Origin of the sequence: Saccharopolyspora taberi, from assembly GCF_039534165.1 — a bacterium.
GTDB lineage: Bacteria > Actinomycetota > Actinomycetes > Mycobacteriales > Pseudonocardiaceae > Saccharopolyspora_D > Saccharopolyspora_D taberi.
The window spans coordinates 1-55143 of sequence record NZ_BAAAUX010000011.1 but is presented as its reverse complement, the minus strand read 5'-3'; the positions used below and the strand labels follow the sequence as shown (position 1 = coordinate 55143).

Sequence of the window (55143 nt, the reverse complement as noted above, 5' to 3'; positions counted from 1 at the left end):
AAGAGGCGGTCGCTGTCGACCGCGCCGACCAGGGTCCGCGCCCGGACCCGGCACAGCGCCGCCTCGGCCCCGCCGCGCCCGCGCCCGACGTCGTGCCCGGACATCGCCTGCGCGAGCGCGACGTAGCTCGCCGCGTCGAACCGCCGCGCCAGCTTGTCCGCGTGGTGGTCCAAATAGGACTCGACGGCGTATCTGCCGCCGTGCCAGGGGTGTTCGCCGTCCTGGTGGCCGGTCCCGAACCGGGTTTCCAGTTCCTGCGGGCTGCGGTAGGTGATGTGCGCGATCCGCCGCGCGACGCCCAGTCCCGCCTGCGGACCGCGGCCGTCGGGCAGGTCGTGGTAGTCGCCGCCGAGCCAGTCCGGGTCGGCGCGGATCGCCTGGATCTGCGTGGCGGACCAGGAGATCTGCTCGGCCGAGGACACCGCGCAGCAGCTCAGCAGCAGCGCCGCCGACACCCGGCCGGGCTGGTCGACGGCCCACTCCAGCGCCCGCATCCCGCCGAACGAACCGCCGATCACCGCCGCCCACGACGACACGCCCAGCGCGTCGGCGAGCAGAGCCTCGGCCCGGACCGAGTCCCGCACGGTGACGGCGGGGAACCGCCCGCCCCACGCGCGCCCGTCCGGAGCGGTGGTCGCGGGCCCGGTGCTGCCCTGGCAGCCGCCGATCGCGTTCGGGGCGACGACGAACCACCGGTCGGTGTCCAGCGGCCTGCCCGGCCCGATCAGCCCGTCCCACCAGCCAGGGGTGGGATGGCCCGGCTCGGCGGGACCGGCGACGTGGCTGTCCCCGGTCAGCGCGTGCAGGACCAGGACCGCGTTCGAGGCGTCGCGGTCCAGCCGTCCCCAGGTCTCGTAGGCGAGCCGGGCGGCGGGCAGGCTGCCGCCCGCTTCCAGCGGGAAGGGGTCGGGCAGCCGCAGCCACTGCCTGCGCCCGGCGGGGTCTCCTTCCCGCCACGCGCCGGTGGCGGGGAGGAGACCGGTGCCGGTGCTCATCGCTCCAGTTCGGCCTTCGCGGCGCGGAAACCGGCTTCGAGGTCGGCCTTGAGGTCCTCGACGTGCTCGATGCCCACCGAGAGCCGGACCAGTCCCGGGGTCACCCCGGCGACCCGCTGCTCCTCCTCGCTGAGCTGGCTGTGCGTGGTGCTCGCCGGGTGCGCGATGAGGCTGCGGACGTCGCCGATGTTGACCAGGTGGCTGAACAGCCGCACGCCGTCGACGAACGCGCGCCCGGCCTCGACCCCGCCGCGCAGCTCGAAGGAGACCACCGAGCCGGCACCGGCGGGCAGGTACTTGCGGCCGAGCTCGTACCAGCGGCTCGACGGCAGCCCGGCGTAGTGCACGGACTCGACCTCGTCGCGCTCGCTGAGCCATTCGGCCAGCTTCTGCGCGTTGGCGGCGTGCCGCTCGATGCGCAGCGACAGCGTTTCCAGGCCCTGGAGCAGGAGGAAGGCGTTGAACGGCGAGATCGCGGGACCGAGGTCGCGCAGCCCCTGCACCCGCAGCTTCGCGGCGAAGGCGCCCGGACCGAGCGCGGGCCAGTACCGCAGACCGTGGTAGCTGGGGTCCGGCTCGACGAAGCCGGGGAACCGCTCGCCGTGCGCGCCGAAGTCGAAGGTGCCGCCGTCCACGACGACGCCGCCGATCGCGGTGCCGTGACCGCCGAGGTACTTGGTCGCCGAGTGCACGACGATGTCGGCACCGTGCTCGATCGGGCGCAGCAGGTACGGAGTGGTGACGGTGTTGTCGATGATCAGCGGGACGCCTGCCTCGTGCGCGGCGTCGGCGACCGCGCGCACGTCGAGGACGTTGGCGCGCGGGTTGCCCAGCCCTTCGGCGAAGAACGCCTTGGTGTTCGGGCGGACCGCGGCCTTCCACTCCTCGATGTCGTCGGGGTCCTCGACGAAGCTGACCTCGATGCCCAGCTTGGGCAGCGTGTGGTGGAACAGGTTGTAGGTGCCGCCGTAGAGCGCGGCGCTGGAGACCAGGTGGTCGCCGGAGCCGGCGATGGTGAGGATGGCCAGCGTCTCGGCGGCCTGGCCGGAGGCCAGCGCGACCGCGGCGACCCCGCCCTCCAGCACGGCGACCCGGTTTTCCAGCGCCTCCTGCGTGGGGTTGTTGATCCGGGTGTAGATGTTGCCGGGTTCGCTGAGGTTGAACAGGTTCGCCGCGTGCTCGGTGTCGCGGAAGACGTACGAGGTGGTCTGGTAGATCGGGACCGCGCGAGCACCGGTCGCCGGGTCGGGGCTGGCTCCGGCGTGCACCTGGAGGGTGTCGAACGACCACGAGGACTGGTCGGGGACAGGCGTGTCAGTGCTCAATGTTGGCTCCATGGAAGCAAAAGGCGATGCGGTGCCACGACGGCAGCGCATGGAGGAAGGGCCGACGGAACACCGTCGGGAGGAAAGCGGGGTCGAGAGGAAAGCGGGACTACCGCTGGAAGTGCGAGATCAGATCAACAGGCGGAAGCGGTCACGCGCACGTAGTCGACGTGGCGGCGGGCAACCAGGCGGATCATGGCCCCGAGAGTAGCGATCCGAGCGCGCACCACAAGGGGTGTTCACCTGTCGGGACGAGAACGGCGACAGCTGTCGGAAGATGCCGGTTTTCCGCTCAGGGAAACGAGATTCTCGACGTGGCGCTCAGCCGGTTTTGTCGAGACCGATGATCGAGGCTCCTCCCAGGATGACGACTCAGTTGTCAAAGCGCCGATGAAATGACACCCTGGTTGTCATGATGGAGAGCAAGCTGGCGCTGGACGACGTGCGACACGCCGACATCGCGGGGGGACGCCTCGCCTACAGCGACACCGGAAGCGGCGAGCCGCTTGTGTTCCTGCACGGCGGCGGACTCGACCACCGCATGTGGAACCGGCAGATCGAGGAGTTCTCCCAGCGGTACCGGGTCATCGCGCCCGATGCGCGCGGCCACGGCCGGTCCTCGACGCCGGTCGAGCCGTTCCGGCACTGCGACGACATCGCGGCGCTGCTGGAACACCTCGGCCTCGGGCCCGTCGGCCTGGTCGGGCTGTCCATGGGCGCGACAACCGCGCTCGACACCGCGCTGGAGCATCCGCATCTGGTGTCCTCCCTGGTCATCAGCGGGGCCGGTACCAGCGAGCCGCGGTTCACCGACCCGTGGACGCTGGAGATCCTGAGCACCTGGCAGCGCACCCAGGAGGCCGGGGACGCGGAGGGCTGGATCGACGCGTTCATGCTGTTCACCGCCGGCCCGCACCGCGACCTCGGCCAGGTCGATCCGCAGGTCGTCGCGCAGTGCAGGCAGATGGTCACCGAGACCGTCGCCGCGCACGTCCGGACGGACCCGGCGAACGGGAAGCCCGCCGCCGTGCCGCTGATCCCGGTGGAGAACACCTGGCAGCGGCTGCCGGAGATCACGGCTGACCTGCACGCCATCGTCGGTGGGCTCGACACCGCCGACCACATCGGCATGGCCGAGCAGGTCGCCCGGACCGTGCCGAACGGATCGTCGACGACCGTCGACGGCACCGCGCACTACCCGAACATGGAGCGCCCGGCCGAGTTCAACGCCGTTCTCTCGGAGTTCCTGCACCGGGTCCGGTGATCAGCCGCGCAGCGGCACGATCTTCCACCACGTGAAGCAGCGCCAGACCCATTCCAGCGGGCCGTAGCGGAAGCGCCGGAGCCACCACCGGCTCCACAGCACCTGCACGAGGAGGATTCCGGCGGCGAGCGCGAGGACCGCGCCCCAGGCCGTGGACCGGTGCAGGCCGAGTAAGTGTCCTAAGGGGACGAACAGCAGCGTCGCCGTCACGTAGTTGGTCAGGGCCATCCGGCCGAGCGGTTCGAGCACCGCGGACAGCGGACGCTCGGCCGGAGTCCTCAGCAGCAGGAGGAAACCCGTCAGGTAGGTGGTCGCCATGCACAGGCCCGCCACGGCCGACGAAGTCGTGAACCCCGCCGAAAGCGGATCCTGCTCCTGCCAGAGCAGACCGACGACCGAGAGGCCGAGGGACAGCACGAAGACCGCTGCCACCGAGGCGGTGTGCCGGTGCAGCACCGCGGGCAGTCCGGCGAGGCCGAAACCGATCAGCATCAGGCCGGGGATGACCGCGATCCCGCCGCTGGTGTAGGTCACCGCCGCGACGAGCGCCGCCGCGCCCAGCGCGAGATCGGCCCACCACGGCAGGAAACTCAGCGGCAGCAGCAGGACGAGGCCGATGATCGCGTACGGGAGCAGGGCTTCGCCCGGTTGCAGGATCTGGTGCAGCGCCCCGAGCGCGCCGAGCATGAGGAGCCGGCGCAGCAGCAACACGCGTGGGCGCGCGGCGCGTTCGGCCGCCCGGCGCAGGAAGATCCCGAACCCGACGCCGAAGAGCAGGGAGAAGATCGGGAAGAACCGCTGCTGGACGAACATGTCGAACGCGTGCGGGACGGGCAGCATGCGCCCGTCCACGACCCTGGTCATCTCCATGACCGGTGGGATGTTGACGAGCAGGATGCCGCACAGCGCCAAGCCCCGCAGGGCGTCGAGAGCTCCGACCCGCGCGCCGGTCGTGCTGGGAGGCGCGGCGGTGCCGCGTGGCGGGGCGGCGCCGTGTGGCGGGGTGGTGCCGCGTGGCGGGGCGGGAACGGGGACGGCAGGGACGGGGGCAGCAGCAACGGGGACAGCAGGATCGGGGACAGGGGGAGCGGCGGCAGGGGGAACGGGAGCTGTGCCGGGCTCTCCCGGATGGTGCGAGGTCGGCGGTCTCATGCCACAAGATTCCCAGTTCGCAAGGCCGATCGGCTCAGTCGATCGGCCCGTCCCGGCTCAGCCGATCGGCCATTCGCCGCAAAGATCCAGTCCTGCGGCAGCGCCGCGAATACCGCGACACCGCCGCGAATCCCGCGACGCCCGCCGCGAAACCTCAGTCCTGCGACAGCGCCACGACGAAGTCGCGCAGCTCGTAGCCGCCGATCGCGTCGTTGAACGTCACCCGGGGCGGCTGGCGCATCGTCAGTCCTGGCAGGGAGAACAGCTTGCTGAGGAAGATGTCGGTCTCCAGGATCGCGATGTTCGACCCCGGGCACTTGTGCGCGCCGTCCCCGAACGACAGTCCCTGCGGGGAGGCGCCCGCCGAGAGCGACCGCCCGGGGCAGACCGCCTCCGGCTGATCGCCCATCGCGGCGGTGTCGGTGTTGGTGGCGCTGACGACGATGTCGACGACATCGCCCTCGGGGATGGTGACCACGCCGTCGCCGTCGGGGACTTCGACGGCCGCGGTGGTGCGCCGGCGCAGGTGCCCGACGACCGGTTCCAGCCGCAGGATCTCGTGCAGGACCGCCAGCCGTCCGGGCTCGTCGGCCTCCCGGTACCGGGCCAGCAGCTCCTCGTCGGTGAACAGGTGCCACGCCGCGACGTTGACGAACTCCCGGGTCGTGATCATCCCCGCCGCCGCGAAGGTGATGCACTCGCCGAGGATCTCGGCCGCCGAGCAGCCGTCGTCGAGCAGGTGCGAGATCAGGTCGTCGCGCCGGTCGCGGCGGCGGGCGCGGATGGCAGGCCGGACGTCGCCGAGGTAGACCGAGGTCCAGTTCGCGGCCTGCCGCCACACCCAGTACAGGCCGTGCAGGCTGGTGAAGCCGGGTTCGCCGAACTCCTCCGGGAAGAACCGCTCCAGCCTGCGCCGGATCCCGGGCCTGCTGTCGGTCAGCCCGATCACCGCCGAGGCGACCTCGATGGACAGGTGGAAGCTCAGCTCGGACAGCTGCGCCTGGCCGTCCGCGCGCAGCTTGCCGATCTGCGCGTCGGAAACCCGCTGCATGATCGGGCGGTAGTGCTCGTCGACCCGGCGCGGGGTGAAGTACTTCGCGGTCTGCCTGCGGTGCTCGCGGTGCTCGGCGCCGTCGCGGTAGAGCACCGGCCGCCGGATCTTGGCGGGCATCTTCTCGACGGTCTCCACCCCGAGCCCGGCCTGCACGGTGTCGGTGCTGCGCAGCACCGCCCGCGCGGCGGAGTAGCCGCGCACCTGCCAGACCCCGTCGGTGCCCCGGTGGAGGGGGCAACCCTCGCTGTCACCGCGGTCGATCTTGCGTGCGCTGGTGTCGGTGGGCATCCGGGGCGGTCCTTTCCGAGACTGGCCGGTATTGATGATCGACTTCTCTTCTAGCAGTCCCGCGGCCCCGGACGCAGCGATCGACACCGGTTCGTAGTGGAACCGGCGCGGGGAGTGACCGGTGACGACTCCCCGCGCCGGTTGTCGGCGCTCAAGGCGCGGTCCGAGACCAGGCGCCTCACTCGTCCGAAAGCGCCGCCGCGGGAGCGGCCTTCGCCGCCCGCCGAGCGGGCAGCACCGAAGCGACGACACCGGCCAGCAGCGCGCACAGCAGCACCAGCCCCACTCGCCCGAACGGGACCTGGAAGGTCGACTCGAACCCGATCTGGCCGAACAGCGCCGCCGAACCCGCCCACGCGAACAGGATTCCCAGCGCCGAGCCCAGCACTGCACCCACCAGCGCCAGCAGGATCGCCTCCAGCGCGAGCGTTCCGCGCAGCTGCCCGCGGGTCAGCCCGAGCGCCCGCAGCAGCGCCGACTCCCGCCCGCGCTCCAGCACCGACAGGCCGAGCGTGTTCGCGATGCCCACGACCGCGATGATCACCGCGACGCCGAGCAGGCCGGTGACGATCGACAGCATGATGTCGAGCACCGTGTCCACCTGGGCGCGCATCGGCGCTGCGCCTGCCAGCTTCACCGCTCCGCCACCGGAACTGAGGTAGAAGCTGGTGAGCCCGTCGACGAAGACCTTGGTGTCGACGGAGTCGTCCGCGCGCATCCACACCGCGCCGACCGGCGCGTCCGGCGCGATCGTGGCGAGGTCGGACTCGGCGAGCACGATCTGGTTGTTCTCGGCGAGCTCGCTGCTGACCAGCTCGACCGAGACGGTGCGCCCATTCGGCCCCGGGATCTGCAATTGCTGACCGGCCTTGACGTCGCTGTACTCCAGGTCGGTCGGGTTCATCAGCGCGGTGCCCGGACGCAGGACGTCCCCGCCGTGCCGCGCGATCCGGCCGAACGCGGCCGGGTCGATGCCCAGGACCCGGTAGTCGGAGTAGTCCACCTGGACGTCGGCGGCGCGCAACGTCGCCGACTCGGCGACGCCCTGCACCGACTCCGCCTTCGCCAGCAGCTCCGGCGCGATCTGGCCGGACTCGCTGGTCAGGATCGCGTCGACCGGGTACTGCTCGTCGATGCGGGACCGGGCGGTCTCCTGCGCGGTGGCCGTGCCGGTGACCAGCAGCACGATCAGGCCCACGCCGATCATGAGCGCGGTGCTGGTGGACGCGGCGCGGTAGGGGTTGCGCACCGCGTTTCCGGTGGCCAGCACCCCGGTCGGCCCGGTGAACCGGAACAGCGCGCCGAACAGCTTCGCCACCCCGGGGATCAGCGACGGCGTCCACAGCAGGACGCCGATCGCGGTGATCATCGCGCCCGGCACCGCCAGCGCCAGGCTGCCGCCGAACGCGCCGCCCAGCAGCAGCGCCGCCCCGAGGCCGAACAGCACCAGCGCGAACACCAGCCGCACGATGCTGATCCTGCGGGCCGTCGACTCCTGCACGACCGGCCGCAGCGCGGCGAGCGGGCTGACCCGGGTGGCCCGCCCGGCGGGCGCCAACGCCGACAGCAGCGTCACCACCACGCCGATGACCGGCGGCAGGACCAGCGACAGCGCCGAGATGCCCAGCGACCCGAAGTCCACCGGGGACTTCGTCAGCCCCAGCGGCCAACCGACGACCGCGGCGGCCAGCACGCCGACCAGGGTGCCCAGCACCGACGCCACCGCGCCGATGATCACCGCCTCCAGCAGCGCCGACCCGCGGATCTGCCCCCGGCTGGCGCCCACGCAGCGCAGCAGCGCGTACTGGCGGCTGCGCTGGGCCAGCAGGATCGAGAAGGTGTTGATGATGACGAACCCGGCCACGAACAGCGCGATCCCGGCGAACGGCAGCAGGATCGCGTTGATCACCGCCGAGATCGGTCCGAGCTGCTCGGCGGTCTCGGCGGCGCGCTCCTCACCGGTCCGCACGTCGAAGCCGGGGCCCATCGCGGCGGTGATCGCCGAGCGCACGGTTTCGGCGTCGGCGCCGTCGTCGACCAGCACGTCCACGGCCGTGGCCGAGTTGAGCTCCAGCCTCTCCATCAGCGCCGGGGCCGCGAACAGGGTCGGCGTGCCGCCGCCGGTGACCAGCGTCCGGCCGGTGTCGACCAGGCCGCTGACCTTCAGGTCGGTCCGCACCTCGCCGCCCGCGGCGTAGCTCAACGTCTTGGCGGTGATGGTGTCGCCGACCTTCAGCCCGGCGTTGCGCGCGGCCACGACGTCGAGCGCGACCTCGTCGTCCGGACCGGGCAGCCCGCCCTCGGCGAGGCTGAACCAGTGCAGCCTCGGGTCGGCGGGCACGACGAACACCGACGAGTAGCCGTTGCCGCCCGCCCACGCGGTCTCGGCGCTGGTGCTGTAGCGGAACTCGGCCGCGGCCACGCCGGGAACCCCGGCCACCCGCTGGGCGCTGTCGTCCTCGAAGCCCTCGCCGCCGTCGGAGTCGACGACCAGGTCCGCGGCCAGCTCCGGCGCCGCGGCGGCGCGGACGGTGGCGCGCTCGAAGGTACCGGTGAACACCAGGGTGGCCGCGACGAAGGCGACGCCGAGCACGATCGCCAGCGCGGCGGCCGACACCCGGCCGACGTTGGCCCGCAGCTGGGCCAGTGTGTTGCGCAGCATCGCCGGATCAGCCGCCCAGTCCACGCAGCGCGTTGAGCACCGCGTCCGGGGTCGGCCGCTCGATGCGCCCGGCGATGTGGCCGTCGGCCAGCAGCGTGACGCTGTCGGCGTAGGAGGCCGCGACCGGGTCGTGGGTCACCATCACCACCGTCTGGCCGAACTGGTTTACCGACTGGCGCAGGAAGTTCAGCAGGTTGGTGCCGGACTTGGAGTCCAGCGCGCCGGTCGGCTCGTCGGCGAAGACGACCTCCGGCCGGGTCACCAGCGCCCGCGCGACCGCGACCCGCTGCTGCTGGCCGCCGGAGAGCTCGCTGGGCCGGTGCCGCAGCCGCTCGGCGATGCCCAGCGCCTGGGTGATCGTCTGGAACCACCGCGGGTCGGGCTTGCGGCCCGCCAGCTCCAGCGGCAGCAGGATGTTCTGCTCGGCGGTGAGCGTGGGCAGCAGGTTGAACGACTGGAAGATGAAGCCGATCCGGTCCCGGCGCACCTGGGTCAGCTGCTTGTCGGGCATCCCGGTCAGGTTGAGCTCGCCCAGCGTGACCTGGCCGTGGGTGGCGACGTCGAGCCCGGCCAGGCAGTGCATCAGCGTCGACTTGCCCGACCCGGACGGGCCCATGATCGCGCTGAACTGCCCGCGCGGGAACCCGGCGTTGACGCCGCCGAGCGCCTGCACCGCCGACGGGCCGCTCCCGTAGACCTTCACCAGCCCCATCGCGGCGGCCGCGAACTGCTGCGGCGCCGCTGGTCCGGGCGGGCGCGGCGGCGCCTGCTGCGGGTACTGGCCGGTCGGTGGCACGGTCATGTGCGAGTCCCCCAGGATCGAAGCCGAAAAGCGCCGACCACGCTAAAACATGTGAACGGTATTCGTGGTGGGGACGGGACAATGCGAGCCAGGTCACGAGCCGAGCGCGGCCTCCACCTGCCCCGCGACGCGCAGGCCGCTTTCGATGGCGCCGTCGATGAAACCGGCCCAGCCGTTGGCGATGTCGGACCCGGCGAAGTGGACGCCGCCGTGCGGGCGCTGCAACGCGGCGAGGTACTTGGTGAGGTGGCCGGGGCGCTGCATCGGCCAGGTCTCGCGGGAGAACTCGTCGCTCATCCAGTCGTGCCCGGCGACGTCGACGACCTCCAGATCGTCGCGCCAGCGGTGCAGGGCGTGGGTGACGCCTTCCTTGTCGGTGGGGTGGAGGTCGGCGGCGCGGGTTCCGAAGGCGACCAGGAGGGTGTCTCCGTCCACTGTGTACTCCGGCCGCGCGAAGGTCAGCGGGTGGTCGTCCGGGGCGTACGCGGTGAAGGGCTCGATCTCGCCCCGCACCCGGATCCAGGTCTTCAACCCCTGCGAGGCGGTGCGTTCCGCGCTCGCCGCGCGCTTGGGTTCCGGCAGGGCGGGATCGAAGTCGATCGAGGTCAGCGCGTTGAGCGGAAGCGTGCACACGACCTGCCGCGCGGTGCGGCGGGAACCGTCGGCGGTGGTCACGGTGATCGGCCCGTGCTGGGAGACGGCGGTGACCTTGGTGCCCAGGTGCAGATCGGCGGTGCCGTGCTCGGCGATCGCGGCGGCCAGCGACGCCGTGCCGGTGGTCAGGCGGTGTCCGGACGTGGCCTCGTGCAGCAGGCGCCAGTCGCCGGAGGCCGCCGCGCACCAGCGCATCGCCTGGGTCAGGCCGGAGACCGCGGCCGGTCCGTTGAAGTGCTCGGCCCACACGCCGATGCCGACCTCGCGTTCGGCGGGGGAGAGGCCGGAGTCGGTGAAGTGGTCGATCACGGTCCGGTCGTCGATGTGGTGCAGGTCGGGGTGGCGGAGCGGTTCGTAGGGGCGCGGGAACCACTCCCGGCTGTCCGCGGCGAGCCGGTCCATGCCGCGCGCGATCAGCGCGTCGAACTCCGCCGCGCTGCCCGGTGGACCTGGCCGCCCGCCAGCCAGTAGACCGGGCCGCCGGTCGGGCTGGGTTCGACCGCCAGGCCGTAGCGGGTGATCTCGCTCCAGGTGTGCGGTTGCAGCCAGTGCACCCAGGTGCCGCCCATCTCCAGCCTGCGGCCCAGCCGCCGGTCGGTCCAGGTGCGGCCGCCGATCCGGTCGCGCGCCTCCAGCAGCGCGACCGAGCGGCCCCGCAGCGACAGCTCGCGGGCGGCGGTCAGCCCGGCGAAGCCGGCCCCGATCACGACGACGTCGTAGGACTTGTCCACGGCGAACCTCATCTCTGCGCGGGTCTCGCGGGCATTCTGCGGTGGTGCCAGCTGCGCGCGGATCCCCCGAAGGGGCGGTTGGTGGCAAGCTGGGAAGTGGCACGGCACGCGGTGGGAGGCGCCATGACAGAGCGGAAACCGGCGTTCGTCAGCTTCGAGACCTGGGTGGACCGGCAGATCCGCGAGGCGGAGGAGCGCGGGGCGTTCGACGACCTGGCAGGCGCCGGGAAACCCCTGCCGGGGATGAACAAGCCGCACGACGAGAACTGGTGGATCAAGCAGCGGTTGCGGGACGAGGGGCTTTCCGCCGACGCGCTGCTGCCCGCCCCGCTCCAGCTGCGCAAGGAGGCGGAGCGGCTGCCCGACGAGGTGCGCGAACTGGCCACCGAGGCCGAGGTGCGCGATGTCGTCGCGGACCTCAACCTGCGGATCGCGGCGTGGATGCGCGCGCCGACCGGTCCGCGGGTGCGGATCGGTCCGGTCGACGCCGACGAGATCGTGCGGCGGTGGCGGGACGACCGGGCCGCCGCGCGGCCCCCGGCGGAGCCGGCCGCGGGTCCCGCCCGTCGTCGCCGGTGGTGGCGGCGCGGAACGTGACGGCTGCCGCAGAGCCTGCCTCCTCAGCGCAGTGCTCGCTCCAGCGCAGCGCGGTGCTCGTCGAGCCACAGCAGGGAACGCGCGATGCTGACCGCGAACCGCCCGTCGTTGCAGGGCCGGACGGTGTCCGGGCTCGGCCCGATGGCGCCTGCTGCCACGCGAGCCGCCTGGGTCCTGGACGCGAGCCACCTCGTCGAGCACGCGGGCTCGTTGCTCGCGCGTCAGGCCGCACGCGTCGGCGAACACGGGCAGCCGGTGCGGGCGCTCCTCGTGAGGAGGTGGGGCGGCTCCGTCGCCCATCGGTTGTCGTGCAGCGGTGTTATGTGCCAGGCGGCGTAGGCAGCATCCTCGATCGCCCGACCCGACCCGACCGGGCCGAAGTCGACCAGGAAACGGCGTGCCCGACTTCGACGAGCCGGGCGTCACCGCGCAGTGTCGGCACCGGCACGCCGGGTCAGGACGTCCCGGTCCTGCTCGTCGACGCCGAGGTACTGCGGGAACTACGGGCGCCGTTCGAGGTGGAGCAGCAACGCCGCGACTGCGGTTCTCAGGGCTTGCGGGCGATGCCGCAGCGGGAAATCGTTTCAGCGTAGGGCGTGGAGTCCGGTCCGGGACGCCAGTGCGCGGCGGGGACCAGGCCGGGCTCGACCAGCTCCAGGCCGTCGAACAGCGACTCCAGCTGCTCCGGGCTGCGCAGCCGGTAGGGCGGCGAGCCGCCCTCGTTGTAGCGCTCCTGCGCCCGCACCTGCGCGGGGTCCAGGTCGCTGCCGTCGCCGATCACCAGGTAGCTGCCCGGCACCAGCGCGGCCAGCAGCTCGGCCAGGATCGCGCGCAGCTCCGCGTCGTCGCCGACGTGGCCGATGATGCCCATCAGCATCAGCGCGACCGGGCGGTCGAAGTCCAGCAGGGCGGCGGCCCCGGCCAGGATCGCGGCGGGGTCGCGCAGGTCGGCGTCGAGGTAGTCGGCGGCGCCCTCGGGGGTGCTGGTCAGCAGCACGCGGGCGTGCGCCAGGACCATCGGGTCGTTGTCGACGTAGACGATGCGCGACTCGGGCGCCGCGCGCTGCGCCAGCTCGTGGGTGTTGTCGGCGGTGGGCAGTCCGGTGCCGATGTCGAGGTACTGGCGGATGCCCTGCCCGGCGAGGAACCCGACCGCGCGGGCCAGGAACTCGCGGCCGGAGCGGGCCATCTCCACGATGGACGGGAAGGTCTCCATGTACCGCTCGCCCGCTTCGCGGTCGACGGCGTAGTGGTCCTTGCCGCCGAGCCAGAAGTTGGTGATCCGCGCTGAGTGCGGCACGGTGCTGTCGGTTCCGGTCATCGGCTGGTCGCTGGGCAGCGACCCGGACTGCTCGGTCGGCACGGGCCTCCCCCTCCTCACGGTGTGCGCATGATCGTATCTGGTCCGAACCACTCGGCGCGGGTCACTCGGTCCGCAGGGTTTGCGAGATCAGCTCGCGCAGCCACTCGATGCCGGGCGCGGGCAGGGCGCGGCGGTAGGTGTAGAGCGAGACCTCGACCCTGGGCAGCGCCAGCGGGAGCGCGAAGGTGCGCACGTCCGAGGAGCGGGTGAACAGCCCGGCGACTCGGCTGGGCACCGCGGACAGGAAGCCGGTCCGGGCCAGCAGTTCGGGCAGCACGGAGAAGTGCGGCACCCGCACCGCCACGTCCCGGCGGTGCCCGAGCCGGGTCAGCTCCCGGTCGGTGTCGACGTGCCCGGCCGCCTCGTGCACGACGATGTGCCGCTCGCCGAGGTAGTCCGCCAGCGTCGGGTGGTCGCCGATCCTGGGGTGCGAGCTCGCGCAGAGGCCGACGTAGTTCTCCGTGAACAGCCCGTCGCGCTGCAGGTCGGGGGCATCGATGCGCGGGGTGCAGATGACCGCGTCGGCCCGGCCCTGGCGGAGGTTCTGCGCCGCGTCGGCGAAGTCCAGCGGCGTGACCTCGACGGTGCACCGCGGGGCCTCGTCCTCCAGCCTGGCGAGCACGGCCGGGAGCAGGCTGATCTCGCCGAGGTCGGTCGCGCAGAGCCGGAAGGTGCGCTCGGAGGTCCGCGGGCTGAAGGCGGCGGCGTCGGAGACCGTCTCGACGATCACCTCCAGCGCCTGCTGGAGCCTCGGGTACATCCGCTCGGCGGTCTCGGTGGGGGTCAGGCCGTCCGGCGAGCGCAGGAACAGCTCGTCGTTGAACTGCCTGCGCAGCCGTCGCAGTGCGTGGCTGACCGACGGCTGGGTGATGAACATCGCCTCCGCGGTCCTGGTCACGCTGCGCGTCTCGTAGAGCAGCACGAACGTCTTCATGAGGTTCAGGTCGACTTCCCGCACCCGGCGAGAATAGATGTGCCCTATGTGCCGATCAACAGCATTCATTATGCCTATCGTGCCTGGTTGCCTAGGGTGACCCGGGAATGCGGCGCACTTCGGCCGCGATCGGGACCACGGAAGGCGGGCCAGATGGCCGACGTGCGGGAGACGACCTACGACCTGCTGCGGGCGCACGGGCTGAAGACGATCTTCGGCAACCCGGGGTCCAACGAACTGCCGTTCCTGGCGGGCATGCCCGACGACTTCCGCTACGTGCTGGGCCTGCACGAGGGCGCGGTGCTGGCGATGGCCGATGGCTACGCGTTGGCCCGCGGCGGCTCGGCGTTCGTCAACCTGCACGCCGCCGCGGGCACCGGCAACGCGCTGGGACCGCTGACCAACGCGGTCTACTCGCACAGCCCGCTGGTGATCACCGCCGGGCAGCAGGTGCGCGAGACGATCGGCCAGGAGGTCATGCTCGCCAACGTCGACGCGCCGCAGCTGCCCAAGCCGCTGGTCAAGTGGAGCGCGGAGCCGACCTGCGCCGAAGACGTACCGCGCACGATCAGCGAGGCCATCCACATCGCGAACCTGCCTGCCAAGGGCCCGGTCTACGTGTCGGTGCCCTACGACGACTGGGCGCGCGAAGCTCCGCAGAGCACCGAACACCTGCTGCGCCGCAGCACCGCCGCGGCGGGCTCGCTGAGCGAAGCGCAGCTCGGCGACCTGGTCGTCGCGCTCGACGCGGCCGAGAACCCGGTGCTGGTCCTCGGTCCCGACGTGGACGCCCGGTGCGCCAACGACGACGCCGTGCGGCTGGCCGACAAGCTGCGCCTGCCGGTCTGGATCGCGCCGTCGGCGTCCCGCTGCCCGTTCCCGACCCGCCACCGCGGCTTCCGCGGCGTGCTGCCCGCCGCCGTCCAGGGCGTGACCGACGCGCTCGACGGCCACGACCTCGTCCTCGTCGCCGGTGCCCCGGTGTTCCGCTACCACCAGTACGTCCCCGGCGACTACCTGCCGGAGGGCACGCGGCTGGTGCACCTGACCGGCGACCCGGCCGAGGCCGCGCGGGCGCCGATGGGGGAGGCGCTGGTCTGCGACATCAAGGACGCGCTGGCGCGCATCGCAGCCGGCGTCCGCGCGACCGCGCGTCCGGAACTGCCGCCGCTGCCCGGCTTTCCCGAGATCACCAGCACCGGCAGCGGCCTGCACCCGGCGGAGCTGTTCGCGACGCTGCGCGAGATCGCGCCGGAAGACGCCGTCTACGTCAAGGAATCCACCGCGACCACCGGTGCTTTCTGGTCGCAGATGGACCTTTCCCACCAGGGCAGCTACTTCTTCCCGGCCTCCGGCGGGCTCGGCTTCGGGCTCCCCGCGGCCGTGGGCGCGCAGCTCGCCCACGCCGAGCGGCAGGTCGTCGGGCTCATCGGAGACGGCTCGGCGAACTACGGCATCACCGCGCTGTGGACCGCCGCGCAGTACCGCATCCCGGTGATCATCGTGATCCTGAAGAACGGCACCTACGGGGCCCTGCGCTGGTTCGCCAAGGTCCTCGACGCCGGGGAGACGCCCGGCATGGACGTGCCGGACATCGACTTCGTGCGCATCGCGGGCGGTTACGGCGTCGACGCCACCTCGGTCCGCACCGCCGAGGACTTCGCCGTCGCCTTCAAGGCCGCCCTCGGATCCGGCAGGCCCGCCGTGATCGAGGTCGAAACCCAGCTCACCGAGCCCTGACCGGGGAACTCGGGTCTTTCCAGCAAACGCCAGGAAAAACAAACGCCAGGAAAAAGGGGATTCCGGAGTTGTCTCAGCACACCGTCACGTCCGTGGTCGGTAACGCTCGCCTGAACGGTTTCCACGTCGGGGTCCTGGTCATGTGCTCGCTGCTCATGATCGTCGACGGCTACGACATGGTCTCGTACGGAACCGTCATCGCGCACCTGATGGACGAGTGGCAGATGGACCCGGTCACCGCCGGGACGCTCGGGTCGATGGCGCTGGTCGGGATGCTGGTCGGCGGCATGGGCATCGCGCCGCTGGCCGACCGCTACGGACGCAGGCCGCTGATGATCACCTGCGTGACGATCGCCAGCGCGGGATCGCTCGCCTGCGCCTTCACCACCGGGCCGTTCCAGCTCGGCGCGCTGCGGTTCGCCGTCGGTGCCGCGCTGGGCGCCCTGGTGCCGAACTTCATCGCCATGACGGGCGAGTTCGCGCCCAGGCGGGTCAAGGCGCTGTGGGTGACGCTGGTGTCGTCGTTCTACTCCGTCGGCGGCATCGGCGCGGCGGTGTTCGCCATCTACATCGAGCCGGTCTGGACCTGGCGCGGCGTCTTCTACATCTCAGGGCTCCCGCTGCTGCTGGTGCCGGTCCTGCTGCGCTTCCTGCCCGAGTCGCCGGAGTTCCTCGCCGCCAACGGCGACCGCGCGAAGCTGCTTTCGGTGCTGCGCAAGGTGGATCCGCACAACGACCACAGCGACGTGGTGGCCGGGGAGCGGACGGAAGCGGGCAAGGCCCGGCTGGCCCAGCTGTTCGCCAACGGCAACGCGCTCAACAACGTGCTGATCTGGGTGTTCTTCGCGATGTGCATGCTGCTCAGCTACGGCCTCAACACCTGGCTGCCGAAGCTGATGCAGACCGCGGGATACCCGCTGGGCTCGGCGCTGTGGAACCTGGTCGTGCTCAACCTCGGCGGCATGGTCGGCGCGGTGGCCGGCGGCTGGATGGCCGACCGCTGGAACTACCGCGGCACGCTGGTGCTGTACTTCGTGCTCGCCTCGGTGTCGCTGATCGGGCTGTCGTTCAACCCGAACTCGCTGGTGCTCAACGTGCTGCTGTTCGTGGCCGGTGCCGCCACGATCGGCGTGCTGGCGATCATCCACGCCTTCGCCGTCGAGTACTACCCGGCCGAGGTGCGCTCCACCGGTGTCGGCTGGGCGGCCGGGGTCGGCCGCATCGGCGCGATCGGCGGGCCGACCCTCGGCGGTGCGCTGCTGGCGCTGGAACTGCCGTTCCAGCAGAACTTCATCGCCGTGGCCGTGCCCGGCGTGATCGGCGCGGTCGCGGTGGCGGTCGTGGCCAAGAAGAAGTTCCGGACCGCGCGGCGCGAACCGGTCGCGGTCACCGCTTCCTGAACCGAGAGGAGCCCACCATGTCTTTGTTCGGCAACGAGGTCTGGGACAAGAAGGTCTTCACCGGTGCCTGGACCGCCGCGAGCGGCACGCCGGCCGAGGTCGTCGAGCCGGCGACCGGCGACGTGCTCGGCCACGTCGGTTCCGCGACGGCGGACGACGTCGACGCCGCCTGCGCGAAGGCCGCCGCGGCCCAAAGTGATTGGGAGCGGACGCCGTTCGAGGAGCGGGCGGCGATCCTGCGCCGGGCCGGGCGGATCTTCGAGGAGCATGCGGAGGAAATCCGCACCTGGATCGTCCGGGAGGCCGGATCGATCGGCCCGAAGGCCGAACTGGAGGCGCGCACCGCCGCGACCGAGTGCTTCGAGGCGGCGGCGCTGCCCTCGCACGCCAGCGGCGAACTGCTGCCGTCGGCCGACGGCAGGCTCAGCTTCAGCAGGCGGGTCGCGGCCGGGGTCGTCGGCGTGATCGCGCCGTTCAACTTCCCGATGATCCTGTCGATCCGGGCGGTGGCACCGGCGCTCGCGCTGGGCAACTCGGTGGTGCTCAAGCCGGACACGCGGACCGCGGTGTGCGGCGGCGTGGCGCTGGCGGCGGTGTTCGAGGCGGCCGGGGTGCCGGAGGGCGTTTTCCAGATGCTGCCCGGCGGCGCGGACGCGGGTGCGGCCCTGGTGGCCAACCGGCACACCCGGGTCATCGCGTTCACCGGCTCGACCGCGGCCGGGCGCAAGGTCGCGGAAGCCGCGGCCACCCACCTCAAGCGCGCGCACCTGGAGCTGGGCGGCAACAACGCGCTGATCGTGCTCCCGGGAGCCAACGTCGCCGCGGCGGTGTCGGCCGCGGCGTGGGGCGCTTTCCTGCACCAGGGCCAGATCTGCATGGCGGCGGGCCGCCACCTCGTGCACGAGTCCATCGCGGACGACTACGTCGCCGCGCTCGCCGAGAAGGCGCGCAACCTGCCGGTCGGCGACCCGCACACCGCCGACGTCGCGCTGGGCCCGATCATCGACGCCAAGCAGCGCGACAACATCCACCGGCTGGTCACCGAAAGCGTCGAGTCCGGAGCCGTGGTCGCGGCGGGCGGCGACTACGACGGGCTGTTCTACCGGCCGACCGTGCTCGACGGCGTCCGGCGCGCGACCCCCGCGTTCCGCGAGGAGATCTTCGGCCCGGTGGCGCCGGTGCTGCGGTACCGCACGGTCGACGAAGCCGTGGAGATCGCCGCCGACACCGAGTACGGCCTGTCGCTGAGCGTCCTCGGCGCGGACGCGATGCAGGCGTGGGAGGTGGCCAAGCGGATCCCGAGCGGCCTGGTGCACATCAACGACCAGACCGTCGCCGACCACCCGCACATCCCGTTCGGCGGGGTCAAGCACTCCGGCAACGGCGGCCGGATCGGGACCGCGGCGGCCAACATCGAGTCGTTCACCGAGACCCAGTGGGTGACCATCCAGGGGCCGGTCCAGCAGTACCCGTTCTGAGGGATTGTCGTACCTGGCCGCTAGTCTGCCGCCGCTTCCGGGGGAACGGCCCCGAGATCGCGGAGGGAGAGCGGCGTGGCGGTCATCGTCGCAGGCAAGTTGTACGTCGATCCGGAGGAGCGGGACCGGTTCATCGAGGGCCACCGCGCCATCGTCGAGGCGGCCCGCGGCCACCCGGGCTGCCTCGACCTGTCCATCTCACCCGACCCGCTCGAACCGGGCCGGGTGAACAACTTCGAGTACTGGGAGTCGCACGAGGCCCTGGAAGCCTTCCGCGCGGCGGCGCCGCGCCCGTCCGTCTCGATCGAGTTCAGGGACGCCCAGGTGTTCAAGCACGAGATCTCGCACACCGGGCCGCCTTTCGACTGATGGGCAGGAGGACACCCTTCACCTCAGGAGAGTGGTGAGGGGTGTCTTACTCGTCCGACACGAGTTCGGGGAATTGAGCGCGGGTCGTGCGGTCAAGTTTCGCTCCGTTGGCAGCGGAATATCGCATGCCCAAGTACACGTAACCCCAAAGCCGCTTGTTCGCTTGCAGGTGGCTCAGAGGTATGACCACGCTGCCAGTTCTGTCCGTGAGTACGAGGTCGACGCCGCCCATACCTCGTGCGGCATAACGGATGCTGATGAGCTCGTATGTGCGTACTGCCGCACCGTTGCACCGCACCCAATCCGAGCCGGCGGTGACGACGGTGGCTCGTCCAACGTAGACGGTGAAGGCGAACACTGCCGCCACGATGACCCAGACGAACCAGTAGGTCAGAGCGACGAACCCGCTGTGCCAGACCGCTCCGATCAGGAGGATCAGAACCGGGGCGGGCGCCGACAGCCACACGCTTCGGCTCGACTCGCGATAGTGCTCGAGGACCGGGCCTGCTCCTTCGGGAGGTTTCGGCACACGCGACGGCGCACGTTCGGTTTCCGCGCCCTCGAACTGGACCGGTGCTGCCGGCGGTCGAGGCTCCCCGCTGCTCGAGTCCGGGCGGGGTGGAAGATCAGGCATATCGGCTACCGTCCGAACCTTCCCTTGCGGTACTCGTCCGAGTTGTCGTCCGGGCTGTCGATCCCGTCTCCTCCCAAGTCCCGGTAGAGATCTCGCAAGTCGTTCTCCTGGAAGTAGGTCCACGCCGTGGCGGCGGCGAAGCCCACGCCCAGTCCGGTGAGCGTCACGGGAGCGCCGGCCGCACCGGCACCGGCCATCAGAGCACTGGCGCCCGCACCCGCTGCCGTGCTGGCGCCCAACGCTCCGAAGTTCACGGCGATCGCCTTGCCCACCGGCTTTCCCGCGGCGATGTCCAGTCCGGTGAAGATCCCGGCGGCGGCTACGCCGACTACGGAAAACGCCCTGGCAGTGTTTCGAAAGACTCCTTCTTTCGTGCTCGTGCCGGCCAGCGACGTCGTGAGCCGCTTGAGCAACAGGTCGCCGGCAGCGGTCCTGCCCGTGTTTCCCAGCAGTCTTGCGTTGCTGTCCGCTGCGCGCTGGTCCATACCGGCGTTGAGCAGAAGTTGCCGGAGATTCGATTCCCGAAGCGATGCGGGCATAGTGCTGTCCGCAGCCCAACGCTGGAAGTTTTCCGCGAAGCTGCGCATGGACTCGGCGTTCTGAGCAAGTGTCGTCGCCGCGCCGTGCGCTGTGCCTGCGTATGCGAGCCCGCGACTGATCCAGGTGAGAGGTGTTGCGGTGATCGCGGCGATGACGGTGTTCGAGGCGTCCAGCGCCTTGAGCAGCGATCGATGAGCCGTACGTTCGTAGCGTCGCGCGTCATCAGCGGTGGACTCGATTTCCCGCCACGCTTCCAGCTTGCGTTCCGCTGCGGCGTGTTCAGCCCGTTTGGGGTCCAGCCCTGGCATGTCTCCACTGGCGCCCTCCGATGCTGTGTCGGCGGGGCCACCCGGAGGTTTCTGGATTGAGGAGCCGATTACCGCGAGGCCGGCGTCGTGGGCGATCTGCAGGCACTGGGTCATCCGCTGGCGCACTGTCTCGATGTCGTCCGCGAACAACTCCACGCCCGAGGCCGCCCGATCAATCGCTTGTACGAGGTCGTCGATTTCCCGAGCGCTTCGGGACATCTGATCCCGGAAGGTGTCACTGGCTTGCCCGTGCCAGAACGATTCGGAGGACGAAACCGCCTTGAGCACGGCAGTCGCGCCGTCATGGTTGGCTTGCGACAGTGTTTTGAGCCATGAGGCCAGTTCCCGGCATGAGACCGGGTCGGCCTTGACGTTGACGTCAATGGTGGCGACGCTCATGGTTTCCTCAAGGTCAGCGGGGCATGTTGTCGGCGCCTGTGTCATCGGCACGCAGGTACTCGCTCTTGGCGGCGCGGACATCCTCGGCAGCATGGTGCAACCCGCCGCTTACCCCCGCGCTGGCCCGAGCCAGGCGTGCGACTGCGTCGGCGAGAACTCCGATGGACTCACCAGCGTTCGCCACCGGTGCGGGGCCGATCCCGTCCAAACCCGCTGCGCCGGTCTCCAGCGTTTGCGTGAGGATGTCCATTTCGCCGGGCACGTTCTCGAACCCGCCCATCACTCATTCCCCGTTCGCCGTTCGGTATCGGGTAATGCGACGTCTTCCAGCACGACCTCCGCGCCCACTTGCTCTGCGATCTTCTGCACGTCGGCTCGTGCTACAGCGATCCACGGCTGCCGGTCTCCGCAGCCCTCCACGAAACGCCGGAGACTTGTGAAGGTCGGCAGTGCCAGTTCTCCGGTCGTAGTCCGGCGCAGCTCTACCGTGGCCTCGGCGGAACCGGCCTTGACCGGCTTGCACGGTACAAACGCTTGCGGTGGGTCTTCGAACGCGTCATCGAGATCTTCGGGCACAGGCCCGCTAGGATCGGGTGATCCGGTGCCGAACGTCTCTCTTCCAGCCATTGCGGCGGCGTGCTCCTTCCCCAAGGAATCGATGCGACGCTCCCGGACCGTATCGAAGCGGCTCGTACGGTAGAGGCCGGTTTCCGATCACCTCAGGTATGATCACTCGAACAGCGCAGTGTTCGATCAGCAGGCGAAATTCCGGCGACGACATAGCGGTCGGCGCGACGCCGCTCCGAACACGGCGAGTACCGCGGCCCCGGCCGTCGACCTGGTGTCAGCTCCGCTCCAGCACCGACGAGACGTGCAAGGTCATCGGTCTGCCCATCATGGCCCGGTGCTCGGTGTAGGTGAGGCGGCCGTCGGGCCGCAGCGAGTAGCGGCGGCGGGCGGCGTTGACGTCCTTGGCGCTCGCCGAGCGCAGCACGGTCTCGGTGCTCAGCTCCCACTCCGCTTCGCCCGCCGTGCCGTAGAACAGCTCCAGCAGCCCGGTGGCGTGGGTCAGCAGCAGCTCGATCCGGCCGTCGGGCTGCGGGCGCCACCAGCCCGTCTCGCGCGCCGCCGGGCGGATCACCTCGCCCGCCTCGTCGAGCAGCCAGGCGCGGGCGTCGTGGTGCAGGAACGGGCGGCCGTCGTGGGAGATCACGAGCTGCTGGCCGAACCGGTGCGGGCCGTCGATGGTGGGGTAGTCGACCTCGCCCTCCGCCCGCCACACCCCGACCAGCGGGAGCAGCGGCCCGCAGATGTCGTGCAGTCCGTTCGGCGAGGCCGTGTCGTCCGGGATCGGCAGCATGGCCGGGAGCCTAGTGCCCGGGCGGGCGCCGCGCGGCGAACCCCAGCAACAGCTCGGCCACCTCGGCATCGGTGATCAGCGTGCTGACCACTCCGGACCGCAGCACCGCGTCGACCGCCTCGGCCTTCGGCTCGCTGTAGCCGAGCGCGATCACCTCCGGCACCGCGCGCAGCTGCTCCTGGGAGATCGCCAGCACGTGGTGGGAAAGCCCGGTCGACAGCGCGTTTCCGTCGGCGTCGAACAGCCGGGCCGCGATCTCCGCGGTGGCACCCCGCCGCCGGATCGACTCGCGCTCCTCCGGGCCGACCGCGTCGTAGACCGTGGACTGGCCCTCGGTCCACGCCCCGATGCTGACGACCGCCTTGGTCAGGTGCCGGAACTGCGCGAACGTCTCGGCGATGCCCGGCTGGGCGCGCAGGATCTCGGCGGTGCGGCGGTCCGGCAGCACCAGCGGCCCGTAGATCGGGTAGGCGTCGCCGCCGGAGATCGCGGCCACCCTGGAGACGGTCTCCACCGAACGGTCGCGCATGTCCATGCCCGCCTGCACCCCGCACAGCTGCACGATCGGGCAGCGCGGCAGCGAGCGGACCGACTCGGCCATGACGTTGACCGACCGCGCCCAGGACAGGCCGACGACGTCGTCGGCGGTGACGATCTCGGTGAGCAGATCCGCGGCCAGCTGCCCGATCCGCTTGCGCTGCCCGTGCTTGTCGCTCCTGGAATGCGCTCGGTTGAGCACCAGCACGCGGCGCAGCCCGTAGGCGGCGCGGACGTCGTCGGACAGCGGCAGGTCGATCGGCGCGGGCAGGTCGAACTCGATCCGCACCAGGCCGCTTTCCCTTGCGGCGGTGAGGATCCTGGCGACCTTGAAGCGGCTGATGCCGAACTCCTCGGCGATCTCCAGCTTGGACCTGCCCTGCACGTAGAACCGGCGCGCGACGGTCGCCGTGGTCAGCGTCTCGGCGAGCCGGACCGGTGTCGGATCGGTGCTCATATGAGCACCATAACCCGAAATTCGCCGGAAAGGTTGACGTAACACCTGCGAAGTTCTTCAATGCTCGACAAGTTCCGAGATGGCGACATCGCAAAGTGCTCATATGAGCAGAGTGAAACGAGGTCTCATGCGCGCCGCGATCGTTGACCGGCCCGGGTCCGTGCGGGTCGGGGACGTGCCTGATCCCGTACCCGGCGACCGGCAGCTCGTGATCAAGGTCGGTGCCTGCGGCATCTGCGGCACCGACCTGCACATCGCCGACGGCCACTTCCCGCCCACGCCCTACCCGATCGTCCCGGGGCACGAGTTCGCGGGCGAGGTCGTCGAGCTCGGCCCGGACGTGCCCGGCGGCTGGCGGATCGGCGACCGGGTGGCCGTCGACCCGTCGCTGTTCTGCGGCTACTGCACCCCCTGCCGCTCCGGGCACGGCAACCTCTGCGCCAACTGGGGCGCGACCGGCGACACCGTGGACGGCGCCTTCGCCGAGTACGTCGCGGTGCCGTCGGCCAACTGCTACCGCATCCCCGACTCGATGACCTGGCAGCAAGGCGCCCTGGTCGAGCCGGTCTCGTGCGCGGTGCACGGAGTGCGCCGCATCGGCGTCGAGGCGGGGGAGCGGTTCCTCGTCGTCGGCGCGGGGACGATGGGGCTGGTGATGCAGCAGTTGCTGCAACGCGCCGGAGCCTCGGTCACGGTCGTCGACCGCAACGCCGCCCGGCTTCCCCGCGCCACCAGGCTCGGCGCCGCCGCGGTCGCCGCGGACGTGTCCGAACTCGACGACGAGCGCTTCGACGCGGCCGTCGACTGCACCGGGGCCGCCCCCGCCATCGAGGCCGCCTTCGACTCGCTTCGCCGCGGCGGCAGGCTGCTGGTCTTCGGCGTCGCCCCGGCCGAGGCCCGGGTCGCGCTCTCGCCGTTCCGGATCTACAACGACGAGATCACCGTCGTCGGGTCGATGGCGGTGCTGCACAGCTTCGGCGCGGCGCTGGACCTGGTCGCCGCGGGCGCGGTCGACACCGCAGAACTGCTCACCGACGCGCTGCCGTTGGAGGAGTACCCGAAGGCGCTGGACCTGATGCGCAGCGGTGCGGGACTGAAGGTCCAGGTGCTGCCGGGAGGTTTCGATGGCTAGCAGGTTCAGGCCGCGGCTCGCGCTGCTGCTGGTGGCCGCGCTGTTCGCGCTCACCGGCTGCGCCGGGGCGGGCGCGCTCGGCGCGGGCGGGCGGACGCTGGTGATCGCGATCGTGTCCAACCCGCAGATGGAGGACGCGGTTGCGCTGTCCAAGCAGTTCGAGCAGGAGAACCCGGGAATCCGGCTGAAGTTCGTGCAGCTGCCGGAGAACCAGGCGCGCGCCAAGATCACCGCCTCCACCGCCACCGAGGGCGGCGAGTTCGACGTGGTGATGATCAGCAACTACGAGACCCCGCAGTGGGCGGCCAACGGGTGGCTGGAGAACCTCCAGCCGCACATCGACCGCAGCCCCGGTTACGACGAGGCCGACTTCATCCCCAGCATCCGGGACTCGCTGTCGCACCAGGGGTCGATGTACGCGGTGCCGTTCTACGGCGAGTCGTCGTTCCTGGCCTACCGCAAGGACCTCTTCGAACGCGCCGGGCTCACGATGCCGGAACGCCCGACGTGGCAGCAGATCGCCGAGTTCGCCGCGAAGCTCGACGACGAGCAGGCCGGTGTCGCCGGGATCTGCCTGCGCGGCAAGCCCGGCTGGGGCGAGAGCCTGGCCCCGTTCAGCACGGTGGCCAACACCTTCGGCGCCCGCTGGTTCGACGAGAACTGGAACGCGCAGCTGACTTCGCCGGAGTTCCGCGCGGCCGCGGAGTTCTACGTCAACCTGGTGCGCGAGCACGGCGAGGTCGGCGCGTCCAGCGCGGGCTTCTCCGAGTGCGGCACGCGCTACGCGCAGGGGCAGGCCGCGATGTGGTACGACGCGACGGTCATGGCCGGGACCAACGAGGACCCGTCCAGCAGCACGATCGTCGGCAAGTCGGGGTATGTCGCGGCGCCGGTCGACAGGACCGCGAGCAGCGGCTGGCTCTACACCTGGTCGCTGGCGATGCCGAAGGTGACCGAGGACAAGGAAGCTGCCTGGAGCTTCATGCGGTGGATGACCGACAAGCGGTTCGTGCACACCGTCGGCAACAGCTTCGGCTGGAACCGCGTTCCGCCGGGGGTGCGGATGTCCACTTACGACATCCCCGAGTACCGCGAGGCGGCCAAGGCGTACGCGCAGCCGACGCTCGACGGGATCAACCAGGCGCAGCAGCAGAACACCATGACGCGGCCGGTGCCCTACCCGGGGATCCAGTTCGTGGGGATCCCGGAGTTCCAGGACCTCGGCACGCGCGTCAGCCAGCAGCTCTCGGCGGCGGTGGCCGGGCAGATCACGGTCGACGAGGCGCTGCGGCAGTCTCAGGAGTACGCCGAGACGGTCGGCAGGTCGTACCAGGAGGGCCGATGAGCCACACTTTTTCGCCTGCTCGTCGGCCTGACCGGGTGCGGGTGTCCCGCAAGGCAGAGGAGGGACGATGACCCAGCTGACGGCGCCCCCACCACCGGTGGTCGCGACCAGGACGCGCAAGCCCGACGGCAAGTGGTCGGTGGCGGCGTGGAAGCGGCGCGGACCGCTGCTGCCGGCGCTGCTGTTCACCATCGTGGTGACCCAGATCCCCTTCCTGCTCACCGTTTTCTACTCGTTCCAGTCGTGGAACCTGGTGCGCCCCGGCTCGCGGCACTTCGTCGGCCTGAGCAACTACGTCGACGTCTTCGCCGACAGCCAGTTCCGCGGCGCGATGCTCAACACGGTCGTGCTCACCGTGGTCTGCGTGCTGGTGGCGATGCTGCTGGGGCTGGGTCTGGCGCTGCTGCTGGACCGGAAGTTCCTCGGCCGGGGCATGGTGCGCACGCTGCTCATCACCCCGTTCCTGATCCTGCCCGCGGCGGGCGCGCTGCTGTGGAAGACGACGATGTTCGACCCGACCTACGGGCTGCTCAACTTCGTCCTCGGCGGTGACACCGACTGGCTCTCGGAGTACCCGCTGGCGTCGGTGATGGCCCAGATCGTGTGGCAGTGGACGCCGTTCATGATGCTGCTGATCCTGGCCGGGCTGCAGGCGCAGTCCCGGGAGGTGTTGGAGGCCGCGGCGGTCGACGGCGCCGGGCGGTGGCGCACCTTCGTCTCCATCACGCTGCCGCAGCTGAGCCGCTACCTGCAGCTGGCCGTGCTGCTGGGCGCGATCTACGTGGTCAACAGCTTCGACGCGATCTTCCTGATGACCCAGGGCGGTCCGGGCACCGCCAGCACGAACCTGCCCTACTACATCTACCAGCGGGCGTTCGAGGGCTTCGACGTCGGCCAGTCATCGGCGATGGGCGTCATCGTGGTGGTGCTGACGCTGATCGTGGCGACCTTCGCGCTGCGCCTGATGTTCCGGACCTTCGGCGTGAGCGGTGAGGTGAGATGAGCGTGCGTTCCGCCAACCCCGCCGGGCGCTGGGCGCTGACGGCGGTGACCTGGGTGGTCGCGATCCTGTTCGTGTTCCCCCTGCTGTGGATGGTGCTGACGGCGTTCAAGCAGGAGTCGGACGCCTACACCGACCCGCCGAGGTTGCTGTTCACCCCGACGCTGGAGCAGTTCGCGGGCATCGTCGAACGCGGTTTCCTGCCGTACCTGGGGAATTCGGCGTTCGTGACCGTGGTGTCCACTGTGCTCGTGCTGCTGCTGGGAATCCCGGCGGCCTACGCGCTGTCGATCGCGGCGGTGCCGGGAACCCGCAACGCCCTGGGATTCTTCCTGTCCACCAAGATGCTTCCGATCGTCGCGGCGATCATCCCGCTGTACGTGATCTCGCAGAACCTGCGGCTGCTGGACAACGTGTGGGTGCTGGTCGTCCTCTACACCGCGATGAACCTGCCGCTGGCCGTGTGGATGATGCGCTCGTTCTTCCTGGAGGTGCCCAGGGAGATGATCGAGGCAGGCCGGGTCGACGGGGCCAACCTGCCGACCCTGCTGCTCCGGCTGGTGCTTCCGGTGGTGGCGCCCGGCATCGCGGCCACGGCGCTGATCTGCGTGATCTTCTCCTGGACCGAGTTCTTCTACGCGGTCAACCTCACGGCGGCCCAGGCCGGGACGGTTCCGGTGTTCCTGGTCGGCTTCATCACCAGCGAGGGCCTGTACTGGGCGCAGCTGTCGGCCGCCGCGCTGATGGCCTCGCTGCCGGTGATGGTGGTCGGCTGGTTCGCCCAGAACCACCTGGTGCGCGGTCTGTCCATGGGCGCGGTCAAATAACCTCGAAGGAGCTTCGACATGGCTGAAGTCGTCTACGCCGACGCGTCCCGGGTGTACCCGGGCGCCACGCCGGTGCGCGCGGTCGACCGGCTCGACCTGGACGTCGCCGACGGCGAGTTCCTGGTCCTGGTGGGCCCTTCCGGCTCGGGCAAGTCGACCGCGCTGCGGATGCTCGCCGGCCTGGAGGACGTCGACGAGGGCGAGATCCGCATCGGGTCGCGCGTGGTCACCGACCTGCCGCCGAAGGCGCGGGACATCGCGATGGTGTTCCAGTCCTACGCGCTGTACCCGCACATGACGGTCGCGGAGAACATGGGTTTCGCCCTGAAGCTGCGCGGGATGCCGAAGGAGCAGGTGCGCGCGAAGGTCGCCGAGGCGGCCGGGATGCTCGACCTGACCAAGTACCTGGACCGCAAGCCGAAGGCGCTCTCCGGCGGCCAGCGCCAGCGGGTGGCGATGGGCCGGGCGATCGTCCGCGAGCCCAGCGTGTTCCTGATGGACGAGCCGCTGTCCAACCTGGACGCCAAGCTGCGGGTCGAGACCCGCGCCAACATCGCCGCCCTGCAACGGAGACTGGGCACCACCACCCTCTACGTCACGCACGACCAGGTCGAGGCGATGACCATGGGGGACCGGGTCGCGGTGCTCAAGGACGGCGTCCTCCAGCAGTGCGCCTCTCCCCGGGAGCTGTACGAGAACCCGGCCAACGCGTTCGTCGCCGGGTTCATCGGCTCGCCCGCGATGAACCTGCTGACCGCGGTGCCGGACAACGGCGGGGTCCTGCTGGCGGACCTGGCGGTGCCGCTGCCGCGCGCGATCTCCGACGAGATCGCGCGCCAGGACCTGGCGGAGGTGACCTTCGGGGTGCGGCCGGAGTCGCTGCACCTGGTCGGCTCGGACGAGCCGGGCTTCGCCCTGACCGTCGAACTCGTCGAGGAGCTCGGCGCCGACGCCTACCTGCACGGCGTGGTGGCGGTCGGCGCCGAGCGCCAGCGGCTCGTGGTCCGGGTGGACGGGCGGACACCGCCCCGGCTCGGCGATCGGGTCCGGGTGGGGCTGCGCGACTCCGGGGAGGTGCACGTCTTCCACCCGGAGACGACCCTGCGGCTGGGGTGAGCCCGGTGCGGGCCCTCACTTCGCCAGTCGTTGCTTCATCAGGACGACTTCCACCCATTTGTCCAGTTCATCGGGGTCGGCGGTCACCCCGAACGCCCCGAGTTCGCGGGCGCGGCGGATGCGGGCCGGGGTGACGATGCTGGTGTAGAAGATCACCGGACCTTCGTAGATCTGTTCCACGCGGAGCGCGGCCAGATCGTCGAACCCGGCCGCGTCGTCTCCGTCGCGGGAGATGTCGGAGATGATCAGGTCGGGCGTCCACTGCGCCAGCTTCCGCTGCGCGGTGCGAAGGCAGTCGGCAGGCTCGATGTGGATGTCGAAGCCGCGGTTCCGGACGCGGGCCAGCGTGTCGTGGCTGACCGGCACATCCACCGCGGGATCGAAGCGGTCGTCGATCCAGAGGATGTTGCAGGCAAACCCGTTCTCGGGCTGGGGCCGGATCTTGCGCTTCCGGTACGGCGGTTGGTCGTCGACGGTGTAGCTCACCGGCTCCTCCGAGACCGGGTGCACACCGAGCTGGAGATGGGTGCGCAGCGTGTCGAACTCGGGGTCGTCGCGCAGTTCCCTCAGCAGCGAGACGAACTCCGGGTTGCTCGCGAGCTGGGGGAACTCCACCGGGAGTTCCTGCTCGGCCTCGGTGAGCAGCGCGAGCATCCGGTCGCGGTCGGTCGTCGGCGGCTCGGCGAACCCGAGACCGGTGAAGAACGCCGAGTGCTCGTCGGTCGGGTGCCCCGACCGGCAAGCGGCGCGGACTTCGGTGTAGGTCAGGAACTCCCGCGTGAAGTCGCGGTCGCCGGTGCCGGTGAGCAGCCGGTAGAACCCGGGGTAGAAGTGCTGGAGCAGGATGATCCGCACCAGCGCCGCCGGGCCGAAGCGCTGCCAGTCGCGGTTGAGCCGGTACTCCAGCACGAAGCTGTTGATCAGCCGCTTGATCCGGCGCGGGTTGCGCTTGGTGCGCTGGGCGACCAGGGTCGCCAGCCCGTCGTGGAACAGCTCGCCGGTGCCCGAGCGCTCGGCGTAACCGTCGATGAGCCTGCGCACGGCGGCCTCGTCCGGCACCGGGGCGCGGTAGTTGACCTGGACGATCTTCTCCAGGTGTTCCAGCGCGCGGGCCGCGCCCTCCGTCCCCTGCACGTTGCGGGCCAGCACCGCCTGGTCGCAGCCGATGACGAACACCAGCCCGGGGACGTCGAGGTAGAGCTTGATGGCCTCGCAGACGGTCAGCACGACCTCGCCCTGGCAGCGGTCGAGATCGTCGACGAAGACCACGAGCTGGCGGTCCGGTCCGCTCCCGGACCCCACCCACTCCTCGGCCATCTCCCGCACCACGTCGCGGATCTCGTTGCGCGCCTTGGCATCCACCGTCAGCCGCTGCCACAGGTCGTCGACCAGCCGCCGGAGCCCGAAGGCGCTGAGCGCCACGGCGGCGGCGATCCGCGCCACGCCGACGAGGCGGCGGCGCCGGGCGAGCCGGTGGTAGCCGCGGCGCAGGATGCTGCGGTCGAAGCTCAGCAGCACCGACTTGATCAGCACCTCCAGCGCGTCCGGTCCGGACGTCCAGGCGTTGAACCACGCGGTGGGAACGCCGTCGGCTTCCAGCTGGGAGCGCATCAGGCGCATGAGGCTGCTCTTGCCGGTGCCCCAGCCCGCGTCGATGGCCACCGTGAACGGGGTCGACGAGCGGGACGTGGTGATGAGATCCGTGAGCGACCGCGCCGTCTCCGAGACGCCGAGCAGGTCACCCCGGCCGTCCTCGACCGGCTCGTCGTTGAGCACCACGAACCGCGCCCGCGCCGTGTTCCCGTCCGCCGTTGTCATCACCGGCAGTATTCCAGTTGATCACCAGCTGCGGAGCCGGATAATGCATGGACCCGCAACACGGCAAGGAGATCGCATGACGTCGGCCGTTTCGATCGAGCAGCACACCGTCACCGACGAGTCCGGAGGCCCGTACGCGCTCACCTCGGGACCCGATGGTGCGCTGTGGTTCACCGTGGTCCACGGCGGCAGGATCGGCCGGTTGGTGCCGGGGGAGGAGCCCACCAGCCACCAGCTCGACCCGGACAGCGGGCCGACGATCATCGCGCCGGGGCCGGATGGCGCGCTGTGGTTCACCGAGTACAAGGCGCACCGGATCGGCCGGATCACCACCGGAGGCGAGATCACCGGGTTCGGACTGCCCACGCCGGACGCCGGTCCGTACGGCATCGCCGCCGGTCCGGACGGTGCGCTGTGGTTCACCGAAACCGCTGCCAACCGCATCGGCCGGATCACCGGAGACGGCCGGGTGCGGGAGTTCGAGCTGCCGGTCGACGGCGCGTTCCCGTCGGCGATCACCGCCGGGGCCGACGGCGGGATGTGGTTCACCATGAACATGGCCAACGCGATCGGCCGGATCGGGGTGGACGGCGCGGTCGCGGTTCACCGGTTGCCGACCGAGGGCGCCGCACCGGTGGGGATCGCGGCGGCCCCGGACGGCGCGGTGTGGTTCGTCGAGATCGGCGCCGGGCAGGTCGGCCGGATCACCCCGGACGGCGGGATCGCCGAATTCCCGCTGCCCGACCGAGCGGCCCGGCCGCACGCGATCACCTCCGGAGCTGACGGGAGGCTGTGGTTCACCGAGTGGGGCGCCAACCGCGTCGGCTCGATCACGGTCGACGGCGAGATCGAGGTCCACGACCTGTCCGCGGCCGGCTCGGAACCGCACGGCATCGCCCTCGGACCGGACGGTGCGCTGTGGACGGCGCTGGAAACCGGCGCGCTCGCCCGGGTCAGCCCGAGGTGAGCGGAGCGGAGCCGAAAGCGACGTTGAACCGGTCGCACCAGATCACCACGCTCGTCAGCCCGGCCAGGTCGGCGTCGGGCGGTACGGGGTAGTTCTGGCTCCCGCGGTTGCCCTTGAGCGGGCCGAGCGCGAGGTACCGCCCGTCGTCGTACTTGCTCCACTCGCCGCCCGCGGTCTGGTCGGTCAGCCACACGTGCAGATCCGGTCCATCCGATGTGGACAGACCTTCGATGCGCAGCAGCCGGGAACCGTCCGGCAGCCGAACCACCCGCGCGACACCGCTGGTCTCGTGCTCCTGGGCGACGAAGGCGCCCGTCGCGAGCTCCACCGGTTCCGGAGGCGGGGCCGGGCTCGTGCCCGGTTCGGCGGGCGGGGCGGAGCTGGTGACGGGCGCGGACGGCAGCGCCTCGTCGACGGTGTGCTGGGTCCACACCCGCCACGGCTGGAACGCCCACGCCCCGAATCCCAGCAGCACCACCAGCACTGCCACCGCCACCGCGGCCAGGGTCCGTCGTCTCATGGCACCGACGCTAACCCCGGCCAGGGCGTTCTGCGCCTTACGGAGTGCTTACGGCCGCACTTCGAGCTCGGCGATCCCGGCGTGCTCGGGGCCTTCCGGACCCGTCAGCTCCACCCGGACGTACCGGGCGAGCCGCCCGCCGGGGATCTCCGGCTGCGCCTCGGTGAACTCCCTGCCGTCGACCGAGGTCAGCAGCCGCCACGAGCCCGGCGCGGTCTCGGTCCAGCGCGGCGTGAGGCGCGAGATCCGTTGCGGCGAGCCGAGATCGACGGTCATCGAGCCGCGCGCTCCCGCCAGGGCCCAGGTGGTGGCGGTGTTGCCGTCGACCGCGGCTTCGGCGTACTTGCCGGGTTCCTCGCTGTCCGCGGCGGCTGCCTGGCAGCGGGCCAGGTTGTCCGTGGGAACCAGGTCCGGCCTGCGGGTCTTCAGCGTCAGCGGGGAACCGCCGCTGACCACGTGCGCTCCGTCGGGCGCCTGCACGGTGAACGGCTCGCCCTCGCGCAGCGTCACGGTGCTCTCCTCCGCGCCCAGGCGCACGTCGAACGTCCGGCCCTGCCACTTCAGCCCGGTCAGCTCCACCCCGTCGGCCAGCTGCGGCGGGAGCGTCGGGTCGAGCACGACCCGGTCCTCGCGCCACCGCAGCCCGGTCAGGCCGTGGGTGAAGACCTGGGTGTAACCGCCCGCGCCGGTGAGGAAGTTGAACGTCGGCGCCCCGGCGCCCTCACCGGCCCGTTCCCCGCGCGCTTCGGAGAACTGCGCGAACGGGTCCTTCTCGAAGGGCCGGATCGACCGCTCCAGGTAGGTGTTGGCCGCGCAGCCCGGCTCGCCGGTGGCGGCGGCGTCGATCGCGTGCGCCGAGTCCGTCATCGCCGGTCCGTCGGGATCGGTGCGCGGCGCGTAGTAGTCCAGCGTGCGCGCCGCGGCTTCCGGCGTCATCGGCCATTCCAGCGGGTACTGGAGGAGGACCGCGTCGGCCTGCTTGATCTGCTGACCCTGGTAGCCGTCGTACTGCTGGAAGACCTGCTGCTGCGGATCGAACGGGATGCGCAGCTTGTCGGCCACGGCGTTCCACTCCGGGGGAGCCTGCTCACCGACCAGCGCGGCGGCCTTCGTGGCGTTGCGCAACGAGATCGCCGCTCCGGCGTTGGTGAACACCCCGTCGTTGACGCCGTTGCTGTACTCGTCCGGCCCGGCCACGTTGTTGATCGAGTAGCTGCCGTCGGCGTTCGGGGTGGCCCGGTGCGCCCAGTACTCGGCGATGCCCTGCAACACCGGCCAGCCGTGCTCGCGCAGCCACCGGCGGTCGCCGGTGGCCTGGTAGTACTGCCAGGCCGCGAGCGACACGTCGCTCTGCAGGTGGTTCTGGGTCAGGCAGTGCGGCGGATCCCAGCTGTGGCAGTCCTTCTGCAGATCCCCGCTGTCGGCGCTGGTCCACGGGTAGAACGCGCCGCGCTGCCCGATCGCGGCGGCGTTGGCACGAGCCGCGGGCAGCATCTTCTCGCGGTACTCCACCACCGACCGCGCGATCTCGGGGTGGCGCAGCAGCAGGCTCGGGTACATCCACAGCTCGGTGTCCCAGAAGATCAGGCCCGCGTAGTTGTCGCTGCTCAGGCCCGCAGGCGCGACGCTGAAGTCCTGTTCCTCGCGGACGCTGGACAGGATCGCGTACTGGCTGGAGCGCAGCGTGTTCTGCAGATCGGGGCGGCCCGGGACGCGGATGTCGCTTTCCCACAACCGCTTCCAGCGCTCGACGTGCTCGTCGAACAGCTCGTCCCAGCCCCGTTCCGCGGCGGCCCGGGACTCCCGCGCCGCCGCTTCGGCGTGCCCGGGGTTGGTCACGGAGGTGTCGACCCCGACGAACTTGCTGAACTCGTAGGTCCGCCCCGCCCGCACCGGGAAGCTGAGCCGCTGCTCGGCGGTGAGCCCGTCGACGCGCTGCCGCGGCACGGCGTCCACGTCGTCGGCGCGCAGCGTCGATGCGACGGTGCCGGCGGCGCGCACGCCGTCGGTCTCGAAGCCGACCTGCACCGTGTCGCCGGAGGCCCGCCCGCCGGTCGGGTGCATCCGGCGGGCGCCCGCGCCGTCGATGACGTCGGCGACCTCGGCATGCCCCTCCCAGCGCGGGGTCATCCGCACCCGCACCGCGCCGACGTGCGGGTTGGCGCGGTCGGCGACGACCTCGTAGTCCAGGTCGGTGGCCCGGCCGTCCGGCGCGGTCCAGGTGAGGGAGGTGCGCACGACGCCGCAGCGGAAGCTCAGCGACTGCCGGAAGTTCGAGATCTGCTCCGGCGGCGTCTGCGCGGTGTAGGTGTGCTCGTCGGAGCCGACCGCCAGCGTCGACCACGTGGGGATCGCGGCGATGGCGTGGCGCAGCTGCTCGCTCTGCGAGCTGGGGCCCTCGCCGTAGAGGCCGGCCACGAAAGCGCCGTCGTAGCGCGGGGTTTCCAGCGGGAACCCGGTCTTCTCGCCGGTAGCGGCGTAGCCCGCGCCCTGCGGCGGAACCCGCTGGGAGAGGTAGCCGTTGCCGACGAAGGCGTGCCGCGTGTAGTCGGGGTCGAAGCGGTCGGTCGACAACTCCCAGCCCTGGCCGCCGGCGCAGTCGTCCGCGGCGGCCAGCGGTGCCGGGGCCACGGTGGCCGACGCCGAGAGCGCGATCCCGCCGAGGACGCCCACGAGCCGGGTCAGTCGCATGGTCCACCTCTTGTTCGGTTCAGAACGGAGCAGTCGAGGACCTAACCGTCCGGCGCGACGACAGTCAAGGAAAGTCCGCCACCGTCACCGTCCGTGCCGGACCGTACCCGCTCCGCGCTGCCGCGTGGGGCCGTTTTGCCGGATCCGTCACCGGGACGTCCGCAATGGCCGAGACGTCCTTATTGGACGGAATGGTCCCGGCGCGCCGCGCTCGCCCGGCGGAGCGGACGCGGCTCCGGGACTACGCTGCCGGCATGGCGAAGTACTACGACGTGCATCCGGACAACCCCCAGCCGCGGTCCATCGGTCAGGTGGTCGACATCGTCCGGGAGGACGGCCTGATCGCCTACCCGACCGACTCGTGCTTCGCGCTCGGCTGCCGGCTGGACAACCGCGACGGCGTGGACCGCATCCGCTCGATCCGGCACCTGGGCGACAAGCACCACTTCACGCTGGTGTGCCGGGACTTCGCCCAGCTCGGACAGTTCGTGCACATCAACAACGCGGTGTTCCGGGCGGTCAAGGCGTCCACCCCGGGCAGCTACACCTTCATCCTCCCGGCGACCAAGGAGGTCCCGCGCAGGCTGATGCACCCGAAGAAGAAGACCGTCGGCATCCGCATCCCCGACCACGTCACGACCCAGGCGTTGCTGGCCGAGCTGGGTGAGCCGCTGCTGTCGAGCACGCTGCTGCTGCCCGGTGACGAGGACCCGATGACCCAGGGCTGGGAGATCAAGGACCGGCTCGACCACGTGCTCGACGCGGTCATCGACTCCGGCGACTGCGGCGTGGAGCCGACCACCGTGGTCGACTTCTCCGGCGGGGAACCCGAGATCGTGCGCCACGGCGCGGGCGACCCGGCCCGCTTCGAGTAGGGCGGGTCAGCCCATGTGCTCGGCGACCCGGCCGAACAGCGTCTCCGAGCGCAGCGCGGCGTAGCCGGGCTTGATCACCTCGTTGATCAGCGCCAGCCGCTGGTCGAACGGGATGAACGCCGACTTCATCGCGTTGACGGTGAACCACTGCATGTCGTCGAGCGAGTACTCGAACTGCTCGACCAGCTCGCGGAACTCGCGGGTCATCGAGGTCTGGCTCATCAGCCGGTTGTCGGTGTTGACCGTGACCCGGAAGTGCAGCCGCCGCAGCAGCGCGATCGGGTGCTCGGCCAGCGACGGCACGGTGCCGGTGTGCACGTTGGAGCGCGGGCACATCTCCAGCGGGATGCGCCGGTCCCGCACGAAGGAGGCCAGCCTGCCCAGGCGGGCCTTGCCGTCCTCGCCGATCTCGACGTCGTCGACGATGCGCACGCCGTGGCCCAGCCGCGCCGCGCCGCACCACTGCAACGCCTGCCAGATCGACGGCAGCCCGTAGCCCTCACCGGCGTGGATGGTGAAGTGGCAGTTCTCCCGCCGCAGGTACTCGAACGCCTTGAGCGAACGGGAGGGCGGGAACCCCGCCTCCGGCCCGGCGATGTCGAAGCCGACGACGCCGGAGTCCCGGTAGCGCACCGCCAGCTCGGCGATCTCGTCGGCGCGGTCCTCCTGGCGCATCGCGCACAGCAGCACCCCGACGCGGATGCGGTGGCCCGCCGCGGTCGCGCGGGCCGCGCCCTCCCGGAAGCCCTCGATGATCGCCTCCACGACCTCGTCGAGGCCCAGCCCGCGCTGGGTGCTCAGCTCGGGCGCGTACCGGACCTCGGCGTAGACGACGCCGTCCGCGGCCAGGTCCTCGGCGCACTCGGCGGCGACCCGGCGGATCGCCGGGGCGGTCTGCATGACGCCGACGGTGTGCACGAACCGCTCCAGGTACTCCTCCAGCGAGCCCGCCTCGCTCGCCGCGGCGAACCACTCGGTGATGCCCGCCGGATCGGTCGTCGGCAGCTGGTCGTAGCCGGTCTGCTCGGCCAGTTCCAGCACCGTCTCCGGGCGCAGCCCGCCGTCGAGGTGGTCGTGCAGCAGGACCTTCGGGGCGCGTCGGATCTGGTCGGGGGTCGGCACGTGGGGCACGAAGTTACCTCCTGAGGGATGTGCTGTTGTCTGACAAGTCGGCGGGTGTTGAGCGAACGGTTTACTCCCGTCCCGCATGAGATGTCAAGGTCATGCCCGCTCAAGCTCGCGGGCGGTGTTGACGGCTAGGTGAACCGCTCTCTAATTTGTCTGACATCAGTCGGGAGCAGGGGGTGAACCGTGGCGGGCAGACGACCGCAGCGGCGACCGGTGGTGGAACTCTACGAGCGGATCGTCGACGCCGTCCGGGACGGGACCTACCCGCCGGGATCCGCGCTGCCGTCGGAACCCGAGCTCGCCGCCGCGCTGGGGGTCAGCCGCACGGCCCTGCGGGAGGCGCTGATCCTGCTGCAGGAGGACGGCGTGATCACCGTCCGGCGCGGGGTCGGGCGCACGGTCAGCGAACGCCCCGCCCGGCGCGGGTTCGAGCGGCTCCAGGCCATCGAGTCGCTGCTCGGGCCCGGCAGCCGGGTCTGCCCGCTGGTGCGGGAGCGGGAGGAGCCCACCGACCTGGTCATGCAGCACCTGCCGGTACCCGCCGGCGGTGAGGTCCGGTTCTGGGAGAGCCTCGTCGAGGTCGACGGGGCGCCGGCCTGCCTGGCAGAGGAGTGGTGCGTCCACGACGAGGCGCTGGCGGCGGTCGACCCCGCGCTGCCGGGAGTGCTCGAAGGCGCCGCGTCGAAGTCCGGCACCATGCTCGGGGTCCTGACCTCGGCCACCGGCGGCCTGCCGCTGACCGGTGCCAGCACCGTGACCGCGACCGTGCTCGGCAGCAGGCGGGGCGAGCTGTTCGGCCGCCCCGGTGACACCCCGGTCGTGCTGGTGACCCAGGTCGTCTCGGTCGAGCGCACCCCGCTGCTGGCGGCCAAGTACGTGCTGCCCAGCGGCGCGCCGGGCCTGGCGGTCCGCCAGTCCCGTTGAAACACCCGGTTCCGCCGCGGAACCGCGCATTCGAAAGGCAATCCATGGCGCCCAAGCAACCACTCGTCGTCGACTGCGACACCGGGATCGACGACGCCCTGGCGTTGCTCTACCTGCTCGGCGACCCCGAGGTCGACCTGCGCGCGGTCACCACGGTGTTCGGCAACACCGACGCGGGCACCGCGGCCGCGAACACGTTGCGGGTGCTGGAGATGCTTGGCCGCGACGACGTTCCGGTCGCGGTCGGCGCGCGCACCAACCGGCGCGGCACCTTCCACCTCGCCCCGTACGTCCACGGCGACGACGGGCTGGGCAACACCGGTCTGCCCGCTCCGGTCGGCGCCGCGTCCGGCGAGCCCGCGGCGGAGCTGATCGTGCGCCTCGCGCGGGAGAACCCGGGCAGGCTGAACCTGCTCGCGGTCGGGCCGCTGACGAACCTGGCGGCGGCGCTCGACCTCGAACCGCGGCTGCCGGAGCTGGTCGGGCACGTCACGGTCATGGGCGGCGCGGCCCACCACCCGGGCAACGTGACCCCGGTGGCCGAGGCCAACATCCACAACGATCCGGAGGCCGCCCGGATCGTTCTGCGGGCGGTGTGGGACGTCACGCTGGTCCCGCTGGACGTGACGATGACCGAGGTCCTGACCGAGGAGCACCAGCGCAGCCTGCGCGCGGGCGGCTCGCCCGCGGCGGAGTTCGCGGCGGCGATCCTGGACCACTACCTCGGCTTCTACGAGCGCCGCACGTTCGGCGTGCGGCAGGCGGCCTGCCACGACCCGCTGGCGGCGGCGATCGCGGTCGGCGACGTCGAGCCGCTGCTGGCCCCGGTGGTCGACGTCGACGTCGACACCGGGGACGGGCCGGGGCGCGGGATGACGGTCGCCGACACCCGCGGCCAGTACCTGGGCTTCCCGGCGCAGGACGCGGCCCGCGTCCGGGTCGTGCTCCGGACCGCCGGGACCTTCGCCGACCTGCTGGTCGAGCGGTTGTGCGGGACGGGCGGGGAGCGGTCGCGGCACGTCGCCTGACCCTGTGTGCCGAAGTCGGCGGTGCGGCGGGTGCTCTGCGAGACTCGGTTCGCGCGGTGTTGAGGGGCGTGGGAGATGGAACCGTTTCCACCGGCGTTGGGCCTGTCCTCGGAGCAGACCGAGCAGCTGCTCCGGCTGGCCGGTGCGGCGCCGTCGCTGCACAACCGCCAGCCCTGGCGGTTCCGGCTGTCGCCGGAGTCGATCGAGCTGTTCTGCGATCCGCGACGCAGGCTGCCCGCCGCCGACCCGGACGACCGCGAGCTGCGCGTCGGCTGCGGCGCGGCGCTGCTCAACCTCCGGATCGCCCTGGCGCAGGCCGGGATCCGGCCGGACGTGACGCTGGTGCCGCGCACCGGCGGACCGTGGGCGCTGGCGCACGTCCGGGTCGCAGAGCACGCCGACCCGGCGCCGCCGGAGTCCGAACTGTTCCGGGCGATCCCGGTCCGCCGCAGCAACCGGCGCCCGTTCCTGCCCGACCCGGTGCCGCTGGCCCACTGCCAGGCGCTGGTCCGCGCGGTGCAGGCCGAGGACTGCTGGCTGCACGTCGTCGAGCGGTCGCAGCTGGGGGTTCTGGAGAACCTGGTGCGCACCGCGCACCGGGCGCAGCTGGACGATCCGGCATTCGTCGCCGAGATGCTGGAGTGGACCGGCCGCGGGCCCGGGGAGGTCGAGGGGGTGCCCGCGGCGTCGGCCGGGCCGTTGCCGGAACCCCAGGACCAGTGGGTGCTGCGGGACTTCTCCGGCGGGCAGGCCCGGATCCGGTTGCCGGGCAAGGACTTCGAGTACGACCCGCTGCTGCTGGTGCTGTGCTCGCACAGCGGCACCCGGACCGCCGACCTGGAGGCGGGGCAGGCGTTGCAGCGGATGCTGCTCACCGCGACCTCGCTCGGCCTGGTCGCGTCGCTGATCTCGCAGGTGACCGAGGTCGGCGAGGTCCGGGAGGAGCTGCGGCGGCTGCTCGGCGGGAGCCTGCACCCGCAGGCGGTGGTCCGGGTCGGCTACGGCACGCCCGCGCCCGCGACGCCCCGCCGGGAGCCGCGGGAGCTGCTGGTCGATCAGGCCGGGGCGTAGGTCAGGCAGTCGACGGTGTTCTGCTGGTAGCCGATGGTGATGCCCGGGGCCTGGCACTCCAGGTCGACGTTGTGCCGGCAGTCGCTCATCTTGCAGGCGCCGACGTGCCCGATCGCGTCCGGGTCACCGCCGCGCTGCGACACGGTGGTGAAGGTGTCGCACTGCGCGTGCCGGGGCTCGCCGATGGTGATGGCCAGCGCGTGGCAGTTGTGATCGCTGTTGTAGGCGCAGTCCTCGGCTCCGCAGTTGTTGACCAGTGGCATTTCCACGGAAATCCTCCCGGGGGAGTAGGGGTTTGTGCCGCCACTGTCACCAGCACCTGCGGCGGGGAGCCCGGCGAAGCACCGACTTTCACCTGATAGGTGACGTGCGTCAGAACCCGTGGACGAGCACGAGGTCGAGGTCGCCGTCGCGGAGTCCGCGCAGCACGCGGAGCTCGTGGGCGACCACCGGGTCCGGGAGCGCGCCGAGGCTGAACCAGCGCAGGTCCGCGGCCTTCTCCGGTTCCATCAGCCGGGGCTCGCCGGTCCACCGGCGGCACTCGAAGAAGAAGTCGACCCGCTCGTTGATCGCCTGGCCGTCGCCCCTGGTCCGGTGCATGACCGCCAGCGGGACCAGGTCGGCGGGGTCGACGCGCACCCCGAGCTCCTCGGCGGCCTCCCGGACCGCCGCAGCCGGGGCGGGCTCGCCGGCCTCGATGTGGCCGGCCGCGGCTGCCGCCCAGTGGCCGTCCATGTATCCGGTGTTCTCGCGCAGTTGCAGCAGCACTTCGTCGTTCCGGCGGAAGATCACGTACGCCGCGGGGACCACTTGGAAGCTCACCGTCGCGAGCCTAATCCGTTTGTTGCGACTGTGGCTTCAGTGTCGAGTGAAATTAATCCGACGGGGCAGATCGACGAGCCGACCGGGCCGACCGCGGCCAGTCTGGGAGGAGTGCGCCGGGCCGAGCGTCCGGGAGGCTGCCGCCGGAACGGGGGCCGTGGATCTTGAGACTGAGTGCCAAAGCGAGGACCTGGCGCGACGGGATGCTGCGCGCGGGTACCGGAAGGTTGGTGGGCGTCGACGCGACCCGCGGGATCGCGCTGTTCGGGATGATGGGCCTGCACGCCCTCGACAGCTCCGACGCGGCGGGGAACCCGACGCTGTCGAACGCGGTGGTGACCGGGCGTTCCGCCGCGGTGTTCGCGGTGCTGGCCGGGCTCGGGATCGCGTTCACCACCCGGCGCCGGAAGGTTCCCGGCGGGCGCGAGGGCTGGGCGGTGGCCGCCGCGCTGACCGGGCGGGCGTTCGGGATCGGGCTGATCGGGCTCAGCCTCGGCTACGCCGACATCGACGTCGTGGACGTCATCCTCGCCTACTACGGGGCGATGTTCCTGCTGGCGATCCCGCTGGTGTTCCTGAGCACCCGCGGGCTGGTCGCGGCGGTGGTGGCGCTGCCGCTGGCGGTGCCGGTGCTGAGCCAGCTCATCCGGGACCTCCTGCCCGAACCAGCCCTGGAGAACCCGTCCTTCGGATACCTGTTCACCGATCCGCTCGGACTGCTGGTGGAGGTCATGCTGACCGGCGGGTACCCGGCGCTGCCGTGGATGACCTACCTGGCGGTGGGAATCCTGCTCGGCAGGCTGCGGCTGTCCTCGATGCGGACGGCCTGGGCGATGTTCGGAGCGGGAACCGCGATGGCCGTCGGAGCCGCACTGCTGTCGCGGCTGCTGCTCGGGCCGTTCGGCGGGATGGCCGCGATCCTGAGCAGCGCGGCGGATGACGACCTGACTCCCTCGGATGTCGACGACATCATGAAGTTCGGGGAATCGGGCACGACACCCACGGGCACGTGGTGGTGGCTCGTCGCCGACGTGCGCCACACGGGAACACCGATCGACCTGATCCACACCACCGGAGTCGCGGTCGCGCTGCTCGGTGCGGTGCTGCTGCTCACGCACGTGACCCGGCCCGTGCCGAGCAAGGTCGTGCACGCGGTGTTCGTGCCGCTGTCGGCGGTCGGCGCGATGCCGCTGACCATCTACAGCGCGCACATCGCGTTCATGGTCTCCCCGCTGGACGTGTTCGACGCGGTTCCCGGCTACCTCGTCCAGCTCGGCGTCGCGCTGGCTTTCGCCGTCGTCTGGCGGAGTTTCTTCGAACGCGGACCGCTGGAGTGGGCGGTGTCGTTGCTGTCGAACCGCGCCCGCGACGCGGTGCTGGGCAGGGGCGGCTAGCGCCGCCAGGCGGGGTTCAGCCGGATCTCGATGTCGTCGGAAGCCGTCTCCGGCGCCGGGTCGGCGGTCACGCGGACTCCCATCGCGCGGCCGGTCTCCGCTTCGACGAACGACAGGGGCGGGTTGTCGTCCTGCAGGTGCTTGTCGCCCCACTGCATCAGCGACAGGAACACCGGCAGCAGGTCCTCGCCTGCCTCGGTCAGCCGGTACTCGTCGCGGGCCCGCTTTCCCGGTTCCTGGTAGGGAACGCGGGTGACGATCCGCGCCGACTCCAGCTGCTTGAGCGCTCGCGACACCGCGGGGGCCGAGGTCCCGATCCGCGTCACGAAGTCCTCGAACCTCGTCGTGCCGTAGAAGCATTCGCGGACCACCAGGAACACCGTCTTGGTGCTCAGCAGGTCCAGCACCCGGGCGGCCGAGCAGCCGTCGCCGATCGACCACTTCTCCCGGTCGCGCAGCCGTTCCTCGAACTCCATCGCCACCCGGACATTGTAACTAACGCTTGCATTATCCAGCGGTCCGTGTTGTCATCTAACTAACGTGATCGTTATTCAGATGGAGGGCGAAGTGGTAGCGGTGGCAGGCAGAACCGTCGTGGTGACCGGAGGCCGGCGCGGCCTCGGCGCCGCGCTGGTGGACGAGGTACTGGCCCGCGGGGCGCGGAAGGTGTACGCCACCGCGCGCTCGGCGCATGGCGATGACCGCCCGCGGGTGGTTGCGGCCGAGCTGGAGGTCCGCTCGGCGGAGTCGGTGGCCGCTCTCGCGGAGCTCGCCGCCGATGCCGAGATCGTGTTCAACAACGCCGGGGTCCTGCTCCCGGCCGCGCTGCTCGCGGACGATCTCGACGCCGCCGCAACGACGTTCGACGTCAACGTCTTCGGACCGCTGCGGGTGGCGCGGGCGTTCGCGCCGGTCCTGGCCGCGAACGGCGGGGGAGCGCTCGTGAACATGCACTCGGTCCTGTCCTGGCTGGCGGGCAGCGGTGCTTACGGGGCGTCCAAGGCGGCGGCATGGTCGGTCACGAACTCGCTGCGGCTCGAACTGGCCGGCCAGCGCACCCAGGTCGTCGGCGCGCACGCGGGACTCATCGACACCGAGATGGTCAGCGCCATCGAACGCCCGAAGGCGACCCCGGCCGAAGTGGCCGCGCGGATCGTCGACGGTCTGGAGAACGGGGCGGTGGAAGTGCTCGCCGACGACGTCAGCGCCGCCGCCAAGGCAGCGCTGTCCGGGCCGGTCGAAGACCTGGTTTTCGCCCGCTGACACCGAATCCCACCAACCGGAGGAGAACTCGAATGCCGCTGTGGACCATCCACCACACGCCCGGAACCTTCACCGGCGAGGACAAGCACCAGCTCGCCACCCGCATCGCCGACCACTACGAACAGGTCGGGCTGCCCCGCTTCTACGTGATCACGCTGTTCCACGAGACCCGCCCGGAGGACTTCTACGTCGGCGGGGACCCCGCTCCGGCCGGGGTCCGCATCGCCATCGACCACATCGCCCGGCGCAACCCCGACCAGGAGAGCCGCCGCCGGACCGCGCAGTGGATCAGGCGCATGCTGCAGCCCCACCTGGAACGGCACCCGGGGCTGCACTGGGAGTTCCACGTGGACGAGACCAGCGAGGACCTCTGGATGATCAACGGGATCGTGCCGCCCCCGGCCGGTTCCGACGCGGAGAAGAGCTGGGCGGCGAACAACGCGGCGGCTCCCTACTGATCCCGCGCCTGAAGCTCGCGGTGCCGCTGCTGCGCCTGCTCGTGCTGCTGCCGGGCCTTCCGGACCGCTTCGCGGGCGTCGTCGACCTCCCGAGCGGCCTGGTCGAGCTGTTCCTGGAGTTCCGCCTGCCGCTGCTCGGCTTCCTCCAGCGTCCGCCGGGCTTCGGCGAGCGACTGCTCGTCCCGGCGGACGTCTTCGGCGGCAGCGGCCAGCTCCGCGCGGAGTTTCTTCTTGGGAGCGGCCGGTTTCTGGCGTTCCGGCGCGCGCAGGAGTGCTTCGGCGGACAGCTCGTCGAGCCCGAACCCGCTGTAGCTCAGGGGTTTCACGAGGGTTCCGGCCTGCACCTGCGCGGCCTGCGAGGGATCGGACACCGCGGCGTGCAGGGTCTGTTCGACCTGCTGCACCGCTTGGCCGCCCAGGGGGTGCCCGGCTTGCTCGGCGAGCTTCACCGCCGTGGCGGTCAGCTCGCGTTGCAGCCGGGCGCGTTCCCGGTCGAGCGTGCGGACCTCGTCCGCCCGCAGGTCCCGCTGCGCGGACCGCATCCGCGCGCCGACGTCGACCAGCGCGTCCAGCTGCTTGCGCGCCGACCCGGCGAGCAGGTTGACCGCCCAGGCTGCGAGCACCGGCTTGCGCTGCTTCTTGAGCTCGGCGGCGAGGTGGCCGTCGCCTCCGTCGCGGGCGAGCGCGGCCTGCCGGTCCCGTTCCGCCACGAAGTCCGGAGGCGGGACGCGGTAAAGGGCGCGCACCGCCTCGTCGACGTCCAACCGATCACCGGCGCCTGAGAAGCTCCGGCGGCGTTCGCGGACCGGTGTGCAGCAGCGGGTCGTACCCGGCGGGCGCCCGCCTCGGGCCGATCGGCTCCGTGATCAGCTGCCGGAGCAGCGGCACCCGCGGGGTCGTCACCTTGGTCCACGGCATTTCGGGGCTCCTTCGCGTGTCGGGTCCTCAACCCTGGTCTGCCCGTGCGGAAGGAGCAGGCAAACACGGGACACCCGACCGGGCAACTCGATCGCGTCAGCGGCTGGCTTCGGCGCGATCTCGGCCAGCGCTCGCAGAGCCGTCACGAAGTCTTCGTGGCTCTCGGTCTGCCGGACCTTCGTCCGTCCCACGGTAGTAATGGTGGTGAGTGACCGGCTGGACCACTGGACCATGGATCGTTCCCGCCTGAACCGCAGGACCTTGAACGGGCCCGCTCAGCAGGTTGCCGGTTGAAGATCCGGTGTGGTCCCCAGGGCGAACGTGCGGATCGCCTTCGGGCTGCGCGGTTTCACCAGGCACATCCGTCGGGGTCTCTTCTCGCCCGCGCATCAGCCGCCAGCTCGAAAGCCCGATTGCGGCGGTGAGGACGTAGGCCAGCAGCAGCAGCGACGCCCACGAGGTGTCGACCGCCCACACCGCCGCCCAAATGAACGCCAAGCACACCGCGTACGCGACGAGCCGACCCCGGACGGCCCTTCTGCGAGCCATCGCACCTCCACGAGTCTTCGCCCAAAGGTAGCGAATTCCGCACGCCGGGTAACCCGGTTCCGCACGGCCCGCTCCAACAAGCGGAAGCGCCCCGAAGGCTCAGCCCACGGGTGTGCTCAGGTCCCGCGCGGGTTCGCCGCCGCGGCGGCGAACCCAGACCAGGTGGACCACCGCGAGCACAGCGAGCCATCCGACGCCGACGACCAGAGCCACGCGCGTCTCGGCGGAGAACGCGAGCAACACGCAGACCAGCACCATGAACGCGATGGTGACGATCTGCCCGTACGGCCAGAGCGGTACCGGGAACTTCAGCGCCGCGACCTGCTCCGGGGTCATCCGGCGCCGGGAGCGGAAGTGCGCCAGCAGGATCATCAGCCAGACCCAGACCGTGGCGAAGGTGGCGATCGAGGCGATGATCTCGAAGACCTGCTCCGGGATCAGGTAGTTCAGCAGGACACCCGCCAGCAGCGCGCCGGTCATCACGACCACGGTCATCCACGGCACCCCGTTGCGGGAGACCCGGCGCATCACCGCCGGGGCCTGGCCGCGCTGGGCCATGCCGAACAGCATCCGCCCGGCGCCGAAGATGTCGCTGTTGATCGCCGACAGCGCTGCGGTGATGACCACGACGTTGAGCACGGTCGCCGCCGAGGTCAGGCCCAGGCTTCCGAAGATCTGCACGAACGGGCTGCCGGCGTCGGTGATGTCGCGCCACGGGATGATCGACATGATCACGCCGAGGGTGAGCACGTAGAACAGCAGGATCCGCACCGGGACGGTGTTGACCGCGCGCGGGATGGTCCGCTGCGGGTCCTCGGCCTCGCCCGCGGTGATGCCGATGATCTCGGTGCCGCCGAAGGCGAACATGACGATCGCGAACGACGCGAGGAAACCGTCCAGACCGGTCGGGAAGAAGCCGCCGTGCGCCCACAGGTTGTGCACGCCGACCTCGACGCCGTGGGACTGGAAGCCGAAGACGACCACCAGGACGCCGCCCGCGATCATCGCGATGATCGCCAGCACCTTGACCAGCGAGAACCAGAACTCCAGCTCGCCGAAGACCTTGACGCTGAGCAGGTTGACGGTGCCGATCACGCACAGCGTCGCGAGCACCCACACCCATCTGGGCACGTCCGGGAACCAGAACTGCATGTAGACGCCGAGCGCGGTCACGTCCGCGATGCAGACGATGATCATCTCGAAGGTGTAGGTCCAGCCGGTGAGGAAGCCCGGCAGCGGGCCGAGGTGCTTGCGCGCGTACTCCCCGAACGAGCCCGGCACCGGATCGCTGACCGCCATCTCGCCCAGGGCGCGCAGCACCAGGAAGACCGCGGCACCGCCGATCAGGTAGGCCAGCAGCACCGAGGGGCCTGCCGCCTGGATCGACTCCGACGAGCCGTAGAACAACCCGGTGCCGATCGCCGAGCCCAGCGCGATGAACCGGATGTGCCGGGTGGTGAGTCCGCGGCTCAGCGCCGGCGTGCCTGCTTTCAACGTGGTCCTCCTCGGGGAACGGCGGTGTTCCCTGCGGTCAGGTGGTGGATCGGCTCGCTGCACGGTGGCAGGCCGGTGCGCCGGGTTCGAGCGCCGGGTCGCGGTTTGTGCCGAGGAACACAGCCGGGCGCGGGGTCATCCGGCGAGTTCGGCGAGCACCGACATCCCGCGGTGCAGCTCCTCGAACCCGGTGCTCAGCGGGGCGAGACCGATGCGGATCCCGTCCGGGGCGCGGAAGTCGGGGATGACCCCGCGCTCCCACAGCGCGTCGGTCAGCTCGCGGAAGTCCGGCCGCCGGACGGTGATGTGGCCGCCGCGGCGCTCGGGCTCGCGCGGGGAGGCCACCTCGACGCCCTCGGCGGCGAGCCAGGAGTCGGCGAGGTCCAGCGCGAAGCCGGTCAGCCGCAGCGACTTGTCGCGGACCGCGTCGATGCCCGCCTCCTCCAGCAGCTCGATCCCGCTGATCAGCGGGATCATCGCCAGGATCGGCGGGGTGCCCGACACCATGCCGCGCACGCCGTCGGCGGGCCGGTAGCCGGGACCCATCGTGAACGGGTCCTGCCTGCCCATCCAGCCCCAGACGGGCTGGCGCACCCGGCCGTGGTGGCGCCGGTTGACGTAGCCGAACGCGGGCGATCCCGGACCGCCGCACAGGTACTTGTAGGTGCAGCCGACCGCGAAGTCCACGCCCCAGTCGTCGAGCCGGACCGGGACCGAACCGGCCGAATGGCTCAGGTCCCACAGCACCAGGCCGCCTGCCTCGTGGACGGTGGCGGTGATCGTCCCGGCATCGGCCAGGTAGCCGGACCGGTAGGCCACGTGGCTGAAGACGGCGAGCGCGGTGTCCGGCCCGACCGCCTCGGCGACCTGCTCGGCGGTGATCCCGGCCGCCGGGTCGGTGGTGATCCAGCGCAGCCGGAGCCCCAGCTCGGCGGCGATGCCTTCGAGGACGTAGCGGTCGGTGGGGAAGTTGTCGGTGTCGAGCAGGATCTCGCCGCGGTCCGGTCGCGCGCCGAGCGCGGCGCGGGCGAGCTTGTAGAGCATGACCGTGGTCGAGTCGGCGATGACGACCTGGCCGTCCCCGGCGCCGAGGGCGGCGCGGCCGAGGCGGTCGCCGACGGTCTCCGGCCACCACATCCACTCGTCGGTCCAGCCCCGGATGAGCCGGTCGGCCCACTGGCCGCCGACGAAGGCGGCCATCCGGTCGGCGGCGGCGCGGATCGGCCTGCCCAGCGAGTTGCCGTCGAGGTAGGCGATCACGTCGCTGCCCTCGGGGACCAGGAACCGGTCCCGGAAGCCGCGCAGCGGATCGGCCTCGTCCAGCGCTCTGGCTTGGCGGAGCGCGGAATCCTGCCGCCGGACCTCGGTCATCGCACCCCTCGTTCGGTCGCCGGAATGACCTGCGGAGTCTGTAACGGTCGTCATCAAAAGGCAATAGCGCCGGGCTTCGCGGACGCGTGGCGGCTTCACGGCGGGGTGAAAGTTGGTTGCTGTGCGTGTCCGGAACCGCCTGCGGGCCGGGCCCGCGCCGCCCCGGCGGCGGGTTCCGGGAGTGCTCCCGGCCCGGCTGCCGCGCGGTGGCGTCGGGCCAGGTCAGGGGCGATGACGCGAGGCGAGGTCGGCGGGTGATTTTTCCCAATCGGGTGATGGTCGTCCGTTCTTACCGCACGTGATCCCGCTGCGGGTACCGATTGGCGGTCATACCGTGGCCGTGGGGCCGGCGAGCCGCGGGAACGGCGGGCTCCGCATGCGCAAGGCCCGCGCGGTCGGAGGTGGTCGTGCACGCCCACCTGGTCACCGAGAACAGCAGCCCCGAGGACACGGCATCACGGGAGCCGCTCGACCACGTCCTGACCGCGAACGGCCGACGCGGTCCGGCGGCGCGGGTTCCGGCGTGCCCGCCGCGCGATCGCGATCAGCACCGCGCTCAACGGATTCGGGGGTGGACATGACCGACGCGACTGAGCGCCTCGAGGCGCAGGGGGTCGTCGGCGAGGACGAACTGCGGGCGGGAACCCGGGTGCGGCTGCGCCCGCACCAGCGGGCCGACATCGTCGACCTGATGCTGGCCGACCGCACGGCCGAGGTCGACCGGGTGGAGGAGGGCACCGACGGCCGCCGCTACGTGGTGGTCGTGCTCGACTACGACCCGGCCCGCGACCTCGGGCCGATGTGCCGGATCGGGCGGCGGTTCTTCTTCGAACCCGAGGAGCTGGAACCGCTGCGGCCGACCGGCGCGGTGTCCGGCGGGCGGATCCTGGTGGCCAGCGTGGGCGACGCGTTCCGGGTGGACGGCGTCTTCGGCCGCGCGGTGGTGGAGCGGCTGCGCCAGGGCGGCTGCCCGCCGGGCGTGCACCTCGCCGAGTTCGGCATCCGCACGCTCGATCTGGAACAGGCCTTGCCCTGCTACGACAAGGCGATCCTGCTCCAGGTCGCGGCGTGCGGGAACCGGCCGGGCGGGCTGTCGGTCCGGGAGACCGACCTCGGGCGGATGGTGGGCGAACGACTCGACATCACGGTCACCTGCGAGCCCGCCGCCCACGGCGTGCACGGCGAGCTCAGCCCTCCCGCGGCGGTCGCGGTCGACCACGCGGTGCGGCTGGTCCAGTCGCTGGTGACCGACCTGCTGTCCTGGCACGGAGACGCGGTCGGCAGCTGATCCCCACGTCCTCCGTTCAGCCCTGTGAAGCGGCGGCGGTGCTCTGCTGGAATTGATCTCATGGGGGCCAGGGCTGATCTCATGGGATCCCGCGCGGGGACTCGACGCCGACCGCCGGCCCGCGAGTCGCCCCGGCCGTCCGGCCCGGTGAGCCCGCGATGAACGCCGTCGTCACCGGTGCGTTCCTGGTCCTTCTCCCCGCGATCATCCTGGCGCTCGTCGGCTGGGAGACGCGGGTTCGCCTGCGCCTGCGGAGATCCGGCGTCACCGCCCGCGGCAGGGTGGTCGGGCACGTCAGCAGGACCGACGGCATGGACGAACCGGTGCTCCGGTTCGTCGACCGGCGGGGCCGTTACGTCGACTTCCGGCCCCAGCGCGGCGCTTTCGGCTCGTTCGCCCCGGTGGGGATGGAGGCCGATCTCGTCTACCTGGAGAACGATCCCGACACCGCCAGGCTCGCCTCGGACGTGCGGGGTCGGTACTGGTCGTTGCTGGTGGCGGCGCCGTGCGCGGGTGTGATGCTGCTCGGCGTGCTGGTGCTGGCCGGAGTTCTTCCCCAGGGAACCCGGTCGATTCCGTCCGGCTCTCCGGTCAAGGGTGTCTTCGGGCTGGTGAACCTGGTGATCGGCCTGCTCATGGTCGGGGGCGGCTGCTGGTGGTTCTGGCGGTTGCTGCTCCGGTACCGCGACGGGCACACCACGACCGGCACGGTGGTGCGCCGGTCGTCCCAGAACCAGGGGCGGGATCTCGCGGTGGTGGAGTTCCTCGATCTCCACCACCGCCGCATCCAGCTCGTCAGCAGGGCCGTTTCCCGCAAGGTCGGCACCCGGGTCCCGGTGCGGTACCCGGCGGAGCGCCCTGGGAAGGGCGTCGCCGGGTCGCTGGCGCGCAACGCGCGGTCCGCCGCCGTGCTCTTCCTGCTGGGGCTGGCAACAGCGGCGGTCGGCGTCGCGATGCTCGCCTGAACTACGCGGCCGCCTCCATCGTCAGCAGCCGCTGCTTGGCCTCGGGCCCGCCGACGTACCCGCCGAAGGACCCGTCGGAGCGCACCACGCGGTGGCAGGGCACCACGACCGGCAGCGGGTTCCTCGCGCAGGCCGTCCCGACGGCGCGGACCGCCTTCGGGCTTCCGGCGGCGGCGGCGACCTCGGCGTAGCTCTCGGTGCGCCCGTACTCGATGTGCGGCAGGTGCGCGAGCACGTCGCGGCGGAAGCCCTTCGACAGCCGCAGGTCCAGCGGCACGTCGAACCGGCGGCGCGACCCGGCGAAGTACTCGTCGAGCTGCCGCGCGACCTCGTCCAGCCGCTCGCCGGACCGCAGGATCCGCGGGCTGACCGCGGTGGCCAGCGCCGACAGCACGGCGTCGTGGTCCTCGCGGGCGAAGGCCACCCGCAGCAGGCCCTGCTCGGTGGCCGCGACCAGCAGCGGGCCGACCGGCGTGTCGACCGTGCGGTAGGTGATGTCCAGGACGCCCTCGTCGCGCGCGGAGGCGACCAGCCGGGTGTGCAGGCGGGCGCGGGTCCGGTCGTCGACCTCGGTCAGGGCTGCGAACAGGTCGGCGGGATCGGGTGCGGTCATCGTCGGGTCCTTCCTCACGTGCTCGTGGCGGCCGGGTAGGTGGCGCGCAGCCGTTTGATCCCGTCCGAGGCCGCCTTGCGCGCGGCGTCCGCGCTGCCTCCGGTGATGGCCGCGATCTCCTGGTAGGGCAGTCCGGCCAGGTAGTGGTAGGCGACCGCGGAGCGCTGCCTGCCGGGCAGCTCGCGCAGCGCGCGCCACAGGTCGCCGTCCCAGCGGTCCGGACGGCCGGTGCCGCTCGGCCGCTCGGGCACCTCCTCCACCGCGATCGGCCTGCGGGCGTTGGAGCGGGTGACGTCGACGGCCTTGCGGTGGGCGATCGTGACCAGCCACGCCTCCACGTTGGCGTCGGCGGGCAGGTCCGGGTACGCCCGCAGCGCCGCGAGGAAGGTCTCCGACCAGGCGTCCTCGGCGTCCTGCGGACCGAGCACCGCCCGGCACACCCGCAGCACCACCGGCCCGTACTCGGCCACGATCTGCTCGAAAGGTCTCATCGGCACACCTGGTAGACGTCCGCGGCGCCGGAAACGTGAGGCGGGACCGGCAGCAGTGCTCCAGGAACCGGCAACGCGGCAGGCAGCGGGCCGCGGCGGTCCCGGGTGAACAACGCGGTCGTGGTCGTCATCGACCTGACTCTGCCCGGTCCGCCGCGCCAGCGCCTGACCGGGCGGCCCGGTACCGGCGCAACTAGCCTGCGCGGCTATGGGACTGGTGCACTCCAGCGTGTTCGAAGCGCCGATCGACGAGGTGTTCACCTGGCACACCAGACCGGGTGCGATCATCCGGCTCACCCCGCCCTGGGGTCCGGCCAGGGTGGTCACCGAGTCGGTCTCGCTGCGCGACGGCCGGGCGGTGCTGGCCCTGCCCGGCGGTCTGAAGTGGACCGCGCGGCACGACCCGGACGCCTACGACCCGCCGTACCGGTTCGCCGACGAGGTCGACGGGCGGTTCCGCTGGCGGCACACCCACGAGTTCACCGCCGAGGGCGGTGACCGGACCCGGCTCACCGACACCGTCGACACCCCGGTGCCCGAGCGGTTCCTGCGGCCGGTGTTCACCTACCGGCACCGCCAGCTCGCCGACGACCTCGCGGTGCACCGCTGGGCGCGGCAGCTGCGGCCGGAACCGCTGACGGTCGCCGTCACCGGATCGTCGGGCCTGGTCGGATCGGCGCTGACGGCGCTGCTGACCTCCGGTGGCCACCGGGTCGTCCGGCTGGTCCGGCGCAGCCCGCGCACGGCGGGGGAGCGGCGGTGGCGGCCGGAGGCCCCGGACCCGGACCTGCTTGAGGGGGTCGACGCGGTCGTGCACCTGGCGGGCGCGTCGATCGCGGGCCGGTTCACCCCGGCGCACAAGCACGAGATCCGCGCGAGCCGGGTCGGCCCGACCCGCGCGCTGGCCGAGCTCGCCGCCCGCGGCGCGATCGGGGCGTTCGTCAGCGCTTCGGCGATCGGCTTCTACGGCCCGGACCGGGGCGACGAGCCGCTGACCGAGCGGAGTTCGCGCGGATCGGGGTTCCTTGCCGACGTCGTCGTCGACTGGGAAGCCGCCAGCGCGCCGGCCGAGGACGCCGGGGTGCGGACGGTCCGGGTCCGCACCGGGGAGGTGCAGTCGGCGGCCGGTGGCATGCTCAGGATGCTGCGCCCGCTGTTCGCCGCCGGGCTCGGCGGGCGGCTGGGCAGCGGCGAGCAGTGGACGTCCTGGATCGCGCTCGACGATCTGCTCGACGTCTACTACCGGGCGCTGGTCGACACCGGACTGTCCGGTCCGGTCAACGCCGTCGCACCGCACCCGCTCCGCAACATCGACTACAGCCGCACCCTCGCCGAGGTGCTCCGGCGGCCCGCTGTCGTGCCCACCCCGTCGTTCGGCCCGCGCCTGCTGCTCGGCGCGGAAGGGGCCCGCGAACTGGCCGAAGCCGACCAGCGGGTGGTGCCGCAGCGGCTGCTGGACCTGAGCCACCGCTTCCGGTTCCGCGGTCTGGAACCCGCGCTGCGGCACGCCCTGGGCCGGACCGGCTGATCGGACCGCGCCGCGGGTGTCCACTGAGGTTTGTTTGATCGACTAAGGATTTCCGCGTCCGCGCAGGACAAACCGGATGTCCATAGTGGATCCGCGGTCGATCGTGACCCGCGATCCCCGGCGTTTTCCGCCGAGCACCGGGAATTTTCCGGCGAAACGCTCTGTCCGGGGTGTCCGGGTCGTAGTATCGTCCCCGTGGCAGCGAGGCTGGGGACCGGAGGGATGCGATGACGCCGCCCCCGGAGATCGACGGGCCCCCGGATCTCCCGCTGCCCGCCGACGAGGGCGACGACCCGGCCTTCACCGAGGTCCGGCGGCTGATCCGGGACGGCGACGACGAGGCCGCGGCCCGGCTCGCCGCCACCATCGCCGACGGGACCGCCGATCCCCGGCTGGAGGGCCGGGCGCTGGTGCTGCGGCTGGGCTCGCTGTTCAACCTCGGCCGGGTCGCCGACTGCCCGGCGCTGCTCGACCGCGGGTTCCGGGTGCTGGAGGGCGTCGGCGACCACGCCCTGCTGGGCGACCTGTACGCGCTGGCGGGGATCGTGGCCGCCCAGGACTCGCTGGAGCGCTGCATCCGGCACCTCGTGCAGAGCTCCCGCGAGCTGGATCAGGTCGAGCAGCCCGGTATCGAGGCGGTCAACGCCTGGCACAACCTGGCCGTCACGCACTCCTACCTCGGGTTCCACGCGCAGGCCACCAGCGCCGCCGACCGCGCCTACCGGATGGGCCGGGCCATCGGGCTCGCCCCCGGCGACCACGCGCTGCCCGAGGTCGCGGTCCGGTGGGCGGTGTCGAAGGACCACCGCGGCGACACCGAGGGATGCGTCCGCATGCTCCACGAGGTGCTGCGCGCGTGGGACCGGGACTCGCTGCGCGGCATGTGGTGCGTCGAGCAGTACTACTACGGCTACGCCGCGGCCCGGCTGCTCGCCCTGGGCGAGCCCGCGCGCTTCGACCCGGACCTGCTCGCCGCCGAGGCCACCGGCTGGGAGGCGGCGGACCTGCGGCTGCTGGCCGCCGCGTGCGCCGCCGTCGGCGACGGCCGCCCGGCCGAGGCGATCGACCTGCTCGCCGACCGCGACGTGCACGCCTACACGCTCGGCGCGGCCGAGATCAGCCGGGTCCGGGCGATCGCCCACCAGTCCGACGGCGACTACCGGGCGGCGCTGGCCGCCGACCGCGAAGCCGTCCGGCTGGCCGCCGACGGGATCGAGCACCTGCGGGAGCGGCTGGTCGACAGCGCGCGGGTGCAGCTCGACCACGAGGCGCTGAACCGGGTCGTCGGCCGGTACGAGACGGAGGCGCTGACCGACCCGCTGACCTCGCTGCCGAACCGCAGGCACTTCGACCGCTGGTTCGCCGGCATCGCCCGCCGTGGGACGCGCGGGTGCGTCGGGGTGATCGACCTCGACGGGTTCAAGGCGGTCAACACCGTGCACGGCCACCTCTCCGGCGACATGGTGCTGCGCCGGGTCGCGGCGATCCTCGCCCGCACCGTGCGCGTGGGCGACTTCGTCGCCCGCTACGGCGGCGACGAGTTCGTGGTCCACCTGCCCGACACCGACCTGGCGACCGCGGGCTCGGTGGGCGAGCGCATCACCGCTGCGATCGCCGCCGAGAACTGGGATGCTCTGGTGGTCGGCACCCCGGTGGCGGTCACCGTGGGATGGGCCGAGCTGAACGAGCACCGCGATCTGCTGGCGGCGCTCGAAACCGCGGATCGCGCGATGCTCGACCAGAAGGCCCGCGTTCACTGAACCGGCTCCCGGTGCGGGGCCGGCCTGGCTCGCGGGGAGGGGATGTGGACTTCGTCGTCGGGGTGGTGAGCGCGCTGCTGTCCTGGCTGCGCTGGTCGGTGGTGCCCGCGACCTGCCCGGGCGGGTGGACCCTCGCGACGGTGGCGGCCGGCGCGTTCTTCGCGCTGGGACCGGTGCTCGGGGCGTTCGGCATCGCAGTGGTGCGGCGCCGCACCGGGAACTGGTACCCGCCCGGCACGCTCGCCCTGTTCGCCGCGGTGGGGGTGGTGTTCGCGGCGGCGCTGCCGTTCGGGGGCTTCGCGGCCGTGTCCGAGATCTACTCGCGGGCCGCCGGGGGAGCTGTTCCGCCCGGGCTGACCAGCCGGGACGTCGCCTCGATGGGGGTCGGGCACTGCGTGCTGCCGCCCGAGATCGACTACCTCGGCGACTCGCGCACGTTGCTGGACGCGGTGACCGACACCGCCAGGCCGCTGCTGCTCGTCCCGTACGCGGCGAGCCTGGTGCTGCCGTTGCTGGCGCTGCTCGTCACGCGTTTGCAGGCGCAGCTGGCGTTCCGCCGCGGCCCGATGTGGCCTGCCCGGCTGTTCTGGCTTCCCTTCCTGGCTTTCGCGGTGCTGACGATCGGGCTGAACGCGAACGCGGTGCTGCTGACCTGGTTCGGTTTCCTGCCTGCCGCGGTGGTGGGATGCGTTCTGGTGCGGCTGGCGGGCGCGCCGAGCTGGGCGGTGACCGGCCGCCGCCGCG

54 protein-coding genes and 1 pseudogene (1 of these 55 only partly in view) are annotated in these 55143 nt (G+C 71.5%); 24 read left to right on the top strand and 31 right to left on the bottom strand.

Going from position 1 to position 55143, the window contains the following annotated elements; genetic code table 11:
• Positions 1-995: the 5' portion of a homoserine O-acetyltransferase MetX gene (metX, locus tag ABD691_RS09450; RefSeq protein ID WP_344679146.1), read on the bottom strand. It extends 139 nt beyond the left edge of the window; only the first 995 of its 1134 coding nucleotides appear in the window; the start codon lies at positions 993-995; the stop codon falls past the left edge of the window.
• On the bottom strand, positions 992-2320 hold the full coding sequence (locus tag ABD691_RS09445; protein WP_344679145.1) for a bifunctional o-acetylhomoserine/o-acetylserine sulfhydrylase: 1329 nt from the start codon (positions 2318-2320) through the stop codon (positions 992-994). Before ABD691_RS09445 ends, metX begins: the two co-directional genes overlap by 4 nt.
• A 412-nt stretch (positions 2321-2732) precedes the next feature.
• Here ABD691_RS09445 and ABD691_RS09440 point away from each other — a divergent pair, with 412 nt between their 5' ends.
• The gene (locus ABD691_RS09440) at positions 2733-3584 is read left to right on the top strand and encodes an alpha/beta fold hydrolase (RefSeq protein ID WP_344679144.1); all 852 of its coding nucleotides are present in this window, start codon (positions 2733-2735) and stop codon (positions 3582-3584) included.
• On the opposite strand, the gene ABD691_RS09435 is transcribed toward ABD691_RS09440, so the two are convergent.
• From ABD691_RS09435 to ABD691_RS09410, 6 genes are all read right to left on the bottom strand, one after another.
• Positions 3585-4496, bottom strand: coding sequence for a DUF418 domain-containing protein (locus ABD691_RS09435; RefSeq protein ID WP_344679143.1), 912 nt, complete (start codon positions 4494-4496; stop codon positions 3585-3587).
• A 394-nt stretch (positions 4497-4890) separates the two neighbouring features.
• Positions 4891-6078 (bottom strand): cytochrome P450, encoded by a 1188-nt coding sequence (locus tag ABD691_RS09430; RefSeq protein WP_344679142.1) that lies wholly within the window; start codon positions 6076-6078, stop codon positions 4891-4893.
• 178 nt (positions 6079-6256) lie between these two features.
• Positions 6257-8740, bottom strand: coding sequence for an ABC transporter permease (locus ABD691_RS09425; protein WP_344679141.1), 2484 nt, complete (start codon positions 8738-8740; stop codon positions 6257-6259).
• Between the two features lie 7 nt (positions 8741-8747).
• Positions 8748-9452, bottom strand: a complete 705-nt coding sequence (locus ABD691_RS09420) for an ABC transporter ATP-binding protein (protein ID WP_344679767.1) — start codon at positions 9450-9452, stop codon at positions 8748-8750.
• A 183-nt stretch (positions 9453-9635) separates the two neighbouring features.
• Complete coding sequence (locus tag ABD691_RS09415; RefSeq protein WP_344679140.1) at positions 9636-10598, bottom strand: flavin monoamine oxidase family protein; 963 nt, start codon at positions 10596-10598, stop codon at positions 9636-9638.
• A gap of 11 nt (positions 10599-10609) precedes the next feature.
• Positions 10610-10939 (bottom strand): FAD-dependent oxidoreductase, encoded by a 330-nt coding sequence (locus ABD691_RS09410; protein ID WP_344679139.1) that lies wholly within the window; start codon positions 10937-10939, stop codon positions 10610-10612.
• Positions 10940-11050: 111 nt separating this feature from the next.
• Between ABD691_RS09410 and ABD691_RS09405 the strand changes: the two genes are divergently transcribed.
• Positions 11051-11524, top strand: coding sequence for a DnaJ family domain-containing protein (locus ABD691_RS09405; RefSeq protein WP_344679138.1), 474 nt, complete (start codon positions 11051-11053; stop codon positions 11522-11524).
• A gap of 23 nt (positions 11525-11547) precedes the next feature.
• Here ABD691_RS09405 and ABD691_RS09400 read toward each other — a convergent pair whose 3' ends face one another.
• The 3 genes from ABD691_RS09400 to ABD691_RS09390 form a co-directional block, all read right to left on the bottom strand.
• The gene (locus tag ABD691_RS09400) at positions 11548-11682 is read right to left on the bottom strand and encodes a hypothetical protein (RefSeq protein ID WP_344679137.1); all 135 of its coding nucleotides are present in this window, start codon (positions 11680-11682) and stop codon (positions 11548-11550) included.
• 389 nt (positions 11683-12071) lie between these two features.
• Positions 12072-12887, bottom strand: a complete 816-nt coding sequence (locus tag ABD691_RS09395) for an SAM-dependent methyltransferase (RefSeq protein ID WP_344679136.1) — start codon at positions 12885-12887, stop codon at positions 12072-12074.
• A 61-nt stretch (positions 12888-12948) separates the two neighbouring features.
• Positions 12949-13845: a LysR family transcriptional regulator gene (locus ABD691_RS09390; protein WP_344679134.1), complete on the bottom strand. Its 897-nt coding sequence runs from the start codon at positions 13843-13845 to the stop codon at positions 12949-12951.
• 129 nt (positions 13846-13974) lie between these two features.
• On the opposite strand from ABD691_RS09390, the gene mdlC reads away from it, so the two are divergent.
• From mdlC to ABD691_RS09370, 4 genes are all read left to right on the top strand, one after another.
• Positions 13975-15561 carry a benzoylformate decarboxylase gene (mdlC, locus tag ABD691_RS09385; protein WP_344679133.1) on the top strand — a complete coding sequence of 529 codons (1587 nt, stop codon included), beginning with the start codon at positions 13975-13977 and terminating at the stop codon, positions 15559-15561.
• A gap of 92 nt (positions 15562-15653) precedes the next feature.
• Complete coding sequence (locus tag ABD691_RS09380; protein WP_344679132.1) at positions 15654-16961, top strand: MFS transporter; 1308 nt, start codon at positions 15654-15656, stop codon at positions 16959-16961.
• A gap of 17 nt (positions 16962-16978) precedes the next feature.
• Positions 16979-18439, top strand: coding sequence for an aldehyde dehydrogenase family protein (locus tag ABD691_RS09375; protein ID WP_344679131.1), 1461 nt, complete (start codon positions 16979-16981; stop codon positions 18437-18439).
• Between the two features lie 75 nt (positions 18440-18514).
• Positions 18515-18808, top strand: a complete 294-nt coding sequence (locus tag ABD691_RS09370) for a putative quinol monooxygenase (RefSeq protein WP_344679130.1) — start codon at positions 18515-18517, stop codon at positions 18806-18808.
• A 46-nt stretch (positions 18809-18854) separates the two neighbouring features.
• On the opposite strand, the gene ABD691_RS09365 is transcribed toward ABD691_RS09370, so the two are convergent.
• The 6 genes from ABD691_RS09365 to ABD691_RS09340 all read right to left on the bottom strand — a co-directional run bounded on the left by ABD691_RS09365 (position 18855) and on the right by ABD691_RS09340 (position 23043).
• Positions 18855-19274, bottom strand: a complete 420-nt coding sequence (locus ABD691_RS09365) for a hypothetical protein (protein ID WP_344679129.1) — start codon at positions 19272-19274, stop codon at positions 18855-18857.
• Between the two features lie 173 nt (positions 19275-19447).
• Positions 19448-20689 carry a hypothetical protein gene (locus ABD691_RS09360; RefSeq protein WP_344679128.1) on the bottom strand — a complete coding sequence of 414 codons (1242 nt, stop codon included), beginning with the start codon at positions 20687-20689 and terminating at the stop codon, positions 19448-19450.
• Positions 20690-20702: 13 nt separating this feature from the next.
• Positions 20703-20969, bottom strand: coding sequence for a hypothetical protein (locus tag ABD691_RS09355; RefSeq protein WP_344679127.1), 267 nt, complete (start codon positions 20967-20969; stop codon positions 20703-20705).
• A complete protein-coding gene (locus ABD691_RS09350; RefSeq protein WP_344679126.1) occupies positions 20969-21316 on the bottom strand; it encodes an SAV_915 family protein in 348 nt (115 codons plus the stop codon). The genes ABD691_RS09355 and ABD691_RS09350 overlap by 1 nt, the downstream gene beginning before the upstream one ends.
• Positions 21317-21533: 217 nt before the next feature.
• Positions 21534-22049 (bottom strand): heme-binding beta-barrel domain-containing protein, encoded by a 516-nt coding sequence (locus tag ABD691_RS09345; RefSeq protein ID WP_344679125.1) that lies wholly within the window; start codon positions 22047-22049, stop codon positions 21534-21536.
• 10 nt (positions 22050-22059) lie between these two features.
• The gene (locus tag ABD691_RS09340; RefSeq protein WP_344679124.1) at positions 22060-23043 is read right to left on the bottom strand and encodes a sugar-binding transcriptional regulator; all 984 of its coding nucleotides are present in this window, start codon (positions 23041-23043) and stop codon (positions 22060-22062) included.
• Between the two features lie 127 nt (positions 23044-23170).
• Here ABD691_RS09340 and ABD691_RS09335 point away from each other — a divergent pair, with 127 nt between their 5' ends.
• From ABD691_RS09335 to ABD691_RS09315, 5 genes are all read left to right on the top strand, one after another.
• Positions 23171-24175: a zinc-dependent alcohol dehydrogenase family protein gene (locus ABD691_RS09335; RefSeq protein WP_344679766.1), complete on the top strand. Its 1005-nt coding sequence runs from the start codon at positions 23171-23173 to the stop codon at positions 24173-24175.
• Entirely contained in the window at positions 24168-25520 is a 1353-nt protein-coding gene (locus ABD691_RS09330) for an ABC transporter substrate-binding protein (protein ID WP_344679123.1), read from the top strand. The genes ABD691_RS09335 and ABD691_RS09330 overlap by 8 nt, the downstream gene beginning before the upstream one ends.
• 67 nt (positions 25521-25587) lie before the next feature.
• Complete coding sequence (locus ABD691_RS09325) at positions 25588-26523, top strand: carbohydrate ABC transporter permease (protein ID WP_344679122.1); 936 nt, start codon at positions 25588-25590, stop codon at positions 26521-26523.
• Positions 26520-27347, top strand: coding sequence for a carbohydrate ABC transporter permease (locus tag ABD691_RS09320; protein WP_344679121.1), 828 nt, complete (start codon positions 26520-26522; stop codon positions 27345-27347). Before ABD691_RS09325 ends, ABD691_RS09320 begins: the two co-directional genes overlap by 4 nt.
• An 18-nt stretch (positions 27348-27365) precedes the next feature.
• Complete coding sequence (locus ABD691_RS09315) at positions 27366-28463, top strand: ABC transporter ATP-binding protein (RefSeq protein WP_344679120.1); 1098 nt, start codon at positions 27366-27368, stop codon at positions 28461-28463.
• 15 nt (positions 28464-28478) lie between these two features.
• Here the strand turns inward: ABD691_RS09315 and ABD691_RS09310 are convergent, their stop codons facing one another.
• Positions 28479-30281 (bottom strand): P-loop NTPase fold protein, encoded by a 1803-nt coding sequence (locus tag ABD691_RS09310; RefSeq protein ID WP_344679119.1) that lies wholly within the window; start codon positions 30279-30281, stop codon positions 28479-28481.
• Positions 30282-30357: 76 nt separating this feature from the next.
• On the opposite strand from ABD691_RS09310, the gene ABD691_RS09305 reads away from it, so the two are divergent.
• On the top strand, positions 30358-31248 hold the full coding sequence (locus ABD691_RS09305; RefSeq protein WP_344679118.1) for a Vgb family protein: 891 nt from the start codon (positions 30358-30360) through the stop codon (positions 31246-31248).
• On the opposite strand, the gene ABD691_RS09300 is transcribed toward ABD691_RS09305, so the two are convergent.
• A complete protein-coding gene (locus ABD691_RS09300) occupies positions 31235-31768 on the bottom strand; it encodes a DM13 domain-containing protein (RefSeq protein WP_344679117.1) in 534 nt (177 codons plus the stop codon). The genes ABD691_RS09305 and ABD691_RS09300 overlap by 14 nt on opposite strands.
• Before the next feature lie 48 nt (positions 31769-31816).
• Positions 31817-34459, bottom strand: a complete 2643-nt coding sequence (locus ABD691_RS09295; protein WP_344679116.1) for a glycosyl hydrolase family 65 domain-containing protein — start codon at positions 34457-34459, stop codon at positions 31817-31819.
• A 254-nt stretch (positions 34460-34713) separates the two neighbouring features.
• Between ABD691_RS09295 and ABD691_RS09290 the strand changes: the two genes are divergently transcribed.
• The gene (locus tag ABD691_RS09290) at positions 34714-35334 is read left to right on the top strand and encodes an L-threonylcarbamoyladenylate synthase (protein ID WP_344679115.1); all 621 of its coding nucleotides are present in this window, start codon (positions 34714-34716) and stop codon (positions 35332-35334) included.
• 6 nt (positions 35335-35340) lie between these two features.
• Here the strand turns inward: ABD691_RS09290 and ABD691_RS09285 are convergent, their stop codons facing one another.
• On the bottom strand, positions 35341-36465 hold the full coding sequence (locus ABD691_RS09285) for an adenosine deaminase (protein ID WP_344679114.1): 1125 nt from the start codon (positions 36463-36465) through the stop codon (positions 35341-35343).
• 180 nt (positions 36466-36645) lie between these two features.
• Here ABD691_RS09285 and ABD691_RS09280 point away from each other — a divergent pair, with 180 nt between their 5' ends.
• The 3 genes from ABD691_RS09280 to ABD691_RS09270 all read left to right on the top strand — a co-directional run bounded on the left by ABD691_RS09280 (position 36646) and on the right by ABD691_RS09270 (position 39485).
• On the top strand, positions 36646-37386 hold the full coding sequence (locus tag ABD691_RS09280) for a GntR family transcriptional regulator (RefSeq protein WP_344679112.1): 741 nt from the start codon (positions 36646-36648) through the stop codon (positions 37384-37386).
• 44 nt (positions 37387-37430) lie between these two features.
• On the top strand, positions 37431-38414 hold the full coding sequence (locus ABD691_RS09275) for a nucleoside hydrolase (RefSeq protein WP_344679111.1): 984 nt from the start codon (positions 37431-37433) through the stop codon (positions 38412-38414).
• A 75-nt stretch (positions 38415-38489) separates the two neighbouring features.
• A complete protein-coding gene (locus ABD691_RS09270; protein WP_344679110.1) occupies positions 38490-39485 on the top strand; it encodes an Acg family FMN-binding oxidoreductase in 996 nt (331 codons plus the stop codon).
• Here ABD691_RS09270 and ABD691_RS09265 read toward each other — a convergent pair.
• A complete protein-coding gene (locus tag ABD691_RS09265) occupies positions 39470-39748 on the bottom strand; it encodes a DUF1540 domain-containing protein (protein WP_344679765.1) in 279 nt (92 codons plus the stop codon). The two genes, ABD691_RS09270 and ABD691_RS09265, sit on opposite strands and share 16 nt — an antisense overlap.
• A gap of 109 nt (positions 39749-39857) precedes the next feature.
• Complete coding sequence (locus ABD691_RS09260) at positions 39858-40307, bottom strand: NUDIX domain-containing protein (protein WP_344679109.1); 450 nt, start codon at positions 40305-40307, stop codon at positions 39858-39860.
• A 230-nt stretch (positions 40308-40537) separates the two neighbouring features.
• On the opposite strand from ABD691_RS09260, the gene ABD691_RS09255 reads away from it, so the two are divergent.
• Positions 40538-41701 (top strand): heparan-alpha-glucosaminide N-acetyltransferase domain-containing protein, encoded by a 1164-nt coding sequence (locus ABD691_RS09255; RefSeq protein ID WP_344679108.1) that lies wholly within the window; start codon positions 40538-40540, stop codon positions 41699-41701.
• Here the strand turns inward: ABD691_RS09255 and ABD691_RS09250 are convergent.
• Positions 41698-42177 (bottom strand): winged helix-turn-helix transcriptional regulator, encoded by a 480-nt coding sequence (locus ABD691_RS09250; RefSeq protein WP_344679764.1) that lies wholly within the window; start codon positions 42175-42177, stop codon positions 41698-41700. The genes ABD691_RS09255 and ABD691_RS09250 overlap by 4 nt on opposite strands.
• Before the next feature lie 100 nt (positions 42178-42277).
• Here ABD691_RS09250 and ABD691_RS09245 point away from each other — a divergent pair, with 100 nt between their 5' ends.
• Together ABD691_RS09245 and ABD691_RS09240 are read left to right on the top strand one after the other, a co-directional pair.
• Complete coding sequence (locus tag ABD691_RS09245; RefSeq protein ID WP_344679107.1) at positions 42278-42964, top strand: SDR family oxidoreductase; 687 nt, start codon at positions 42278-42280, stop codon at positions 42962-42964.
• A 32-nt stretch (positions 42965-42996) separates the two neighbouring features.
• On the top strand, positions 42997-43422 hold the full coding sequence (locus tag ABD691_RS09240) for a tautomerase family protein (protein ID WP_344679106.1): 426 nt from the start codon (positions 42997-42999) through the stop codon (positions 43420-43422).
• On the opposite strand, the gene ABD691_RS09235 is transcribed toward ABD691_RS09240, so the two are convergent.
• From ABD691_RS09235 to kynU, 4 genes are all read right to left on the bottom strand, one after another.
• Entirely contained in the window at positions 43416-44186 is a 771-nt protein-coding gene (locus tag ABD691_RS09235; protein ID WP_344679105.1) for a hypothetical protein, read from the bottom strand. The genes ABD691_RS09240 and ABD691_RS09235 overlap by 7 nt on opposite strands.
• A 4-nt stretch (positions 44187-44190) precedes the next feature.
• Positions 44191-44340 carry a hypothetical protein gene (locus ABD691_RS09230; protein ID WP_344679104.1) on the bottom strand — a complete coding sequence of 50 codons (150 nt, stop codon included), beginning with the start codon at positions 44338-44340 and terminating at the stop codon, positions 44191-44193.
• 648 nt (positions 44341-44988) lie between these two features.
• Entirely contained in the window at positions 44989-46383 is a 1395-nt protein-coding gene (locus ABD691_RS09225) for an amino acid permease (protein WP_344679103.1), read from the bottom strand.
• A 135-nt stretch (positions 46384-46518) separates the two neighbouring features.
• Complete coding sequence (kynU, locus tag ABD691_RS09220) at positions 46519-47754, bottom strand: kynureninase (RefSeq protein WP_344679102.1); 1236 nt, start codon at positions 47752-47754, stop codon at positions 46519-46521.
• Positions 47755-48331: 577 nt separating this feature from the next.
• On the opposite strand from kynU, the gene ABD691_RS09215 reads away from it, so the two are divergent.
• Together ABD691_RS09215 and ABD691_RS09210 are read left to right on the top strand one after the other, a co-directional pair.
• Complete coding sequence (locus ABD691_RS09215) at positions 48332-49042, top strand: hypothetical protein (protein ID WP_344679101.1); 711 nt, start codon at positions 48332-48334, stop codon at positions 49040-49042.
• Positions 49043-49200: 158 nt separating this feature from the next.
• Entirely contained in the window at positions 49201-50007 is an 807-nt protein-coding gene (locus ABD691_RS09210; RefSeq protein WP_344679100.1) for a DUF3592 domain-containing protein, read from the top strand.
• Between the two features lies 1 nt (position 50008).
• Here ABD691_RS09210 and ABD691_RS09205 read toward each other — a convergent pair whose 3' ends face one another.
• The 3 genes from ABD691_RS09205 to ABD691_RS09195 are packed head-to-tail and all read right to left on the bottom strand — an operon-like array spanning position 50009 to position 51242.
• Positions 50009-50620, bottom strand: a complete 612-nt coding sequence (locus tag ABD691_RS09205; protein ID WP_344679099.1) for a methylated-DNA--[protein]-cysteine S-methyltransferase — start codon at positions 50618-50620, stop codon at positions 50009-50011.
• 14 nt (positions 50621-50634) lie between these two features.
• The gene (locus ABD691_RS09200) at positions 50635-51111 is read right to left on the bottom strand and encodes an RNA polymerase sigma factor (RefSeq protein WP_344679098.1); all 477 of its coding nucleotides are present in this window, start codon (positions 51109-51111) and stop codon (positions 50635-50637) included.
• On the bottom strand, positions 51108-51242 hold the full coding sequence (locus ABD691_RS09195; RefSeq protein ID WP_344679097.1) for a hypothetical protein: 135 nt from the start codon (positions 51240-51242) through the stop codon (positions 51108-51110). The genes ABD691_RS09200 and ABD691_RS09195 overlap by 4 nt, the downstream gene beginning before the upstream one ends.
• 77 nt (positions 51243-51319) lie before the next feature.
• Between ABD691_RS09195 and ABD691_RS09190 the strand changes: the two genes are divergently transcribed.
• The 3 genes and pseudogenes from ABD691_RS09190 to ABD691_RS09180 all read left to right on the top strand — a co-directional run.
• A complete protein-coding gene (locus tag ABD691_RS09190) occupies positions 51320-52639 on the top strand; it encodes a TIGR01777 family oxidoreductase (protein ID WP_344679095.1) in 1320 nt (439 codons plus the stop codon).
• 227 nt (positions 52640-52866) lie between these two features.
• Positions 52867-54399 carry a GGDEF domain-containing protein gene (locus tag ABD691_RS09185; RefSeq protein WP_344679094.1) on the top strand — a complete coding sequence of 511 codons (1533 nt, stop codon included), beginning with the start codon at positions 52867-52869 and terminating at the stop codon, positions 54397-54399.
• A gap of 44 nt (positions 54400-54443) precedes the next feature.
• A pseudogene (locus tag ABD691_RS09180) lies at positions 54444-55143 on the top strand (serine/threonine-protein kinase); the annotation flags it as partial.

Excerpts from the sequence above, each read along its gene's own strand:
- ABD691_RS09265 (WP_344679765.1), bottom strand. The coding sequence starts at position 39,748 with ATGCCACTGGTCAACAACTGCGGAGCCGAGGACTGCGCCTACAACAGC.
- ABD691_RS09355 (WP_344679127.1), bottom strand. The coding sequence starts at position 20,969 with ATGGGCGGGTTCGAGAACGTGCCCGGCGAAATGGACATCCTCACGCAA.
- ABD691_RS09415 (WP_344679140.1), bottom strand. The coding sequence starts at position 10,598 with ATGGACCGGCTCGCCGCGGACAGCCGGGAGTGGTTCCCGCGCCCCTAC.
- ABD691_RS09190 (WP_344679095.1), top strand. The coding sequence starts at position 51,320 with ATGGGACTGGTGCACTCCAGCGTGTTCGAAGCGCCGATCGACGAGGTG.
- ABD691_RS09290 (WP_344679115.1), top strand. The coding sequence starts at position 34,714 with ATGGCGAAGTACTACGACGTGCATCCGGACAACCCCCAGCCGCGGTCC.
- ABD691_RS09330 (WP_344679123.1), top strand. The coding sequence starts at position 24,168 with ATGGCTAGCAGGTTCAGGCCGCGGCTCGCGCTGCTGCTGGTGGCCGCG.
- ABD691_RS09375 (WP_344679131.1), top strand. The coding sequence starts at position 16,979 with ATGTCTTTGTTCGGCAACGAGGTCTGGGACAAGAAGGTCTTCACCGGT.
- ABD691_RS09425 (WP_344679141.1), bottom strand. The coding sequence starts at position 8,740 with ATGCTGCGCAACACACTGGCCCAGCTGCGGGCCAACGTCGGCCGGGTG.
- ABD691_RS09340 (WP_344679124.1), bottom strand. The coding sequence starts at position 23,043 with ATGAGCACCGATCCGACACCGGTCCGGCTCGCCGAGACGCTGACCACG.
- ABD691_RS09300 (WP_344679117.1), bottom strand. The coding sequence starts at position 31,768 with ATGAGACGACGGACCCTGGCCGCGGTGGCGGTGGCAGTGCTGGTGGTG.
- ABD691_RS09250 (WP_344679764.1), bottom strand. The coding sequence starts at position 42,177 with ATGGAGTTCGAGGAACGGCTGCGCGACCGGGAGAAGTGGTCGATCGGC.
- ABD691_RS09440 (WP_344679144.1), top strand. The coding sequence starts at position 2,733 with ATGATGGAGAGCAAGCTGGCGCTGGACGACGTGCGACACGCCGACATC.
- ABD691_RS09205 (WP_344679099.1), bottom strand. The coding sequence starts at position 50,620 with ATGACCGCACCCGATCCCGCCGACCTGTTCGCAGCCCTGACCGAGGTC.
- ABD691_RS09325 (WP_344679122.1), top strand. The coding sequence starts at position 25,588 with ATGACCCAGCTGACGGCGCCCCCACCACCGGTGGTCGCGACCAGGACG.
- ABD691_RS09240 (WP_344679106.1), top strand. The coding sequence starts at position 42,997 with ATGCCGCTGTGGACCATCCACCACACGCCCGGAACCTTCACCGGCGAG.
- mdlC (WP_344679133.1), top strand. The coding sequence starts at position 13,975 with ATGGCCGACGTGCGGGAGACGACCTACGACCTGCTGCGGGCGCACGGG.
- ABD691_RS09215 (WP_344679101.1), top strand. The coding sequence starts at position 48,332 with ATGACCGACGCGACTGAGCGCCTCGAGGCGCAGGGGGTCGTCGGCGAG.
- ABD691_RS09315 (WP_344679120.1), top strand. The coding sequence starts at position 27,366 with ATGGCTGAAGTCGTCTACGCCGACGCGTCCCGGGTGTACCCGGGCGCC.
- ABD691_RS09360 (WP_344679128.1), bottom strand. The coding sequence starts at position 20,689 with ATGAGCGTCGCCACCATTGACGTCAACGTCAAGGCCGACCCGGTCTCA.
- ABD691_RS09405 (WP_344679138.1), top strand. The coding sequence starts at position 11,051 with ATGACAGAGCGGAAACCGGCGTTCGTCAGCTTCGAGACCTGGGTGGAC.
- ABD691_RS09305 (WP_344679118.1), top strand. The coding sequence starts at position 30,358 with ATGACGTCGGCCGTTTCGATCGAGCAGCACACCGTCACCGACGAGTCC.
- ABD691_RS09310 (WP_344679119.1), bottom strand. The coding sequence starts at position 30,281 with ATGACAACGGCGGACGGGAACACGGCGCGGGCGCGGTTCGTGGTGCTC.
- ABD691_RS09430 (WP_344679142.1), bottom strand. The coding sequence starts at position 6,078 with ATGCCCACCGACACCAGCGCACGCAAGATCGACCGCGGTGACAGCGAG.
- ABD691_RS09420 (WP_344679767.1), bottom strand. The coding sequence starts at position 9,452 with ATGGGGCTGGTGAAGGTCTACGGGAGCGGCCCGTCGGCGGTGCAGGCG.
- kynU (WP_344679102.1), bottom strand. The coding sequence starts at position 47,754 with ATGACCGAGGTCCGGCGGCAGGATTCCGCGCTCCGCCAAGCCAGAGCG.
- ABD691_RS09410 (WP_344679139.1), bottom strand. The coding sequence starts at position 10,939 with ATGAGGTTCGCCGTGGACAAGTCCTACGACGTCGTCGTGATCGGGGCC.
- ABD691_RS09320 (WP_344679121.1), top strand. The coding sequence starts at position 26,520 with ATGAGCGTGCGTTCCGCCAACCCCGCCGGGCGCTGGGCGCTGACGGCG.
- ABD691_RS09200 (WP_344679098.1), bottom strand. The coding sequence starts at position 51,111 with ATGAGACCTTTCGAGCAGATCGTGGCCGAGTACGGGCCGGTGGTGCTG.
- ABD691_RS09350 (WP_344679126.1), bottom strand. The coding sequence starts at position 21,316 with ATGGCTGGAAGAGAGACGTTCGGCACCGGATCACCCGATCCTAGCGGG.
- ABD691_RS09185 (WP_344679094.1), top strand. The coding sequence starts at position 52,867 with ATGACGCCGCCCCCGGAGATCGACGGGCCCCCGGATCTCCCGCTGCCC.
- ABD691_RS09345 (WP_344679125.1), bottom strand. The coding sequence starts at position 22,049 with ATGCTGCCGATCCCGGACGACACGGCCTCGCCGAACGGACTGCACGAC.
- ABD691_RS09275 (WP_344679111.1), top strand. The coding sequence starts at position 37,431 with ATGGCGCCCAAGCAACCACTCGTCGTCGACTGCGACACCGGGATCGAC.
- ABD691_RS09270 (WP_344679110.1), top strand. The coding sequence starts at position 38,490 with ATGGAACCGTTTCCACCGGCGTTGGGCCTGTCCTCGGAGCAGACCGAG.
- ABD691_RS09195 (WP_344679097.1), bottom strand. The coding sequence starts at position 51,242 with ATGACGACCACGACCGCGTTGTTCACCCGGGACCGCCGCGGCCCGCTG.
- ABD691_RS09230 (WP_344679104.1), bottom strand. The coding sequence starts at position 44,340 with ATGCCGTGGACCAAGGTGACGACCCCGCGGGTGCCGCTGCTCCGGCAG.
- ABD691_RS09210 (WP_344679100.1), top strand. The coding sequence starts at position 49,201 with ATGAACGCCGTCGTCACCGGTGCGTTCCTGGTCCTTCTCCCCGCGATC.
- ABD691_RS09335 (WP_344679766.1), top strand. The coding sequence starts at position 23,171 with ATGCGCGCCGCGATCGTTGACCGGCCCGGGTCCGTGCGGGTCGGGGAC.
- ABD691_RS09295 (WP_344679116.1), bottom strand. The coding sequence starts at position 34,459 with ATGCGACTGACCCGGCTCGTGGGCGTCCTCGGCGGGATCGCGCTCTCG.